The 56,420-nt window shown below is 58.1% G+C and carries 60 protein-coding genes (2 of these 60 cut by a window edge); 34 read left to right on the top strand and 26 right to left on the bottom strand.

Features of this window, described 5'->3' with window-relative positions:
* The 18 genes from C2U68_RS03010 to C2U68_RS02930 form a co-directional block, all read left to right on the top strand.
* Positions 1–749: the end of a phage tail tape measure protein gene (locus C2U68_RS03010; protein WP_140911020.1), read on the top strand. The gene continues 1,213 nt to the left of window position 1, outside the view; 749 of the gene's 1,962 nt are visible here — the last part of the coding sequence; its start codon lies beyond the left edge, outside the window; its stop codon occupies positions 747–749.
* Position 750: 1 nt separating this feature from the next.
* Positions 751–1,929 carry a DNA circularization N-terminal domain-containing protein gene (locus tag C2U68_RS03005; RefSeq protein WP_140911019.1) on the top strand — a complete coding sequence of 393 codons (1,179 nt, stop codon included), beginning with the start codon at positions 751–753 and terminating at the stop codon, positions 1,927–1,929.
* Positions 1,922–2,965: a phage baseplate assembly protein gene (locus C2U68_RS03000; RefSeq protein WP_186289479.1), complete on the top strand. Its 1,044-nt coding sequence runs from the start codon at positions 1,922–1,924 to the stop codon at positions 2,963–2,965. The genes C2U68_RS03005 and C2U68_RS03000 overlap by 8 nt, the downstream gene beginning before the upstream one ends.
* Entirely contained in the window at positions 2,946–3,416 is a 471-nt protein-coding gene (locus C2U68_RS02995) for a phage baseplate assembly protein (protein ID WP_222101857.1), read from the top strand. Before C2U68_RS03000 ends, C2U68_RS02995 begins: the two co-directional genes overlap by 20 nt.
* Positions 3,417–3,812 (top strand): phage GP46 family protein, encoded by a 396-nt coding sequence (locus tag C2U68_RS02990; protein ID WP_140911018.1) that lies wholly within the window; start codon positions 3,417–3,419, stop codon positions 3,810–3,812.
* Positions 3,809–4,708 (top strand): baseplate J/gp47 family protein, encoded by a 900-nt coding sequence (locus tag C2U68_RS02985; protein ID WP_222101856.1) that lies wholly within the window; start codon positions 3,809–3,811, stop codon positions 4,706–4,708. Before C2U68_RS02990 ends, C2U68_RS02985 begins: the two co-directional genes overlap by 4 nt.
* A 24-nt stretch (positions 4,709–4,732) precedes the next feature.
* Entirely contained in the window at positions 4,733–4,855 is a 123-nt protein-coding gene (locus C2U68_RS21505) for a hypothetical protein (RefSeq protein ID WP_260839192.1), read from the top strand.
* The gene (locus C2U68_RS02980) at positions 4,852–5,424 is read left to right on the top strand and encodes a hypothetical protein (protein ID WP_222101855.1); all 573 of its coding nucleotides are present in this window, start codon (positions 4,852–4,854) and stop codon (positions 5,422–5,424) included. The genes C2U68_RS21505 and C2U68_RS02980 overlap by 4 nt, the downstream gene beginning before the upstream one ends.
* Positions 5,411–6,730 carry a hypothetical protein gene (locus C2U68_RS21060; protein WP_186289478.1) on the top strand — a complete coding sequence of 440 codons (1,320 nt, stop codon included), beginning with the start codon at positions 5,411–5,413 and terminating at the stop codon, positions 6,728–6,730. The genes C2U68_RS02980 and C2U68_RS21060 overlap by 14 nt, the downstream gene beginning before the upstream one ends.
* Positions 6,727–7,092: a hypothetical protein gene (locus C2U68_RS02970; RefSeq protein ID WP_140911017.1), complete on the top strand. Its 366-nt coding sequence runs from the start codon at positions 6,727–6,729 to the stop codon at positions 7,090–7,092. Before C2U68_RS21060 ends, C2U68_RS02970 begins: the two co-directional genes overlap by 4 nt.
* A gap of 126 nt (positions 7,093–7,218) precedes the next feature.
* Positions 7,219–7,425 (top strand): Com family DNA-binding transcriptional regulator, encoded by a 207-nt coding sequence (locus tag C2U68_RS21755; protein WP_140911016.1) that lies wholly within the window; start codon positions 7,219–7,221, stop codon positions 7,423–7,425.
* Positions 7,376–8,143: a DNA adenine methylase gene (locus C2U68_RS02960; protein ID WP_140911015.1), complete on the top strand. Its 768-nt coding sequence runs from the start codon at positions 7,376–7,378 to the stop codon at positions 8,141–8,143. The genes C2U68_RS21755 and C2U68_RS02960 overlap by 50 nt, the downstream gene beginning before the upstream one ends.
* 4 nt (positions 8,144–8,147) lie before the next feature.
* Positions 8,148–8,414, top strand: coding sequence for a hypothetical protein (locus C2U68_RS21055; protein ID WP_186289477.1), 267 nt, complete (start codon positions 8,148–8,150; stop codon positions 8,412–8,414).
* Between the two features lie 81 nt (positions 8,415–8,495).
* On the top strand, positions 8,496–10,724 hold the full coding sequence (locus C2U68_RS02950) for a TonB-dependent receptor (RefSeq protein ID WP_140911014.1): 2,229 nt from the start codon (positions 8,496–8,498) through the stop codon (positions 10,722–10,724).
* A gap of 51 nt (positions 10,725–10,775) precedes the next feature.
* Entirely contained in the window at positions 10,776–12,065 is a 1,290-nt protein-coding gene (locus C2U68_RS02945; protein WP_140911013.1) for a PKD domain-containing protein, read from the top strand.
* Positions 12,066–12,091: 26 nt separating this feature from the next.
* Positions 12,092–13,087: a CobW family GTP-binding protein gene (locus C2U68_RS02940; RefSeq protein WP_140911012.1), complete on the top strand. Its 996-nt coding sequence runs from the start codon at positions 12,092–12,094 to the stop codon at positions 13,085–13,087.
* A 188-nt stretch (positions 13,088–13,275) separates the two neighbouring features.
* Positions 13,276–13,830, top strand: a complete 555-nt coding sequence (locus C2U68_RS02935; RefSeq protein ID WP_140911011.1) for a cyclin-dependent kinase inhibitor 3 family protein — start codon at positions 13,276–13,278, stop codon at positions 13,828–13,830.
* Positions 13,831–13,838: 8 nt separating this feature from the next.
* Complete coding sequence (locus C2U68_RS02930; protein ID WP_140911010.1) at positions 13,839–14,534, top strand: hypothetical protein; 696 nt, start codon at positions 13,839–13,841, stop codon at positions 14,532–14,534.
* A 43-nt stretch (positions 14,535–14,577) separates the two neighbouring features.
* Here C2U68_RS02930 and C2U68_RS02925 read toward each other — a convergent pair whose 3' ends face one another.
* The gene (locus C2U68_RS02925) at positions 14,578–14,772 is read right to left on the bottom strand and encodes a hypothetical protein (protein WP_140911009.1); all 195 of its coding nucleotides are present in this window, start codon (positions 14,770–14,772) and stop codon (positions 14,578–14,580) included.
* Between the two features lie 225 nt (positions 14,773–14,997).
* On the opposite strand from C2U68_RS02925, the gene C2U68_RS02920 reads away from it, so the two are divergent.
* Positions 14,998–15,729 carry an HNH endonuclease gene (locus C2U68_RS02920; protein WP_140911008.1) on the top strand — a complete coding sequence of 244 codons (732 nt, stop codon included), beginning with the start codon at positions 14,998–15,000 and terminating at the stop codon, positions 15,727–15,729.
* Positions 15,730–15,809: 80 nt separating this feature from the next.
* A complete protein-coding gene (locus C2U68_RS02915) occupies positions 15,810–16,523 on the top strand; it encodes a hypothetical protein (protein WP_140911007.1) in 714 nt (237 codons plus the stop codon).
* Positions 16,524–17,041: 518 nt separating this feature from the next.
* Here C2U68_RS02915 and C2U68_RS02910 read toward each other — a convergent pair.
* From C2U68_RS02910 to C2U68_RS02895, 4 genes are all read right to left on the bottom strand, one after another.
* Positions 17,042–20,107: a DUF3857 domain-containing protein gene (locus C2U68_RS02910; protein ID WP_140911006.1), complete on the bottom strand. Its 3,066-nt coding sequence runs from the start codon at positions 20,105–20,107 to the stop codon at positions 17,042–17,044.
* A 232-nt stretch (positions 20,108–20,339) separates the two neighbouring features.
* A complete protein-coding gene (gene blaOXA, locus C2U68_RS02905) occupies positions 20,340–21,122 on the bottom strand; it encodes a class D beta-lactamase (RefSeq protein ID WP_409563842.1) in 783 nt (260 codons plus the stop codon).
* A gap of 64 nt (positions 21,123–21,186) precedes the next feature.
* Complete coding sequence (locus C2U68_RS02900) at positions 21,187–21,705, bottom strand: REP-associated tyrosine transposase (RefSeq protein WP_140911004.1); 519 nt, start codon at positions 21,703–21,705, stop codon at positions 21,187–21,189.
* 299 nt (positions 21,706–22,004) lie between these two features.
* The gene (locus tag C2U68_RS02895; RefSeq protein ID WP_140911003.1) at positions 22,005–22,961 is read right to left on the bottom strand and encodes a hypothetical protein; all 957 of its coding nucleotides are present in this window, start codon (positions 22,959–22,961) and stop codon (positions 22,005–22,007) included.
* 202 nt (positions 22,962–23,163) lie between these two features.
* Here C2U68_RS02895 and C2U68_RS02890 point away from each other — a divergent pair, with 202 nt between their 5' ends.
* Positions 23,164–23,832: a Crp/Fnr family transcriptional regulator gene (locus C2U68_RS02890; RefSeq protein ID WP_140911002.1), complete on the top strand. Its 669-nt coding sequence runs from the start codon at positions 23,164–23,166 to the stop codon at positions 23,830–23,832.
* Here the strand turns inward: C2U68_RS02890 and C2U68_RS21050 are convergent.
* Positions 23,829–24,002, bottom strand: a complete 174-nt coding sequence (locus C2U68_RS21050; protein ID WP_186289476.1) for a hypothetical protein — start codon at positions 24,000–24,002, stop codon at positions 23,829–23,831. The two genes, C2U68_RS02890 and C2U68_RS21050, sit on opposite strands and share 4 nt — an antisense overlap.
* A gap of 132 nt (positions 24,003–24,134) precedes the next feature.
* On the opposite strand from C2U68_RS21050, the gene C2U68_RS02885 reads away from it, so the two are divergent.
* Positions 24,135–25,115, top strand: coding sequence for a CobW family GTP-binding protein (locus C2U68_RS02885; RefSeq protein WP_140911001.1), 981 nt, complete (start codon positions 24,135–24,137; stop codon positions 25,113–25,115).
* 122 nt (positions 25,116–25,237) lie between these two features.
* Entirely contained in the window at positions 25,238–25,705 is a 468-nt protein-coding gene (bfr, locus tag C2U68_RS02880; protein ID WP_140911000.1) for a bacterioferritin, read from the top strand.
* Between the two features lie 132 nt (positions 25,706–25,837).
* Here the strand turns inward: bfr and C2U68_RS02875 are convergent, their stop codons facing one another.
* The 3 genes from C2U68_RS02875 to C2U68_RS02865 form a co-directional block, all read right to left on the bottom strand.
* Positions 25,838–28,882 (bottom strand): PAS domain-containing hybrid sensor histidine kinase/response regulator, encoded by a 3,045-nt coding sequence (locus C2U68_RS02875; RefSeq protein WP_140910999.1) that lies wholly within the window; start codon positions 28,880–28,882, stop codon positions 25,838–25,840.
* A 155-nt stretch (positions 28,883–29,037) separates the two neighbouring features.
* Entirely contained in the window at positions 29,038–29,931 is an 894-nt protein-coding gene (locus C2U68_RS02870; protein WP_140910998.1) for a response regulator, read from the bottom strand.
* A 4-nt stretch (positions 29,932–29,935) separates the two neighbouring features.
* Positions 29,936–31,036: an HD-GYP domain-containing protein gene (locus C2U68_RS02865; protein WP_140910997.1), complete on the bottom strand. Its 1,101-nt coding sequence runs from the start codon at positions 31,034–31,036 to the stop codon at positions 29,936–29,938.
* 304 nt (positions 31,037–31,340) lie between these two features.
* On the opposite strand from C2U68_RS02865, the gene tgt reads away from it, so the two are divergent.
* A complete protein-coding gene (gene tgt / locus C2U68_RS02860) occupies positions 31,341–32,459 on the top strand; it encodes a tRNA guanosine(34) transglycosylase Tgt (protein ID WP_140910996.1) in 1,119 nt (372 codons plus the stop codon).
* 9 nt (positions 32,460–32,468) lie between these two features.
* Here the strand turns inward: tgt and lpxB are convergent, their stop codons facing one another.
* From lpxB to C2U68_RS02845, 3 genes are read right to left on the bottom strand one after another with little or no spacing between them, the layout of a single operon-like run.
* Positions 32,469–33,623, bottom strand: coding sequence for a lipid-A-disaccharide synthase (gene lpxB / locus C2U68_RS02855; protein WP_140910995.1), 1,155 nt, complete (start codon positions 33,621–33,623; stop codon positions 32,469–32,471).
* A 56-nt stretch (positions 33,624–33,679) separates the two neighbouring features.
* Positions 33,680–34,777, bottom strand: a complete 1,098-nt coding sequence (locus C2U68_RS02850) for a DegT/DnrJ/EryC1/StrS family aminotransferase (RefSeq protein WP_140910994.1) — start codon at positions 34,775–34,777, stop codon at positions 33,680–33,682.
* Between the two features lie 12 nt (positions 34,778–34,789).
* Positions 34,790–35,728 carry a Gfo/Idh/MocA family protein gene (locus C2U68_RS02845; protein WP_140910993.1) on the bottom strand — a complete coding sequence of 313 codons (939 nt, stop codon included), beginning with the start codon at positions 35,726–35,728 and terminating at the stop codon, positions 34,790–34,792.
* Positions 35,729–35,930: 202 nt separating this feature from the next.
* On the opposite strand from C2U68_RS02845, the gene C2U68_RS02840 reads away from it, so the two are divergent.
* Genes C2U68_RS02840 through C2U68_RS21045 form a run of 4 tightly spaced genes read left to right on the top strand, consistent with a single transcriptional unit; the run spans position 35,931 to position 40,100 of the window.
* Positions 35,931–37,373, top strand: a complete 1,443-nt coding sequence (locus tag C2U68_RS02840; protein WP_140910992.1) for a hypothetical protein — start codon at positions 35,931–35,933, stop codon at positions 37,371–37,373.
* Between the two features lie 2 nt (positions 37,374–37,375).
* Positions 37,376–37,882 carry a cytochrome c3 family protein gene (locus C2U68_RS02835; RefSeq protein ID WP_140910991.1) on the top strand — a complete coding sequence of 169 codons (507 nt, stop codon included), beginning with the start codon at positions 37,376–37,378 and terminating at the stop codon, positions 37,880–37,882.
* Positions 37,883–37,891: 9 nt separating this feature from the next.
* Complete coding sequence (locus tag C2U68_RS02830) at positions 37,892–38,470, top strand: HAMP domain-containing protein (RefSeq protein WP_140910990.1); 579 nt, start codon at positions 37,892–37,894, stop codon at positions 38,468–38,470.
* Positions 38,471–38,483: 13 nt separating this feature from the next.
* Complete coding sequence (locus C2U68_RS21045; protein WP_186289475.1) at positions 38,484–40,100, top strand: methyl-accepting chemotaxis protein; 1,617 nt, start codon at positions 38,484–38,486, stop codon at positions 40,098–40,100.
* A gap of 36 nt (positions 40,101–40,136) precedes the next feature.
* Here the strand turns inward: C2U68_RS21045 and C2U68_RS02820 are convergent, their stop codons facing one another.
* Together C2U68_RS02820 and C2U68_RS02815 are read right to left on the bottom strand one after the other, a co-directional pair.
* The gene (locus C2U68_RS02820; protein ID WP_260839191.1) at positions 40,137–42,404 is read right to left on the bottom strand and encodes a heavy metal translocating P-type ATPase; all 2,268 of its coding nucleotides are present in this window, start codon (positions 42,402–42,404) and stop codon (positions 40,137–40,139) included.
* 46 nt (positions 42,405–42,450) lie between these two features.
* Positions 42,451–42,660, bottom strand: a complete 210-nt coding sequence (locus tag C2U68_RS02815) for a heavy-metal-associated domain-containing protein (protein ID WP_140910989.1) — start codon at positions 42,658–42,660, stop codon at positions 42,451–42,453.
* A gap of 118 nt (positions 42,661–42,778) precedes the next feature.
* Between C2U68_RS02815 and C2U68_RS02810 the strand changes: the two genes are divergently transcribed.
* The 4 genes from C2U68_RS02810 to mutM are packed head-to-tail and all read left to right on the top strand — an operon-like array spanning position 42,779 to position 45,899.
* Positions 42,779–43,984 carry an EAL and HDOD domain-containing protein gene (locus C2U68_RS02810; RefSeq protein ID WP_140910988.1) on the top strand — a complete coding sequence of 402 codons (1,206 nt, stop codon included), beginning with the start codon at positions 42,779–42,781 and terminating at the stop codon, positions 43,982–43,984.
* 27 nt (positions 43,985–44,011) lie between these two features.
* Positions 44,012–44,449 carry a rhodanese-like domain-containing protein gene (locus C2U68_RS02805; protein ID WP_140910987.1) on the top strand — a complete coding sequence of 146 codons (438 nt, stop codon included), beginning with the start codon at positions 44,012–44,014 and terminating at the stop codon, positions 44,447–44,449.
* A 1-nt stretch (position 44,450) separates the two neighbouring features.
* The gene (gene hflD, locus C2U68_RS02800) at positions 44,451–45,074 is read left to right on the top strand and encodes a high frequency lysogenization protein HflD (protein ID WP_140910986.1); all 624 of its coding nucleotides are present in this window, start codon (positions 44,451–44,453) and stop codon (positions 45,072–45,074) included.
* Positions 45,075–45,083: 9 nt separating this feature from the next.
* Positions 45,084–45,899, top strand: a complete 816-nt coding sequence (gene mutM / locus C2U68_RS02795; RefSeq protein ID WP_140910985.1) for a bifunctional DNA-formamidopyrimidine glycosylase/DNA-(apurinic or apyrimidinic site) lyase — start codon at positions 45,084–45,086, stop codon at positions 45,897–45,899.
* 10 nt (positions 45,900–45,909) lie between these two features.
* Here the strand turns inward: mutM and C2U68_RS02790 are convergent, their stop codons facing one another.
* Positions 45,910–47,583: a fused response regulator/phosphatase gene (locus C2U68_RS02790; protein WP_140910984.1), complete on the bottom strand. Its 1,674-nt coding sequence runs from the start codon at positions 47,581–47,583 to the stop codon at positions 45,910–45,912.
* A gap of 122 nt (positions 47,584–47,705) precedes the next feature.
* On the opposite strand from C2U68_RS02790, the gene C2U68_RS02785 reads away from it, so the two are divergent.
* A complete protein-coding gene (locus C2U68_RS02785; RefSeq protein WP_140910983.1) occupies positions 47,706–48,071 on the top strand; it encodes a DUF6164 family protein in 366 nt (121 codons plus the stop codon).
* On the opposite strand, the gene C2U68_RS02780 is transcribed toward C2U68_RS02785, so the two are convergent.
* From C2U68_RS02780 to C2U68_RS02730, 11 genes are all read right to left on the bottom strand, one after another.
* Complete coding sequence (locus tag C2U68_RS02780; RefSeq protein ID WP_140910982.1) at positions 48,068–48,307, bottom strand: TIGR02647 family protein; 240 nt, start codon at positions 48,305–48,307, stop codon at positions 48,068–48,070. The genes C2U68_RS02785 and C2U68_RS02780 overlap by 4 nt on opposite strands.
* Before the next feature lie 25 nt (positions 48,308–48,332).
* Positions 48,333–49,109: a DUF3530 family protein gene (locus C2U68_RS02775; protein ID WP_140910981.1), complete on the bottom strand. Its 777-nt coding sequence runs from the start codon at positions 49,107–49,109 to the stop codon at positions 48,333–48,335.
* A 5-nt stretch (positions 49,110–49,114) separates the two neighbouring features.
* A complete protein-coding gene (locus C2U68_RS02770; protein ID WP_260839190.1) occupies positions 49,115–50,188 on the bottom strand; it encodes an AI-2E family transporter in 1,074 nt (357 codons plus the stop codon).
* Positions 50,189–50,212: 24 nt separating this feature from the next.
* Positions 50,213–50,842, bottom strand: a complete 630-nt coding sequence (locus C2U68_RS02765) for a DedA family protein (protein WP_140910980.1) — start codon at positions 50,840–50,842, stop codon at positions 50,213–50,215.
* 52 nt (positions 50,843–50,894) lie between these two features.
* Entirely contained in the window at positions 50,895–51,221 is a 327-nt protein-coding gene (locus tag C2U68_RS02760; protein ID WP_140910979.1) for a cold shock domain-containing protein, read from the bottom strand.
* A gap of 274 nt (positions 51,222–51,495) precedes the next feature.
* On the bottom strand, positions 51,496–51,858 hold the full coding sequence (locus tag C2U68_RS02755) for a hypothetical protein (protein ID WP_140910978.1): 363 nt from the start codon (positions 51,856–51,858) through the stop codon (positions 51,496–51,498).
* 106 nt (positions 51,859–51,964) lie between these two features.
* Entirely contained in the window at positions 51,965–52,375 is a 411-nt protein-coding gene (locus tag C2U68_RS02750) for a ketosteroid isomerase-related protein (protein WP_140910977.1), read from the bottom strand.
* Positions 52,376–52,437: 62 nt separating this feature from the next.
* Positions 52,438–52,974 (bottom strand): cob(I)yrinic acid a,c-diamide adenosyltransferase, encoded by a 537-nt coding sequence (gene cobO, locus C2U68_RS02745; protein ID WP_140910976.1) that lies wholly within the window; start codon positions 52,972–52,974, stop codon positions 52,438–52,440.
* 103 nt (positions 52,975–53,077) lie between these two features.
* Positions 53,078–53,344: a SemiSWEET transporter gene (locus C2U68_RS02740; protein WP_140910975.1), complete on the bottom strand. Its 267-nt coding sequence runs from the start codon at positions 53,342–53,344 to the stop codon at positions 53,078–53,080.
* The gene (locus tag C2U68_RS02735) at positions 53,344–53,538 is read right to left on the bottom strand and encodes a hypothetical protein (RefSeq protein WP_140910974.1); all 195 of its coding nucleotides are present in this window, start codon (positions 53,536–53,538) and stop codon (positions 53,344–53,346) included. Before C2U68_RS02735 ends, C2U68_RS02740 begins: the two co-directional genes overlap by 1 nt.
* 5 nt (positions 53,539–53,543) lie before the next feature.
* Positions 53,544–55,856 carry a DNA translocase FtsK gene (locus tag C2U68_RS02730; protein ID WP_140910973.1) on the bottom strand — a complete coding sequence of 771 codons (2,313 nt, stop codon included), beginning with the start codon at positions 55,854–55,856 and terminating at the stop codon, positions 53,544–53,546.
* 172 nt (positions 55,857–56,028) lie between these two features.
* On the opposite strand from C2U68_RS02730, the gene trxB reads away from it, so the two are divergent.
* Positions 56,029–56,420, top strand: partial view of a thioredoxin-disulfide reductase gene (trxB, locus tag C2U68_RS02725; protein ID WP_140910972.1) — the beginning only. The gene runs 565 nt beyond the window's last position; 392 of the gene's 957 nt are visible here — the first part of the coding sequence; its start codon is at positions 56,029–56,031; its stop codon lies off the right edge, out of view.

Genomic DNA, 56,420 nt, shown 5'->3' with positions numbered 1-56,420 from the left:
CGGAGCAACAGGCCGCAATCGAGTCGATTTCGCAATTGTCGCAAGGCAATGTCATTGGTCAGTTCTTTCAAGACATGCAAGCGCGCGGTGCGCTGTTCGGTCTGCGTAACAAAGGATTGACCGACCGGGTCGGCGCTTACATCACTCGCAACAATAGCGAGTTCGGCGCCAACGACCTCAACTACCAAACCATGGCCGGCACCGGCGCCGCCGCGATCCGCAACGCCGAACAGGAAGCGGCGATCAAGCAAAAGGAAGCGATGGAGCGCTTGATCCCTACCATCACCCGGGCGGCCGATATCTTTGTCGACCTGTCGCAGAAGTACCCTGATCTGAGCGCGGCAGTGGTCGGCGCCACGCCGCCGATTATTGCATTGGGTACCGCCGCCGGCGTGTCGGCATTGGCGATGGGTGGCGGGGCTGGCGGTAGGTTTTTGAGCATGGCCGGCAAAGGCGTTAGCGCGTTGGCGGTGGCTGGCGCCGGTGCAGCGGGTTATGGCGCAGGCAGTTTGTTTGTTAAGCCGGCTGTAGACAACGTCACCCGGTTTTTGTCCGGCGATAACAACGCCACACTCGGCACCGCGTTATTCGATTATTTCAACAAAGGCCAGCCCAATAAGTCCGAAGTGCATCTGACTGTGGAGTCGACCACACCCGGCTTTATGGTCAAGCAAAAATCCAAATCCGACGGCGTCAGTGTGACGACTCGCGGCAGCACCGGCAACATCTTCAGCGGAGCCCCTGAATAATATGGCCGAGCAATCCTACCTTGACCGCTGGGCGCCGGCGCAATGGCGCGATATCGAGTTTTTGACCGACCGTCATGACGACAAGGGTGGTCGGCGCCTGGTGGTGCATGAATTTCCCGGTGCTGAAGAGCCATTGGTCGAAGATCTGGGCGGCAAGGCCTGGGACTACCAACTGAATGCGTATTTTCTGGGCCAGGATTACGACCTCGAGGTCGATGCGCTGATTGCGGAATTGAACAAGCCGGGCGCGGATTGGCTGGTGCATCCCTGGCTGGGCCGGTTATGGCTGCGGCCTCAAACCTGGTCGCGGCAAGAAAGCAGCGATGCCAACGGTTATTGCACGCTGACCATCGGCTGGGTGCCCGGCGGCGGAGCGCCGCAGGTGCCGCGTCCGGATGCGGCCGATCTGGCCATGGCCTCATTGGCGGAATGGGCCAACAGCGCGGAGGACGATTTCGATTTGTTGGCGATGGGCGAAGACGCCCTGGCCGCGTTCAGTTCCGTCACGCAAGCCGGCATGGAAATGGTGCGCCAGGCGATATCGCTGTCAGCGTTGCCGTTGTCGTTTGCGCAGAAGGTCATGACCGGCGCGCTGGGTTTTCAGCGCGATATCGCCACTCTGGCGGCAGTACCGCGCAGCTATTCCAACGCCCTGCGCGGCCTGTTGGGCGGTATCGGCCTCGGTGCCGACGATGTCGGCCTGGCTCCTGGCAGCCGGGTGCGGTTGGTGTCTCGGTTGGCAGGTGTGGCCGTGGCCAGTGCGTCCCCGACATTCATCACCCCGGCCGGCGTGTCGCTGATCGATACCACCGCGCGAACCAATATCGTTGCGGCTGCCGAGTTGCAAAGCCGGCTACTGTTCGGCGCCGCAATGCAAACGGCGCTGGCCGACTTTACCACCGAGTTTGATCGCGATATGGCGGTGCTGGCGATCGACACGGCCTACGATGCGTTGCTGCCGGCGCTGCCCGATACCTTGTTCCAAGCCGCGGTATCCGCCCGTGCCGCGGTCGTAAAAGCGGTGATGGCACAGGACTTAAAGCCGCAGCAGATCCGCGATATCGTCTCGCCGCTGCCGTCCACGGTGTTGGCGCATCGGATGCAGATCGATGAGGCCGTGTTTTTAGAGCGCAATGCGGTGCGGCATCCGCTGTTCGTCCAGGGCCGGGTGTATGGTTGAGCTGCGGTTTAACGGCCAGCGCTACGCCTACTGGCAAAAGGTGTACATCAAAAGCTCGGTGGACGATTTGGTTGCCGATATGAACTTTGCGGTAACCCGCGACGGCCTGGGCAAACTGTCGGCGCTTGATGAAAACACGGTGGTGCAGGTGTTGATCGACGATCATTTGGTGTCGACGATTCGCCCCGATATCGTCAACGAAACGGTGCGCGCGCAAAGCCACAGTATCGAGATCGACGGCCGGTCGCTGGGCCGCGAGTTTGTCGACTGTAAATATTCGAAAAGCCTGTCCGGATTGAAGCTCGACGAGATTGTAAAGCAGCTTTGCAGCACGTTTAACGTGCCGGTACAGATCGATGCCGAAACCGCCGTGGTCGCCGATTTTGCGATGCAATGCGAAACGCCCGCGAATGCGCTGATCAACGCCGCCCGCGCGGCCAACCTGTTGTTGTATCCCACCCCGGACGGTGGTCTGAAACTGACCAAGCCGACCGCAGCCGCGCCGGTGGCCACGCTGGTCTATGGCGACCATATCGAAAGCTATAGCGTGGTCGACGAATACCGGCTGCGCTACTCCGATTATCTCGTTAAAGGCTACGACTACGCCGCCAATCAGGCCTTGAAAGGTGCGGTAAAGGATGGCGGTCTGACCTATTTCCGGCCGCTGCATATCATGGCCGACAAGCTGGGCAAAAGCCTGGGCGGCTGTGACCGGCGCGCCGAACTGGAACGCAACCGGCGCTTGGCCCGTGCCCATCGCATCGATCTGGACGTGTACGGCTGGACCCACTCCGGCGGAGTATGGGAGATCAATACCCAGGTGCGGGTGGTAATCCCCTATCGCAACATCGATGGCGTGTATTTGATTGGCGACCGGATTTTTACGTTGGACGATCAGGGCGGCAGCATGACGCGATTGACGGTGATGCAGCGCGATGCCTTTATCGGCGAAGACAAGCCTGCCGCTCACAGCAAACGCAGCGCGGCCAAGAAGCCGACCAAACAGCAGACGATTTATGCATCAGATTTGGAATAGATTGCAGCTGTTGTTCTCGCAGGGCGTGGCGACGTTGGTCGGCGCCGATACGGTGCAGGCGCGGGTGCTGGATAACGAGGTACTGGATAACCTGGCGCGGATCGAGCCGTATGGCTTCAGTTATCGGCCAAAGCCGGGCGCGCAGGTCTATCTGGCGTTCCCGGCCGGCGACCGCAGCTATGGCGTGGCGTTGGTGGTGGGCGACAAGCGGTATCAAGTGGAATTACAAGCGGGCGAAGTGGCGCTGCATGACGATATCGGCCACGTCATAAAACTGGGGCGCGATGGAATTTCGATCGATGGCGGCGGCCATGACTTGAACATTGTCAATACACCACGCGTGTTGATTCCGGACGGCGATATCGTCGTCAATGACATTTCGTTTTTAGATCATGCCCACGGCAACGTGCAAAACGGTGGCGGCAATACCAGTCCGCCGGTGGGAGGCTAAATGTTGAAATTGGTCCAAGTCGATAACGGCGTATTCGATCTGCAATTCGACGATCCGGCATTGAACGATGCCGATGCCGCGATTCGCACGGTCGTTTATGCGGCGTTGTTTTCCGATGCCGAAGCCCCGGCGCGGCGCGTGCCGGATCGATACGAGCGCCGCGGCTGGTGGGCCGATCCGGAAGCCGGAAGCGGATTGTGGCATGTGCGCTGGCAAGGGCTAAGCGACGCGGCCCGGCGCGAAGCGCTGTTTATGGTGCGGCAGGCTTTGTTGGACCATGGCGTTTCCGATGTTGTCGTGGTTGAGCAGGCTGTCCCTGGAAATGTTTCCAGCCTCTTTATGCGCATCTCCGGTGCTCATAATGGCCGCAACTTCGATCTGAGCATTGAGCTGTGACCAATTACGTCCGCCCGTCGTATTCCGAATTAAAGGCCCGCATCCAAAACGACCTGGCAGCGCTACCGGCTGTGTTGGCCGGACCGTTGGCGGCCGCCTGGGCGCGAGCCTGCCACGGCGTGCACGGCAATCTGGACTGGATCGATCGCCAATGCTCGCCGCTGACCTGCGAGCTGGAACGGTTGTACGACTGGGCGGCGCTGTACGGCGTCGATCGTTTGGCCGCGACGGCGGCCACCGGTCACGTGCTGGTCACCGGTACCGCCGGCACCGATCTGCTGGCCGACACCCTGCTGCGCGGCCAAAACGGCCTTGATTACAAGGTGCTGGCTGCCGTGGAATTGGGCGCCGGCGCCACGCCAGTGGCGGTGCGCTGCCAGACAGCCGGTTCCGCCGGCAATTTGATTGCCGGCCAGAGTTTGACGCTGGTCGATCCGGTACCCGGCATCGCCGGTTCATTGACGGTCGACAGTAACGGGCTGACCGGCGGCGCAGCAGAAGAAACGCTCGAAGATTGGCGGATAAGGGTTGCCGATGAATGGCAGGTGATGGTTATTCGGGGCGGCCGCTCCGGCAAGGCGGCGGATTATCGGTTTTGGGCTAAAACCGCGCATCCCTCCGTAACCGGCGCGTTGGTGCAGCCCCATGCGTTGGGTATCGGTACGGTCATCGTCCGCCCCATTTGTAACGGGCTGCTAGACCGGTTGCCCACCCCGGCGGTGTTGGATGCGGTAGCGGCTTATCTGGCCGATATCGCCCCGGCGACCGCCGATTGGCGGGAGGCCTCTCCGATCGTCAAGCGCGTGTCAGTGACGATCGATCTTTTGCCTGGTTACGACAGCCAGGCCAATCGCGATGCGATTGTCGCGGCGCTGCAAGGTCTGGTGTTGTCCTAGTCGTCCGAAACGGCATTGTTGGCCATGGCGGAAATAGACGCGGCGATTGCCTCCGTGACCCAGCAATATACCCGTTTGGCGCCGCTGGCCGATTTGCACGTCGCTGCCGGCGAATTGTTCGTATTGAATCCGGTGACCTGGGCATGATGCAAATTCGTCCGCATACCGCCGATGACTATGCGACCGCCATCCAATCGTTGCTGCCGCCAGGTGCGGCTTGGCGATGGCCGGCTAACGGTGTCGGCCATGCGATGTTGTTGGGGACTGGCCAGGAGCTGGCCCGCGTCGAAGCCGAAACCCAAAAGGTGTTGGATCGCGCGGTAGAGATTCATCGGCCGCGGGCTGCCAATTGGCATATCAGTACGTACCGGGCGGTAGCAAACAATGCCGTGGCCGACGTCGTAGAGACTATTCCGCGCAAACCGATTCGGGTTGGCAGTCGGGTGGGCGAGCGGTTGTGGCGGGCAGATGCGGTGTTTCCGGTGCCATTGGTGCGGGTCGACCATCTATTTGGTCCTCTCCGCGTCGGCAGCCGCGTCGGCGATAGGGTGTGGGGTACGCGATCGAGGTATGTGCTGCGGGTGCGGTATTACCGATCCGTTGTTAACCCAAAAGTATTGTGGCGGGCGCTGAACGAGTTCAAGCAATCCCACGTTTTTCTCTGGTTCGAAGACATTACCGGCATCGGTGGTGAGGTGAGTTATGCACAAGATTGACGGCGCCGGCAATATCGACGGCATGTTCGTTTGGGAGGATGCTGATCTGAACCGGCCGCCGACCGAATTGACGGCTGAATGGCTCAATACAATACAGCAGGAACTGGTCAACGTGATTTTGTGGGCCGAGATGGACTTAAACAAGTCGGATAACTCGCAATTGCTGCAAGCGATGCAAGCCAAGTTTGCATCTATCGATCCGGGTGGCGATTACGCAGCCAAGGCCGCCGTGCAAGCCGACGATTATAAGATCGCGGACGCCACCGGGACTGCTAATGCAATCGTGGGTGCGTTTTTTCCGGCGATCACGTCGCTGGCCTCGGCTCATGGCACGTCCTTATTTGTGAGGGCCTCGGCAGCGAATACGATCGCGGCGCCGACCTTTACTCCGAACACTGGCACGGTCGCGGCCAAGGCCATCGTAAAAGGCAACAATCTGCCGTTGGCGCCCGGCGATATCGCCGGCGCCGGATATTGGATGGAATTGCGTTACGACTCGACCTTCGATAAATGGGTGCTAGCCAACCCGGCTCGCGGCTTGTCGAGTGCGTCGGCGGCTGTATCCGGCAGCTCGAAGAATCTGCGTTCATCGGCCACCGGCGCCAGCGTAAACATTTCGATTTCGGCCGATGAGATCGTAGTGAAGAACGCGCTGGGCGAATCAGTGACGCTGGAGAACGTCGCGGTGGTGCTGAATACTGCGTCGGTGGGTGTGAACGGACTGGATAGCGGTATTTTGGCGGCTAACACCTGGTACGACCGCTACATCATTTATGACGGCACGACGCCGGCGGCGCTAATGTGCGTGTCCGGTAATAGTCCGGTGATGCCGGCTGGGTATTCATTTAAAGCGTATGTTGGCGCGTTCCGGACGGACAACACCGGCAATAAATTTCCTGTGGGGTTTACTCAGGCCGGCGGAATGTTTCAGCCTCGGGTATCTGCCGGCGGAAATCTGCCGGCGTTGCCCGTGATGGCAAATGGGGTGGTTGGTTCCGGTATTGCGTCGGCTACACCGACATGGGGAGCTGTAGCCGTCCGAGGAGTTGTAGCCCCCCCCAACGCCACTGCGGTGCATTTTGTCGTTGCCTGTTTCACAAATAGCTCTGGCGCTCAATTCATTGTGGCGCCGAATAACCAATATGGTGGCCTGGGTCTGACGAATAGTCCGGCACCTATCGCTAGTAACGGTTATGGGTTTGCGAATTTTCAAGGTCGCGTGCTGTTGGAGTCGAATAACATTTATTACGTATCCGGCAGCGCATCGTTGACGATGTATTGCTTTGGATGGGAGGAGGCGTTATGAGTTTTGCGGTGCGCGTGGATGGGCTTGGATTTCGCACGGTGGCCGGCGTCGACGAATTGTTGCCGGGTGAGGTGTTTAGCCAAACCCAGCCGCAGTTGATTGGCATGGGCGACGATCTGGCGCAGCGTCGGGCGTTGATGGTGGTCGATGCCTGGCGTATTTTGCGAGCGCTCACCGTGTTGGGGTGGCGTGACGACGTGGAATCGCTCATTGCCGTCAGCAGCCAGGACGTGAAAGATATGTACACTCGGGCGCCTGTTTTTCGGCGATTGTCTCCCTTCGTCGAGTTAGTGGCGTCCGCTATGAATAAAACGGATGCCGACGTAGACGAGTTGTTCGAGCTGGCAGCGACGATCGAGTAAAACCGGTGCGACCTGACGCGATGTTCGAGCATCGTGCCAGGCCACCTTTCGCAGGGATGAGCTGCTTCAGGCCTAGTCACCGTGCCGTGTACACAGCGTGACAAGCCTAGTTGAAAGTGGCTATTTATGGAAATTGTGCGTTGCGGCCATTGCGGCCGAAAATTGGCCGAAGCCGAATTTGTTCGGTTGGCTATTAAGTGTCCCCGTTGCGGGACGTTGAATACCTTGAAGGCCGTCGAGCCTCTTACCCGTGCGCCACGAGCGCCCGACTGCGAGTGTTACGATGGCAAAACCAATTGTCCCGTGGGTGGGCGGCAAACGCCGCCTGGCTAAACATATCCTGCCGTTGTTTCCCGAGCATGGCTGCTACGTCGAGCCGTTCGCTGGGGGCGCAGCTTTGTTCTTTATGAAGCAGCAGGCCGAAACCGAGGTGTTGAACGATATCAACGGCGATTTGGTGAACCTTTACAGGGTCGTCAAACACCATTTGGAGGAGTTTGTACGCCAGTTTAAATGGGCGCTGATCAGCCGGCAGATATACGCTTGGTTGCGCGATACGCCGATCGACACCTTGACCGATATCCAGCGCGCCGCCCGGTTTTACTACCTGCAAAAGCTGGCGTTCGGCGGCAAGGTGTCGGATCAAACTTTTGGCACCGCTACAACAGGTAAGCCGCGGCTGAATTTGCTGCGCATCGAAGAAGAACTGTCGGCGGCGCACTTGCGCCTGTCGCGTGTGTTTATCGAGCACTTGGCATGGGACGAATGCATCAGGCGTTACGATCGACCGCACACGCTGTTCTATCTTGATCCGCCGTATTGGGGAACGGAGGGCTACGGCGTACCGTTTGGGCTAGAGCAATACGATTTGATGGCGGCGTTGGCTGGGTCCATCGAAGGCAGAATGGTGATATCGGTGAACGATATCCCTGAGATGCGCCAGGCGTTTGCCGGTTTGGAAATTGACCAGGTCGACATTAATTACACCGTCGGCGGCGGCGCAAAGCGCAAGGCGGCAAGGGAATTAATTATCCGAAATTGGTCCGATTAATTCGTTGTCCGGTTTTCAAGGCAAATCGGCGTTTATTCCCCGTCCGAAATTCAACGCCGCTTTGTCCGGAATTCAAACGCGCTTTACTCCGGTCTCAACCGCATCCACACCGTTCCACATCGTATTCAACCGCGGACTGACCCACGACGCCTTCGAACTGGCTGTCGAAGCGGCCAGCGCTGCACCGGTACCTCTGCCCGGCGCGGCTTGGCTGTTCGCTCCGGCAATCGCCGGCCTGTTGGGTTTCGGCCGCCGCAAATCGGCCGCGTGAACCAAGCAAACACGCAGCAGCGTTGTCGGGCTATGCAAGCCCGGCAACGCGTTTGCGACATGGAACAATGCAACATTCTCGATGAAAGCACACGCTTTAGGACTACTATGGCTGGCGGCATCCGCTGCATTGCCGGCCGCGGCAACGGACACGCCGGACCCGGTCTCGGCCCCTGCGGCAGAACCGGAAACGGAATTGGAGGCAGTAGAAGTCACTGCCGACGCCCCCAAACAACGCATCACGCCCAGCTTCAGCTCGATTAAAGGCGACGCGCTCAAATTGCAGCAAGCCGACAATCTGGGCCAAACCCTGCAAAACCAGATGGGCGTGGCCAACGCCTCGTTCGGCCCCGGCGTGGGTCTGCCGGTGATTCGCGGCCTGACCGGTTCCCGGGTCAGAATCATGCAGGACGGCATCGGCAGCCACGACGCCTCGTTTCTCAGCCCCGACCACGCCAGCGCCATCGACCCGCTGTTCGCCGAACAAATCGAGGTCGCGCGCGGCGCCGACACCATCCGCTACGGCGGCAACGCCATCGGCGGCATGGTCAACGTCAAGGACAACCGCATCCCCGAGCGGGTGCCGGAACGCTTGCTGCAAGGCGCGCTGGAACAGCGCTTCGATACCAACGCCGACGGCACCAACGCCGGCTTCAAACTGGATTTGGGCCGGGACCAGCTCGCGTTCAAAATCGGCGGTTTTCACCGCAACCGCAACGACACCGAAATTCCCGGCGAAGCCATCGCTGCCGACGCGGTCCGCGAACAATTCGGCCTGAGCAAGATTCTGAACGCCCGCGGCACCATCCCCAATACCGACAGCGAGAGCGTCGGCGGTTTTCTGGGTGCCTCCTGGCTGGGCGATCACGGCATGGCCGGCATGTCGGTCGGCCACTTCACCAACCGCTACGGCATCCCGAAAGGCAGCCACGGCGTCGACGCAAGCAGCCTGGACGGTCTGGAACTGATCCTGCCGGACATCGACCCGGCCTTGCTGGAGCAGTTCGCCGACATTCTCAGCATGGAAGCCCTGAACCCCGACATTCGGATCGACATGCGCCAGACCCGCTACGACTTCAAAAGCGAATGGTACGCGCCGGTACGCGGCATCGACAAAGCCGCATTCCGCTACGGTCTGGTCGACTACATTCACACCGAATGGGAAGGCCGACTGCCGTTTACCACTTTCAACAATCAGGTCGGCGAGGGCCGCTTCGAGATCGAACACCATTTTCTGGAACCCTGGTCCGGCACCCTGGGCGCCCAATGGCAGGATCGCTATTTTTCGGCGCTGGGCGTAGAAACCTTCGTCCCGCCCACCAACGGAGACACGCTGGGCCTGTTCAGCCTGCAAAAACTGAAATTCGGCCAGTGGCAATTCGAACTGGGTTTGCGTACCGAACGCAGCCGTATCAATCCAACGGCGACGCAACTGGCCTTTCCGGCTCCACCGGGACAAGTGCCGATCTACTCGGCCGTAGCCTTGCCGGACTCGTTGAATTTCCGCGCCGACTCGGTCTCGCTGACCACCAGTTGGCAAGCCACGACAGAAGCCACGCTGAGCCTGTCCTTGAGCCGCTCCAAGCGCTCGCCCGATATCCAGGAATTGCTGGCGCTGGGCCCGCACTTGTCGACCCGCAACTTCGAGATCGGCAATGTGCGTCTCGGCAACGAGACCTCTAATCTGGCCGACCTGGGCCTGGATTGGCATAGCCAAAGGCTGGCGGCAAAATTCAACGCCTACGCCAACTGGACCGAAAATTATATTTACCAGAAGCGCCAGCCCGAGGTTTTTTACAATTACCACGAAGCCCAGTTCTACCCGGCCTGCGTCAACCTGATCGAGTGTCTGCCGGTCTACGCCTACAACCAGCGCGACGCCTTATTCCTGGGGTACGAAGCCGAAGCCCAGACCACCCTGGCCGATACCCGCTTCGGCCAATTGAAGCTGACCCTGTTCTCCGATTTCGTCCGCGGCCGATTTGTCGATGATGACGTGCCGCGCCTGCCGCCACTGCGGCTGGGCGCGGAAATCGGCTTCGGCGACCAGCGCTGGAACGCCGCACTACGTTACACCAGAGGCCAAATGCAAAACCGGCCGGGCAACGACGAGACCGCCACCCCAGGCTACCACTTGCTCAACGCCTCCGCCGATTACCACTGGCGCGGCCTGGAGCCGCTGGATCTGTGGCTGTTCGCCAAAGCCAACAACCTGCTCAACGAAGAAATCCGCAGCTCGGTCTCGTTTTTACGCAACTTCGCGCCGGAGCCGGGCCGCAGCGTGGTGCTCGGCTTCCGCGCCACGTTCTAGCGACAACACCCTTGTTTCAGTCAACCCTACCGCCATCCAGGAGTTAAACCCATGCCAGCTTCGATACAGCGATCATTCTTAACCACCCGCCCATGGCTCCCCGCTCTGCCCTTGCTGCTCGCTTTGTCCGCGCCGGCACAAGCGGTGCATCTGGACGTGGAAATCTGGGGCGACGGCAATGCGATGCAAGCCGGCTTCTGCCGCACGCCGGGCGCGGTCGGCTGCGATCTGGCGCAACTGGTCGCCGGCCTCAACTTGCCGCCGAACACCCTACCGATCGAAGGCGCCACCGGCCAAATGGTGTTTTTGAGCGATTTCCGCGACTTTTCCGGCGGCCCGAACAAAACCCCCAATCCCGGCTTCCAAGCCGTGCAAAACATGTTGAATCCGGCCGAACTGGTGCGCTACCGGGCCATCGGCAAATTGCGCTACTGGAGCACTGCCGCCGGCGCCTGGGCCGACGCGCCCGGCAACGTCCGCATCAAATTGGCCGGCGGTATCGATCCGGCCACGGTAATCACCGATTTCAACCAATGCGGCGGCCAACTGTTCTGTTTCACACCCGGCAGCGGCCAGGAAAGCTTCACCTTCTTTACCGGTAACGGCATCGGCGGCAAAGCCGAAATGATCGTCGACGCCGCCAATAACCAGGGCAGCCTGCACACGCATTTAAACTTCTTTCTGGAAAGCGCGATCGGCGTGGCCGGCGGCCCGGTCGGCGCCTATTTGGTGGAGCTACAAGTCACCTCCAACCAGCGCAGCCAGGCCTCCGAACCGTTTTACGTGCTGTTCAACGCCGGCCTGAGCGCCGCCGACTATTCCGCCGCCCTGCTCGATCTGGTCGACACTCTGCCGCCGCCCCCGCCGCCGCAATTGCTGCCAAAAGCCAATGCCGGCGCCGATCGGGTGATCCGCCTGAACAGCAGCGTCGGCCTGAACGGCAGCGCCAGCAGCGATCCGCAACCCGGCCCGAATCCGCTCAGCTACGCCTGGCAGCAAACTCAAGGCCCGGCGGTGACCCTGGTCGGTGCCGCGACCGCGACGCCGAGCTTCCTGCCGCTTAAAACCGGCAATTACACCTTCAAACTGACGGTAAGCGACGGCGCCAATCCCGGCTATGACGAAGTCACCTTCAGCGTGCCGGCCTTGGGCGACATCGATCTGGACGGCGATATCGACCGGATCGACATCGCGCTGATTCTGGCCGCGGCCAGCAAAGCCCCACAGGCGACCGCCAACGACGTCCGCGACCTGGACGGCAACGGCACCATCAACGTCCAGGATGGCAGGCTGGCCCAAGCCCGCTGCACCCTGCGCCTGTGCTACCCAACCCGCCGTTAACCACGATCCTTGAACGGAGACTATCGATGTCCGCTACAACCAAATTGAACTACCCGGTGCCGGTCACCATCCTCACCGGTTTTCTCGGAGCCGGTAAAACCACGCTGCTGAACCGCATCCTCACTGAACACCACGGTCACCGCATCGCCGTGATCGAAAACGAATTCGGCGAAACCGGCATTGACAACGAACTGCTGGTACAGGCCGATGAACAAGTGGTGGAAATGAATAACGGCTGCATCTGCTGTACGGTACGCGGTGATCTGGTGCGCATCCTCGGCGAATTGTCCGACCGCCGTGAAACCGGCGATATTCACTTCGAGCGGGTCATCATCGAAACCACCGGCCTGGCCGATCCGGCGCCGGTGGCGCAAACTTTCTTCATCGAAGCGGACATCGCCGAAAACTATAAATTGGATGCCATCGTCACCGTGGTCGATGCGGTGCATGCTCATCAACAATTGCAGGAACACCACGAGGCGCAGGAACAAGTCGGCTTTGCCGATCGCATCCTGTTGTCGAAAACCGATTTGCAGGAAGCCGAAGTGGTTGCCGATCTGGAAACCCGCTTGCGGGCGATGAACCCCAGGGCGCCGATCAAGCGCGTACATTTCGGCGCCACCGAGCTGCACGACATCCTCGACATCGACGGCTTCAACCTGGACGACATTTTGAAAATCGAACCGGATTTTCTGGAAGACGTCAGCCACGAACACGAAGACGACATCAGTTCGTTCGTGTTCCGCACCGCGCGCGAACTGGACGCCGCGCGCATCCTGGCCTTTCTGGACATCATGGTGCGCGACTACGGCAACGACCTATTACGCTACAAAGGCATTTTGAACATCGCCGGCTGCGACAAAAAAGTCATCTACCAAGGCGTGCACATGCTGATGACCGAAAGCTTCGGCAACCCTTGGCAGCCCGACGAAAACAAAGAATCGAATCTGGTTTTCATCGGCCGCAATTTGCCGCGGGAAGACATGTTGGCCGCGTTGGAATCTTGCCAAGTACCGGCTTGACGGAACCGCCACCGGGGCGCAGGAAGGTTTAAAGCCAATGCCCTTAGGTTAGTCAGCCCGGCTGGAAAAATACCGCCAAGGATGGCGTATAACAGATTCCACACCCCTGTGAACGGGTGACCGCGAGCGCCGGCCCGGCGCCATGCTAAACTCGCATCCCGAGCGTCGTTAACTCGTCAGGATCGAACATGACCACCGTGCGCACCAGCCATAGCCACCCATTGCAAATCGCCGAAGTCCGGGCCAGCCCGGCCCATGGCCGGATCGGCATTACCTTTTGTCCCGGCAAGCACGACCGTTTCGCCCATACCGGCGCCTGGGAGCGTGACTTGGGCATCGATCTGGACGCCATCGCCGCCTGGGGCGCCAAGCTGGTGCTGACCCTGGTCGAACCGGCGGAACTGGTCGCCCTGAAGGTGCCGCAATTGGGCCACGAAATCAAACGCCGCGGCATCGACTGGCGGCATCTGCCGATCGCCGACTTTTCGGTACCCGGCCCCGATTTCGAGCAGCAATGGGCAAGCCACGGCCGCGACATCCGCGACCTGTTGCGCAGCGGCGGCGACGTGCTGGTGCACTGCAAGGGCGGCCTGGGCCGGGCCGGCATGATCGCCGCCCGCCTGCTGGCGGAACTGGGCATGCCGCCGGACGCTGCCATTCAAACCGTGCGCGGCGCGCGTAAAGGCGCCATCGAAACCCCGGCGCAACTGGCCGTGGTCCGCCGCACCCTGCCCATTCCCTGAGCCGGCCCATGGCGATTAGCAGGGATTTGCCGGCCATCGACACCGCCGCGCTGCAACGGGTGGGCGGACAACTGGGCAGCAACCCGGCCGGCATCTTTGAAGACCCATCCGGCAAGCGCTACTACGTCAAAACTTTGGAATCTCCTGCCCACGCCCGCAACGAATGGCTCGCCGCCCAGCTCTATCAACTGGCTGGCGCACCAACCTTGACTTACGTCGCCACGCGAGCGCCGGAACAGATCGCCACCGAGTGGCTCGCACTCGACAAGACCTGCGTCGCCCATCTCGATGCCGGCGAGCGCCGACAGGCGCAGCGCTGGTTCGGCGTCCACGCCTGGACCGCCAACTGGGACGCCGCCGGATACCACGGCGACAACCAGGGCGTGGCCGCCGGCCGAGTGCTGACGCTGGACCTGGGCGGCGCACTGGCCTTCCGCGCCCAAGGCGACCCGAAAGGCAAAGCCTTCGCCGACCGGGTCGCCGAACTCGATCAATTACGCCAAGACGCCGCCAACCCGCACGCCGTCGCCCTGTTCGGCGGCATGACCCCGGCCGACATCGCCGCCGCGATTCGGGTGGTGATAGGTATTTCAGACGAATCGATACGCCAAACCATCCTCGACCACGGCGGCACGCTCAACCTGGCGGAAAAACTGATCGCCCGCAAAGCGGATATGGCCGGGCGTTTGCCTGACTGGAATTGACGCGGCTAATTAAACGGGTCGTTAGCGAAATTCGGCGGCAACACTACAAGCTCGGATCGCCATCCGTATCGGATTCAGGAGCGTCGTCCCCAACCAACACCGTTCGGCCATCCTGCCAAATCACGGCGTAATGGCCCAAACGCCGCTTGCGTTCCAAGGTCTGCTCGGCGGTTTGGCGGAGGCATTCCAGGATGGCAAAGGCGTCAGGTATTGCGGTTGGCTTGTCGGGTCTGTTCATTGATTAGACTGATTCAAAAAATCGGGTTAGCATCGCCGAAACCGGTTCGCCGGATGAATCTAACCGACAGAGTTTTCAGACCTGCTTAGTTTATTTCAAACCCCGATTTTACCGATGCAAAAACGATATACAGAAAGAACACATGATGTTCATCAATGCGTTGCCTTATCGCCGCGCATATTCCAGAAGATATACCGTTAACTGTCTAATTCCTAGTTGGACGTCATGAACGAAGAGCGCGTAACTTGCATGTTCTGCTCGGCCGAAGATGATCTGCGTTCCACTGCGCATGTAGTCCCAGAATCGCTGGGGGGCAGAAACGCACCCGTTGGTAGGCCGGGAGTTACGTGCAACGCCTGTAATCAATACTTCGGTCAGAAGGTCGAGTCAAAAGCACTTCGAAGCTTTCCATTCATCGGCTTTCGGGTCTTAGCCGGCATCCCCTCAAAGAAGGGGGCATTACCTTACACAGACACCTCAATTGGAGCTGCCCATGCAACAGGAATGCCGGGCATTGTGGAGCTCCAGCCACGAGACAACGAAATTTCTTGTCGAGTATCTGCGGGTGAGGTAAGCGAACTCCGGGTAGTTGCGGAGGTCACAGAGCCATTGGCTGTTTGCCGTATGTTGCTCAAGATTGGGCTAGAGCAATTGGGGAAGCACTTCTACGAAGTGGCAATTTCAGATCGCGTGCTGGCCGCAAGACAATTTGCGCGACGTCCGGGACGCGGAGACCGCTGGTGGTTCATTCTCCAAAGCAAGCCGAATGAGTATGTCTTTGGCTCTGAGGCGCCTCGAGATTTTTCTGTTGAGATAGTCGAGCGGGAGGGTGTTCTTGTCTCCGCCCTGCACATGACCGGCATTTCATCGATGATTCCACTGGAGCCGACGGCCCTGCCGCCCGCTGCGGGTGAACTGCCTGAACCAGAGTTTCGAACGATCTGGGCTGTATGCTGAGCTGCCGCCCAACCCATCATTCCACCGTACCTGCGCAAAAAACCGCGCAAGCCGGTGAATTCAAACGTTAGCTCAACAAAATGAAGCCAAGTACGCTAGGAATAGTAATTCTGATCAGCGCATTCTTGTTTTTTACGTTGATCTACTTTCATGGGCTGAATGCTGCAATTCTTCTTTGTATGCATTGGGCAAAAAACTACCTCGTTTTCTTTGCTTTTGTATTAATCGCTATCCGAACAAAAAATCTGTATCTGTATTCATTCGTTCTAATTGCATTAATTTCGTTCGCTTGGTTTAAATTTTCTGAGTGGAAATATCACCTGAGTGTTGTACCCGATGCCTTGAATGTTTCAACCATTATTTATTCCAATGAAGAATCATGGGGGTTCGGTCCCGGTGGCAACGAAACGGGAATTATCGTATATGAGCTGCCGGACGGCATTGCCAGAGAAATACAAAAAGTTGGCATCGAATATTTTGCGAAGCTTCCCCAGAAAACAGAAAATGGTCGCAACTGGCAGATTTTTTATAGAAAATGGCAAAATACTCCGATGCAATTAGACCTAAATTGGGCTGACTCAGAAATTGATCAAAAAGCCATTTCAACGCCCCCTACGCAAAATATTGAAAACTACCTGAATGTGTATGGTTTCGGTATTCCAATAGACTCTTCTATCAAAGATGAAATTAATAAGGCAATTTCAGAGCCAGGAAGTTATTTTGCTTATGGCCGGATTGGAGTATTAATTGTGGTTCCTAATGCCCGAAGAGTTATCTATGCTTATAACGGTTAACCAGTCAATTACAAGCAGTTACCATTGAAACTTTTGTCATTACAAAAGATTAAGCTAACAAGTTGGTCAAACGGACGCGCCGAGTGTTAGCGATTTTCAAGGATTGCTTTTTAATCAAAACCAGTGGCTTCGCTGACCCGGCGCGCCCCTTACCTTTGCGTTATGTGATCAACTAATGAAGCTCCTAGCAAGCCAACACCCTCGATTCCATCGAGGCTACTAAAAGGCCTGTCCCGGTCGTGTCATCATAACGACGGCGGCTATCCATTCCACTCTGGTCACTAAAGCCGAAGCACGGCGGTCAACTCATCGCCGAACGTGCTCTACCAGCCTGGTAGGCTGGAATAAGCGCCAACGTTTCCGGCAAGGTCTGACGCTAAGCATCGCGCGGTAGCCCCCCACCATAAGTTAGACACCATTCCGGCAGGGATATGGAAAATCTCGCCATCCTTGGCAACTAGCCTCCGGCATTCCCCGCCGGGATGACGTGCGTTTGTTAAATCAACACTACACCCCCATCACCTCACCAAGGTCGCCCGCTGTTCGTCGGTCATCAGGCGGGCGGCTTGTTGGCGGGCTTGGGCGGCGGCTGCGTCGCCCAGGGCTTCCAGGGTTACCGCGTAATTCAGCCACAGGTTGCCGTGGGACGGAAATTTGCGGGTTCCTTGCTCCAGCACGGTTTGCGACTCCAGGTCGCGGCCGAGGCGATGCAGGAAAAAGCCGTAGCTGGACACCGCATCCGGATTATCCGGCGCCAGCTCCACCCATTCTTTAAACGCCGGTTCGGCGCGCAGGTTGTCGTTGGCCATTGCCGCGGCGGTAGCCAAGGCCGCGGCGGCCATCGGCTGTTTCGGAAATTTTTCGTCAACGCCGATCGCGACCGCCAAAGCCTCGTCGTAACGCCGGCTTTCGATCAGCGCCCTGACATGCTTGTAGGCCAAATACGGGTCGCCTGGCTCGCGCTCGGCGGCGCGGCGGGCCGGGTCGATCGCCCGTTCGGGCCGGCCGGTTACCGAGAAATAGCGCGCCAAGGCGCTCTCCAGCGCCGCGCTGGACACGGGTTGCGAGGCGATCACGCCGGTAATCAGGTTATCGGCGCGTTCCCGCTCGCCGGCCAGCCACATCAGCCGCGCCAGACTATACAAAGCCTCGGGCTCCGCCGGATGCCGCGCCAACACCGTTTCCCAGGCAGTCCGCGCGCCGCCGAATTCACCCATCCGCTCCGCGATACGCGCCAAATCGGCGTATACCCGTTCCGGCGCGCCGGCCTGGCTTGCCAACCGTTTCAACAATTCCAGCGCTTGCGGCAATTGGCCGCGCGCCTCGAATAAGGCCGCCTGCAATTGCTCCGGCAGGATGTCGCCGGCCCGCAGGCTGCGCGCTTGTTCCAGCGCCTGCTCCGCTTCGGCGAAATGGCCGGTACGGAGAGCGGCTTCAGTAAACATGATCTGAAAATCGAAATTGTTGCGGTAATTGGACTGAACGGCGGCAGCCAAGGCGTAAGCCTGGGTGAATTCGCTGCGTTTGATATGTTCGAAAGCTTTTGAACCCGCCGCTTCGATACCGCCGGCCTCGCGAACGATACTGTTATTCCCGGCATTGCCGAGCCAGCCGGCCGCCAAGCCGCCGACCACGGCGAGAACCGGAAAAAAGCTCAGCGCGGCAGTCAGCGGTTTGAAAGCCGGGGTATGCACCAAAGCGCCGGCCCGTTCCAGGGCGACGGCGCGTTGCTGGCAATAGCCCGGCCATTGTTCGGCGGCGATTTCGGTAGCAGTGCTTTCCCACAGGTAATCGAAACGGACTTCGCGCCGGCGCGACTGGATATCGACCCGATAACGAAAGCCCGGCCCTTCGTGGCGGAACGCGCCGGCTTTCTGCTTCTTCACCGTTTTACCGCGGACGACGACGCTGTGGCAGACCCTTAGCGGATGGCGCAATTGGAAAGGCTGTGCGCGCTGTTGGTGCGGATCGATGGTTTCCACCGCCAAAAACAGGCCGTGGGCGCCGTAACTGAAAAAGTCGGGCGGTTTGCGTCCGGTCTGGCCCCAGGTCGGCAAGCCGTGGCGGCTGCGTAATGCGATGCGGTTGCCGTCGCTGTCGTCGTCGATCTGCAGGCTGTCCGGATTGGGTTGCAGTGCCGGGAAATTTTGCTGCAAGGCGTCGGCCCGATGTTTGGCAAATTGGCGTTGGCCTTGGTTGAGGATTGCCGCGCGAATGTCGTCGGCCAGCCAGCCGCCGGCTTCCAGCACTTGCTCGACGGCACCGTTAACCCCGCGCCGATCCAGTATGAAGGTTTCGGTCAAGGTCAATTCGGCGAGCGCCGCTGGCGGCAAGTCGAGTAAACCCGCCGTTGCCTGATCGATTTCCAGGCTGGCCGCGAACGGCGGCACGCTCAGGTGTGCCAGATCGCCGCCCTGACCGACCACGGTCGGATCGGCGAAATAACGTTGGCCGTCCAGATCGAACATGACGATAACGTGGTTGAAACAGGCCGTGGACGGCATCAAGCGTTTGATGCCGTCGCGCCAAGTGCTGGCGACCAATACCGGCCGCGCCGCGACACCCAGCTCGCGCAGCAAGGCCACCAACAAGATCGATTTATCTTTGCAGTCGCCGAATCTCCGCCTCAACACCGTGCCGGCGCCGTTCGGCAACATGCCGGCGCCGTGGCCGAAATCGACGCTCAAATAGCGGATCTCGTTTTGGACGAAGCGCAACGCGGCCAGCGCGGCGTCGGCGGCGGTTTTTCCGGCGGCTAATCGCTCGGCTTCCGCAGCGATACTCGCCGAATCCTCGGTTGCAGCGTCGGCCCAAAGTTCGGCGAAAAAGGCCGAGACTTGGCCCCACGTCTGCCAGGCGGTGGCTTCCAATACCGGAAACGGCCAATGCCCACCCGACACGTTACCTTCGGCCTGAAACAGCGGCGGCCGCTCGAATTGCCAGGTGACGCGATCCGCTGCCACCGTCTCGGCCGGCGCCGCAACCGCGTCCGGCACCAGCAGCCGCCAGCGCAGGTCCTGGCCGAAATAGGCCGTCAAGGCCAGATAATAAGTCGCCACCGGCACGCTCCAGGCCAGGAAATGCAGGGCCGTGAAACGCAGGCCCGGCAGCGGTTCGCGCGGCGACAGGGTCCAGGACAAGTCGATCACGTCGCCGATCCGCACGTCTTCCAGCAACGCCACCAGCGAGACATAGCCTTTCAGCATTTGCTGCTCGAATTGTTGCTCGCGCTGTCTGAGCAGAAACGCCTCTTTGGCCACCGGCTCGCGCTTTTGCCAGGCACCGTCGGCGGCCATGCGCCAAATCGCCAGCTCATGCAGTTGCAATCGCTGGGCGGCCGGATCGAACTCGACCACCACCTGGCTTTGGGTCTGCACCGCCGACAGCGAAATCAGCATCTTGACGGTACGCGCATAGAGCGCCTGGCTAGCGACATGGTGTTGCTCGTCGATCAGTAAATAACCGAAGCCATGGCCCTCGCCGGGCCGCCAGGCCCAATCCACGGATCGTTGCTGCACCCAGTCGGCTGGCGGCTGTACCGACCATTCGGCGTGTTCGATCGGCACGTGTTTACGTATCGACATGAAAGTCCTCTTCTCGTTATTTTATCCAATGGGCTGTTTGCTCGGTCCGCCGGGTTGTTCCGAGAACGCCAACCATAACGGCCCAAAGCAGCGGCGCACAGCATGCGGTGAAAGCAGTCTAGTGTCAATCGTCGGTGCAGCCGCTGTTTAGGAACTTCGGCATGCACCGACGGGCTCGTTTTCAGCGGCGAAAGGTTGGATACCCGGCCACGCGTAACCGCTGGGTGGATGGCTAGTCGATGATACCCTTGGCTGCCAAAGCCGCGCGCGCCAGCTTTGGCCGGAGCGCCAAATCGTCCTTGCCGCGCAAATCGATGTTAAGCGCAAACAGCCAGACCTCGCCCCGGCTCTCGACGTAACCGACGTACCATCCGACTTGCGGATCGACGCGCGCCGCCCAGCCGGTTTTGGCCCACAGCGCATAATCCGGAGTTTGCTCGGCCAGCATGATCTCGCGCAAGGTGTCGTAAGCGAATCCATCGAACGGCAGCGAGCGCCGAACCAGTTTGCGCAGAAATTCCACCTGCTCCGCCGCACTGATCCGCAACGAGCCGTCCAGCCAGAACTCGGTCAACCCGAACGACTCGCGCAATTCGCCATATTCGGTTTGCCGCAAATAGCGGCGATAGGCATCGGCACCGACCCGCCGCGCCAAGTCCTGGTAACACCAAACGCAGGACACCTTGAACGCCGAGGCCAAAGTCTGGTCGCGGTTCCAGTCCGGAACATCGCGGATTTGTCCATCCCAATGCAAAGTGTCGTCCTTGCCGGCAATCGCCCGTTCCTGCAGCGCAATCAGCGTGTTCAGGATTTTAAAGGTCGATGCGGCCGGCAAGCGCCGGTTGGCGCGGGCGTCGTTATGAACAAAAGTCCGGCCGGTCCGCACCGAGGAAATCACTACGCATCCCTCCAGGCCTTGCTCGGCAAACAGCTTGGCCAAGGCTTGGTCTTCGGAATGCGCCGGGTCGGCCGCGGAAACGGCGAGCAGCAGAACGGCAAGGCAGGTTTTGAGTATTTGGACTGGCATAATTTCAGTGGGTTTTGGTCGACGGGAATCGCTAGGGCGTGGCGGCAGCCGGTTACTCGCGGTCGAAATCCGCGCTGGCGGGGATACCGCCGTCGCCCCAATTTAGCGGATACCAACCGCGGGCGACGAAATGAAGGAAGGAACTGTGCGGCCAACTCGCCGGCGCATCTGCCAATCCGTGCTTGAGCGGATTGTAGTGAATGTAATCCAGATGGCGGTGAAAATCGGCTTCGTCGCGGATGCAATGTTCGAAAAAACGCGGCTGCCAGACCGTCTTGGTGCCATCGCTTCTGACCGGAGCCGAGAGCTGGCGAGAGAAGGCGGTTTTAACCATTTGCCAGCGTGTCGAATAATCGGCATCGCCGTCCGGTAATTGCCAAATACTGTGTAAGTGGTCCGGCAAGACGACCGCAGCAGTTAACTCGAACGGCCGCTTGGCCTTCACAATTTTAAACGCTTGCCGAAGCCATGCCACATTTCGCTCGTCAGCAAAAATCGGTTGCCGCCGGTAAGTAACCACCGTGAAAAAATAGCAGCCACCGGGTATGTAAACGCGTCGATAATCGCTCATCGGCCTTTCCGAGCTTCCGGAGGGGGTAAATCATTCCAAACATTGTAGGCCGGAATAAGCGAAGCGTTTCCGGCGAAATCCACGAGCACGGCGTTTCTGGCAAATTTAAAAACTTGCCGGAAACGCTGCGCTTATTCCGGCCTACAGAGCTGCATGGATGCAGGAGGTAGAGCAACGCATGGAGCAATTGCCGCGGCCAAGCAAAAGAAAGAAACTCGGCTGTCGGGCCGACACCCGACATTAAAACCAGTCGCGGCAATTCAGCACCATACGTACAATTACGCTACCCCTAATCGTACCTACGCGGGCTGAACCGCTGGCGCGTTCCACCTTAGGGGTTTCAGACCCAACAAGCCCAAGCCAGACAGAAAAAGGAAAATTGAAGCAGGAACCGGCACCGGGGCTGTAAGATCTATGCCGGGCTCAGACTGGATGGTCCATCCGTTTACAACATGACCATTGCTGTCCAATATGTTTGAAATCCCGCCCCAATTAACCGTATGGTGAAAATTTACTTCCGCCAGCGAGCCTACAGTGCTATAGCTTTCCGCGACTGCGGTAGCATCTGCTGAAGCCCATAGTTCCATGCTAAAGTTATTAACATATCCAAATCGAACCGGTATGGATAAGGTGAGCGTCCCTGGTATTGTTGCGTAAGCGGATGATTGCCCACCGTAATTGCTTACTTCGTTACAAGCACCAGCAGCTGACCTACAGTTGTTATCTGCCGCAAGCCCCGTTGCCCATAAAAGTGCATAGGCACGGTTATCAGCTGTACCAAATTGAGAAGCCCCGCCCGTCAGAATATTACCGGACACTAAAAGAGGAACAACCATAGTTCCATATTGACCAGTTAATCCTGGGGCATTTACTTCAAAATACCGAGTAAGACTGGCTTGACTAAATGCAGTACCACCCGTTCCATAGAAACCAGTTACGCCATTTGCAGCTGTCACATGGACATTTGCCGACGCGCCAATCGATAGACGACTAGCAAAAGCAAATGCGTCTGCGGTCAACTTTACTGAATGAATAGTGTCTCCGTACCGATTACGTTCAACAACTTCATCCCCTGCAAAAACACTGTCTGCAATACCCAGACTTCCAGTTCCCGATTGGGAACTGGAGTCACTGTTGTGATAAGCATTAACCCGCATGGATATAGATTGGGAACCTAACGGAATAATTGCCCCGTAGGCAGTCTGCGCAACCATCATTGTCGAACAGATTAATAAAGCTTTGTTGACGCTGTTCATGTTAATTCTCCACTGAGGGGTTGCCCACCTACCTAACTAGTAATCAAAAAGTTCCGTATATCACCCATTCCGAGCTGAAATACAACCCGGCCCATTCTAACAAACATCTCCATCCCCGGTTAAATCTCGCCAAACTACCAAACTCCATCGGCTACCCCAGACACCGTATAATCCCAAAATGCAATAACCACCCGACACCCCCATGCTCAAACACGCCAACGCCTGGAAAGACCAGTTCCCGGAATTCGCCGGTTGCGGGGATGCGGTGGTGGCGCAGTTGATGGCGGCGGCGACGCTGGTGACGGTGCCGGCCGGGCAGCAGGTGTTTTATCCGGGCCAGGCTTGCGACAATTATTTGTTGCTGCTGTCCGGCAGCGTCAAGGCGCAGATTTTGTCGGCCGACGGCCGCGAGGTATTGCTGTACCGGGTGTTACCGGGCGATTCCTGCGTACTGACTACGTCCTGCCTGCTCGGCGACAGTGCCTATCCGGCGGAGGGTTACACCGAAACCGACATCAGCGCGTTCGCGATTCCGGCCCACGTATTCCAGCGTTGTTTGCAGCAATCGGCGTTTTTCCGCGAGTTCGTATTTCGCAATTTTTCGGGGCGGCTGGCCGACGTGATCAAACGCATGGCGGCCTTGAGTTTCGCCAGTATCGACCAGCGGCTGGCGCAAACGCTGTTGGCGGAGAAGACAAATCCGATCCGGAAAACCCACCAGGAACTGGCGCTGGAATTGGGCTCGGTACGCGAAGTGGTGTCCAGGCATTTGAAGCGTTTCGAAAGCCTGGGCTGGCTGAATTTAAGCCGCGGCAGCATCGAAATCGTCGACGCCGCCGCGTTACGCGACATGCTGTCCGCCGGCGATTAGTCGTCGCGCTGTTGGCGCTGCTCGTTACCGACCAACTGGATAAAAATGAAGCCGAGGATAAAGCCCAAGCCCGCCGCCAGCATCAGCGGCAATGCAAACGGGATGTCGTGCGGATCGCGCAGATTCATCTGCAGGATGTTCGAAGCAAAACCGAAAATGAGTTCTTTCATAACCGATACCTACCGTCTTGTTGTTAGAGTTGCCCTATTCGACCGGCTCAGCCGGCCGCAAGGCGGTTACAATGTAGCGCCGGCCGGCCGCTGCCTCAGTGACTAAGTCACCAACCTCGGAACCTAAACGATTTGCTTAAACCTGCAACCAACGCCCCTCTTCCCAAAATCCCGGTCGTGTTGATTACCGGCTTCCTCGGCAGCGGCAAGACGACCTTGCTGAACCGCTTGCTCGCAGACGGTATCAACACCGCGGTGGTGATCAACGAATTCGGCGCCGAGCCGGTCGACCAGGATTTGCTGCAACGCCAGGACACGCCGCTGACCGTGCTGTCCGGCGGCTGTTTGTGCTGCCAGGTAAAAGGCGCGCTGGCACCAACCTTGAAAAACTTGCGGATGGCCTGGGACGCCGCGCCAGACAAACCGTTCGCCCGCGTCGTGATCGAAACCAGCGGCGTCGCCAGCCCGGAGCCGATTCTGGATACCCTGTTGCGCGAGCGCTGGCTGGCCGGCCGCTACCGGCTGCAGGCCGTGCTGACGACGCTGGCGATCCCGTCGGCGATCCACCAAATCGAACGTTTCCCGGAAGCCGTGGCCCAGGTCGCATGGGCGGACCGATTGCTGCTGACGCATGCCGATCTGGCCGCTGCCGGGCAACGAGATGCGTTGGCGCAACGCCTGCACACCTTGGCCCCGGCGACGCCGACTCTGACCTTGCAACCGGGTACGGACCTTCCGGCGGAGATACTCGGCCTGGACACGCCGCAATTGCGGCGTTTACCGGGCACCGCGCCGATTGCGCACGGCTTCAACAGCCTGTCCGTGGTCTTGGCAGCTGCACCGGCCTGGTCAAGGTTGGAATCCATCCTCAGTTCACTGCTCGCCGGCCACCCCGAATTGCTGCGTATCAAAGGCGTGGTTTATCTCGCCGACCGTACGGAGCCGGTTGCGGTGCAGGCAGCCGGGGAGCGCTTGTATCCACCCCAGGTGTTGCCAGCGCGCGATGGCAGCGACCGCTACGGGCGCCTGGTATTCATCGCCGACGGGAATACCGACGCGTTAGCGGAAGATCTGACCAAGGCTTTCGGCACGGAAACCGGCTTGCGGATCTAGCGCTGATCCCGCCCAACCCGGCGCTGCGGGCGGGTTTTACGACGAAAACCGGATACGGAGCTAGGTTATTTGTATTACCATAGCAGGCAGCGTAATTGCAGACATTCAGCGGGAGGCAGACCATGCAAGGCGACAAACAAGTCATTAGCTACTTGAACGAATTACTGGCCGGCGAATTGACGGCCATCGACCAATATTTCATCCATTCGCGGATGTACCAAAACTGGGGACTGGAAAAGCTGTACGATCGCATCAACCACGAAGTCCAGGACGAAACCAACCACGCCGACGCGCTGATCAAGCGGATTCTGTTTCTGGAAGGCACGCCGGATTTATCGAAACGCGAACCGCTGGCGGTGGGCGCCACGGTGCCGGACATGTTGAAAAACGATCTGGCGGTCGAGTTAAAAGTGGTGGCCGATTTACGTAAGGTCATGGCCTATTGCGAAAGCGTCCGCGACTACCAAACCCGGGAAATTTTGAAAGTGATGCTGGACGATACCGAAATCGACCACGCCCACTGGCTGGAAAAACAACTGGGTTTGATCGAAATGGTCGGTTTGGAAAACTATCTGCAATCGCAGATTTAACCGCACTCGCAACGCACTCCGCCGGCTTGCGGTTCGACCAGCCCGCCATCAAGGGCGGTCGACCGTTTCAGCTCCCGACCGACGCGTGTTAAAACACGCGTGATGGCTCACCCGGCCGCCGCATTACCGCAGTTACAGCGGGCCGGATTCCCCGCCCAGGCCGGAATTTCCGGTCGCCTTATTCAGCAATGCCAACGCCGCTACGAAATTGAAGCCGTCGATCTGCCGGCTAAATTCGGCGTAATCCTGCCCCAACACCGCAGCCAAGGTTGCGGCGTACTTTTTGGCCAGACGGCAGGCCAGCGCGTTGTCCTCGCCCAGCAGATTCTGCAATTCGGCAATCGCGGCGTCGGCGCGAACGTCGGTAGCCGCATCTGCGTCGGCAATCGTCTCGGCTTCGCCCATGGCCTCGATTCCCGCCAACAACGGATTCAGTTCCTCTTCGCATAGTCGCACCAAATCCAGGCAGCCGGCCAGCTCGGTTTCCTCATGCAAGGCCTGATCCAGCCTGGCGGCCGCGGCGGCTACGCCAAAGGCCCCCAGTGTAGCGGCGACGCCTTTCAAAGCATGGGCCAAGGCCCGGGCTTCGGCGCGGCGTTGCTCCAACAGCGCATCGACTATCCGTTTCGTATCGTCGCGATGAGCGTCTCGGAACATCCGCAACAGCCGCCGGTATTTTGCCCCGTCTCCTCTGACGACGGCCAGACCTTGCAGACTGTTCAAACCGGCAATCGCAATCGGCGCTTCCGATCGCTTGGCGTCCGCCGAGCATCCGGCAGACGGCAGCTCGGCGGCCGGCGCCGGGGTAACGCTTCGCCCGAGCCAGTCCAACAACGCCCGATACAAATCGTCGGGAACCACCGGCTTGACCACGAATCCGTTCATACCCGCGGCCAGACATTCTTGCCGGTCTTCATCGAACACGTTTGCCGTCATCGCCAAGATCGGCAACTTGGCAAATTCCGCCCGCTCCCGGATCAGTCGGGTCGCTTCCAAGCCGTCCATTGTCGGCATTTGCACGTCCATCAACACCAAATCGAACCGGTCGGCAAAGACTTTATCGACCGCAACCCGGCCGTTCTCGGCCGTAGTCACGGCCAGGCCCATCCCGTTCAGCAATTCCAGTGCGACTTCGCGATTGATAGGATTGTCTTCCACCAACAGAATACGGGCCCCCGGATGCTGGAGCTTCAAGGCGTCTTCCGCGCCACTGGGTTTGGCGACGCTACATTCGCCCTCCCCGTGTCCGCGCTGCAAGCGAGCCGTAAACCAAAACCGGCTGCCCTGTCCGGCGCAGCTGTCGGCACCCGCCTCTCCTCCCATCATCCACGCCAGACGCCGGGTAATGGCCAGCCCGAGGCCGGTACCGCCGAATTTGCGGGTGGTCGTGACGTCGGCCTGGGCAAAGGTTTCGAACAACATCGGCATTTTGTCCGCCGCGATCCCGATGCCGGAATCCTCGACCGCGAAACGCAAAGTCAAACCGTCCGCGTCTTCCGCCAACAACTCGGCCAGCAGCCGGATCTCGCCGCGCTCGGTAAATTTCACGGCATTACTGGCGTAATTCAACATGGCCTGCCGCAACCGGGTCGGATCGCCGCGCAACCACTGCGGCACGCCATCCTGATCGATCACAAGCTTCACACCTTTGAGCCGGGCCTGATCGGCGATGAGCGAGCGAACATGGTCCAGCAGCGCCGGCAGCGAAAAATCGGTGTGTTCCAATTCCAAGCGGCCGGCTTCGATTTTGGACAAATCCAGGATGTCGTTGATTACCGCTAACAGATGCTGGGCCGCATTATCGATTTTATCCAAACGGTCGATCTGCTCGGCGTCGACGCGGCTTTGCCGCAATAGGTAAGTCAGACCGATGATCGCATTCATCGGCGTGCGGATCTCGTGACTCATGTTGGCCAAAAATGCCGTCTTGGCCTGGTTGGCCGCGTCCGCCTGCGCTCTGGCCGCCGCCAACTCGGCAGTGCGGCTGGCCACCAATTCTTCCAGGTGATGGCGATGCCGGTCCAATTCCGCGCCGATCCGTTTTTTTTCGGTGATGTCTTCCTGCACCGAGACAAAATGGCTGACGCGGCCGTCGGGTTGGCGGATCGGTATCACGCTGACAAACTCGGTGTATTCCCGGCCGCGTCTGTCGCGGTTGATGAATTCGCCTTTCCAAACCCGGCCTTCTTGCAGCGTTCGCCACATTTCCCGAAATACCGCCCGCGGGGTTTTCCCGGATTGTAAAAATCGGGGGTTGGCGCCCAAGACGTCTTCGCGCTTGTAGCCGGTTTGAGCCAGAAAAGCTTGATTGACGTATTCGATTTTGCCGTCGGCGTTGGTGACGATGATGCCGGACGGATTCTGTTCGACGACCTGAGCCAGTTTCATCAGGTCTTGCTCCGCCGTTTTACGTTCGGTAATGTCAAGATTGACGCCGAACAAGCGGATCGGCTTGCCGTCCGCGTCGTACTGAGCCTGGCCGCGGCTGACCATCCAGCGGATTTCGCCGGAACGGTGCAAAAACCGGAACTCAATGTCGATCGGCAGATGTTGCATCACCCGCTCCCGCCATTGCGCCTCGATCAACGGCTGATCCTCCGGATGCACCCGCAACAGCCAATCGGCATTGCTGCGTAAGTCGCCCGGTTCCAGCCCGTAAAGCCGGGTGCATTCCGGCGACCAATGGCAAACGTCGTTAACAATATCCCAATCCCAGATACCGACGTGCGCCCCCTCTTGCGCCATCCGCAGCCGTTGCTCGCTCTCGCGCAGAGCAGTGCTGGCCAGCTCCGCCCGCTGCTGTGCCATCACGGCTTCGTCCACCAAATTGGCCGCCTCGGCTCTGGCTTTTTGCAGCTCCCGGTTGCGGCGCCGTTGCAGCAGCAAGCCTGCCCAGCAAACCAACACCGCATTCGCCAGAAAAAGCCAGAAGGAAAGGCCGGCTTCGCCCGCCGCCGCCCCCGTTACCATAACGGCTGCGGCCGCCAGTGTTGCAGCCACACCCGGCCCCGGCCCGCAAAACAGCGCGCAGGAAATGATCGGCAACATCAGCCACAGCAAACTGGCTGGCGTCTGCCCGGCGGCGGGTAAACCCTGGCTCACTGCAAACACCGCCGCAACTGCAGCCACGGCAAAGAGATAAGGGATGATCGTCCGGCTACGTTTGAGGCTGGACATGGGAATTCGCGCGGTAACCGAAGGGAAGAGAGCAGCGGACCGGCCCGAAAAATTGCGCGGTGCCGGCCGCCTCCGCGCGCGAAGCAAACCGTACAACAAGGCAACGGGAACGGGGCAGCATTGGTTTTAACCGGTCGAAACGTACCGATGCATCCTCATAACTTGAAACGGGCGATGGCGGTATTGCCGTTTCCGACATATTCCAGACTGTCGAAACTCAAATGCCGCGCCATCGCGATGCCGCGGCCGTGGATATCGAAAGCCCGTTCCGGAGAAAAGTCCAGGTATCCCGAGCAATCGAAGCCGCTGCCTTGATCGGTGATGGTGAAGCGCAATTCGTCGTCGCCGCGCAGGAAGCAGACCTCGGCGAAAAGTTGCCGATACTCGGGCAATTGCAGCCTGCGGTCGATTTCTTCGGTCCAGGTTCCCGCCAATACGAAACGGCCTTTTTCGGCGTAGGAAATTCCGAGGTTGCCGTGTTCGACGGCATTGATCAGCAGCTCTTGCAAGCCCTGCACCGCCCGCTCCGGCTCCGGGCAGATTCTGGCCAGATGAGTCGCCAACACCCGGGCGTCTTCCAAGGTCTGGAAGCTGAACCGGCCTTCGCGCATCAATACCAACGGCCGTTCCGCGCTGCGCAGGTTTTCCACCATTTCGCGCAACTCGCTACGCTGCTCCAACGCGGCATCGACAACGGCCAGCAACACCTCGGGCTGAAAGGGCTTGGTCAGATAGTAATAAGCGCCCTGGCTCAAGCCCTGCTGAATACTGTTTTTATCGCTACGGGCGGTTTCGATGATCACCGGGATGTCAGCCAACACCCGGTCGCTTTTAATCAAGTTCAACAACTCGATGCCGTTCAGGCTAGGCAAGCCCCAATCCAGCAATACCAGATCGTAGGCAGCCGGATCGGCTTGCAACTTTTCCCAGGCGTGCATGCCGTTACTGCAAAGGTCTATCCGATAACCTCGGGTCTGCAATATGCTTTCGATCACTATGGATATGATCTCTTCGTCTTCGACCAGCAATACGCTCGGTGCCGTGTTCATACCGCTACCTCTCCGGACCGTCAGGGTTGCGGCGGGCGATTTCGCAATAGAAATCGAAATCCGCCAGGAATACCTCGGCCATGTCCGGGTCGAAATGGCGGCCACTGCCTTCGGCAATGATGATTTTGGCATCCGCCGGCGGCAACGGCGGCTTGTAGACTCGGCGGGAGATCAGGGAATCGAATACGTCGGCGATCGCCATGATGCGGGCCGAAACCGGAATATCGTCCCCCGCCAGACCGTCGGGATAACCGCTGCCGTCCCATTGTTCATGGTGCCAGTGGGCGATTTCCTTGGCCAGCACCAGGAATTCCACATTGGGGGTGGCGTCGCGTTCCGCCATTTCGATCGCATCGCTGCCTAATTTGGCGTGAGTTTTCATGATTTTCCACTCGTCGACTGTCAAAGGCCCCGGTTTATGTAGGATCACGTCCGGAATGCCGACTTTGCCGATGTCGTGTAGCGGGGCCGACCGGGCCAGCAAATCGACGTAGTGGTCGCTCAGGATTCCGGCAAAGCGCGGGTGGCTTTGCAAGGATTCGGCCAGATGCTGGACATAGGCCTGGGTACGGAGGATGTGGTTTCCGGTTTCCGGATCGCGGATTTCCGCCAAATGGGCCAACGCCCGGATGGCGGTCTTTTGTATCAATTCGTTTTCCCGCATCCGTCTGGTCACCTCGGCTTCCAGATAGACGTTCTGATCGCTCAGCCAGTCGCGGGCCTGTTTCAATTCCAACTGGGTACGCACCCGCGCCAACACGATCTGCGGCAATATTGGCTTGGTGATGTAATCCACCGCGCCGGCATCCAAGCCGCGCAGTTCCGATTCCATACTGTCCATCGCCGTGACGAAAATCACCGGGATCTGACTCGTCGCCGGCTCGGCGCGCAGGTTCTCGAACACTTGGTAGCCGTCCATCTCCGGCATCATCACGTCCAATAGGATCAGATCCGGATGCGGTGTGGTAGCGACCACTTGCAACGCGCGCAGCCCCGAAGTCGCCACTCTGACCCGGTATTGCGGCTGCAACAATTCGCTAAGCACGATGACGTTTTCCGGGGAATCGTCGACGACTAATATGGTCTGTATTTTTTTATTATGCATAGAGCGCTCTTCACGAAGTAACGGATCGGCAACGCTGCCGAAAATCAAACCTGTTACAAGACAATACTCGGGAAGACTGTCGAAATTTCTCTCTGATTCGAAGATGTACATTCCCGGAGTCGGCGCGGCGAAAAACGCGAACCCTTCGCAAACTTTACCGCCTCCATCCAGGGCGGCTTTGTCAGCAGTGAACGCCACCTAATTACTTTAGCTTATTTTCCGCAAGCCGTTAGACAGTTTCGTCTGGCCTGACAACGGAAAAGGCCGGATAATTGCCGGCTTTTTGCGGATACGCGATTACGACATGCAATTTACCTTGAAATCCGCCGACGGTTTTGCCCGTCGCGGCCAATTGGCGTTTGCCAGAGGCGTGGTGGAAACGCCGATTTTTATGCCGGTAGGCACTTACGGCGCGGTCAAGTCGCTGACGCCGGAAGATCTCGAGACTCTGGGGGCACAAATCATTCTGGGCAATACCTTTCATTTGCTGCTGCGTCCGGGCATGGACGTGATGAAAGCCCACGGCGATCTGCACGATTTCATGCGCTGGCAAAAACCGATTCTGACCGATTCCGGCGGTTTTCAGGTGTTCAGCCTGGGCGCGTTGCGCAAGATCAGCGAGCAAGGCGTGACCTTCAAATCGCCGGTCAACGGCAGCAAGATTTTCATGGGGCCGGAAGAGTCGATGCAGGTGCAGCGCGATCTGGGTTCGGACATCGTCATGATTTTCGACGAGTGCACGCCCTACCCGGCCACGTTTCAGGAAGCGGCCGACTCGATGCGGCTGTCGCTGCGTTGGGCCGAACGCAGCAAACGCGCCCACGAGGGCAACGATTCGGCCCTGTTCGGCATCGTCCAGGGCGGCATGTATCCGCAATTGCGGGAAGAGTCGATCGCCGGACTGACCGGCATCGGTTTCGACGGCTACGCGATCGGCGGCTTGTCGGTCGGCGAACCCAAACACGAAATGCTGGCGACGCTGGATGCGATTCATCAGAAAATGCCGGCCGACAAACCGCGCTACCTGATGGGCGTCGGCACGCCGGAGGATTTGGTCGAGTCGGTGCGGCGCGGCATCGACATGTTCGATTGCGTAATGCCGACCCGCAACGCCCGCAACGGCCATCTGTTCACCCGCCACGGCGTAATCAAAATCCGCAACCAGCAGTACCAGTTCGACACCCGGCCGCTGGACGAAAACTGCAGCTGCTACACCTGCCGCAATTACTCGCGCTCGTATTTGAAGCATTTGGACAAATGCAAGGAAATGCTCGGTTCGCGGCTGAATACGATCCACAACCTGCATTATTACCTGGAGTTGATGGCCGGTATCCGCGCCGCAATCGAAGCCGGCCGCTTCGCTGAATTCGCCGACGAGTTTTATGCGTTGCGCGGCATGCGGCCGCCGGCTGCTGCCGAATAGAACGCCGAACTAACGGCCGCGCAGCATTTCCAAGGCCAGCTCGGCCATGTTGCGCGAACCGCCGCCGCGGCCGAGTTGGCGTTTGACCTCGCCCAATTCGGCAATGCAGCCCTCGCGGTAAGCGGTATCGTCCAATAGCCGCCCAATTTCTGCAGCCAGGTTGTCGGCGGTCAATTGTTCCTGAATCAATTCGCGGACAATACCCTTGCCGGCGATGATGTTGGGCAGGCCGATGAATGGGATTTTCACCAGCCGTTTGCCCAGCCAATAGCTAAACGCCGCCAGCCGGTAGACGATTACCATCGGTACTTGCAGCAATGCGATTTCCAGCGAGGCGGTGCCGGAGGTGGTCATTACCGCGTCGCAGCATTGAATGGCGTCGTAAGGCTGGCTCTTGACGACGTGCACCGACAAGGTGGTCCGCTGCAAATGCTCGGCCAGCACGCTATCTTCGATCGAATCCGCCTGCGGCAAAATAAATTGCAGCTGCGGCCGAACTGCAGCCAGTTTTTCGGCGGCTTCAAGCATCACCGGCAACATGCGTTTGATCTCGTTGCCTCGGCTGCCTGGCAAGATGCCGACCACCGGCCGGGCCGGATCCAGGCCGAACAGCTCGAAGTCCTCGGCTTTACTGCGTTGCGGATGCACTTTATCGACGGAAGGATGGCCGACGTAGCGGACCGGCACGTTTTCCGCTTCGTAATATCGAGTTTCGAACGGGAAAATTACCGCCATCATATCGATGGCCTTACCGTAGGTTTTGACCCGCCCCTGCCGCCAGGCCCAGACCTGCGGACTGACGTAAAACAGGACTTTGATGCCCTGCCGCTTGGCGAACCGCGCCAATTTCAGATTGAATTCCTTGTAATCGACGCAAACCAGCAAATCCGGTTTTTCCCGGGCCACGATCTGTTGCATCAGCCGCAAGGCACGCCGTATTTCGCCGTAGTGTTTCAAAACCTCGACCAAGCCGATCACGCCGATACCGGCCGAATCGTAGCGCACATCGATCCCGGCCTCGCGCATTTTGGTGCCACCCATGCCGATGCCGACGAGCGCCGGGTAACGTTGTTTCATTTCCAAAAACATATTGGCGGCGTGGCGGTCGCCGGACGCTTCGCCGGCGCTGAACAACAGCGTATAGGGTGGCTGCGGACTATTCATCGAACGGATAGGACAGCAGGCCCGTTTGAAACCAAGCCTGCCTGGATAAGATTGATTTAGGCGGAGAGTACGCCGCGGATGACACCGGCGATTTTATGCACGTTGTCGTCGCTCAGGTTGGCGCAGATCGGCAACGACATGCAGCGCGCCGCGACCGATTCGGTCACCGGCAACGACACGCCGGCGCATTCGGCCTTGAACACGTTTTGTTGATGCAGCGGCACCGGATAGTAAATCGCGCTGGCAATCTGTTGCTCCTGCAAGGCTTTCATGACTTCGTCGCGGCGATCGCACAGCAAAGTGTATTGATGGTAAACGTGCACGCCGATACCGTCCTCATAAGGGGGGGTCAGCGGCAAACCGGCCAGCAGTTCGGAGTACAAATGCGCGGCGTGGCGGCGGGCGGCGTTGTATTGGTCGATGCGCTTCAATTTGGCGCGCAACACCACGGCCTGCAACTCGTCCAGCCGGCTGTTGTAGCCGATCACATCATGGTAATAACGCACTTCCGAGCCGTGGTTGCGGTATTGTTTGACCTTGGCCGCGGTCGCGTCGGAATCGGTGGTGACCAGGCCGCCGTCGCCGAAGCAGCCCAGATTCTTGCTCGGAAAAAAGCTGAAACCGGCAGCATTGCCGAAACTGCCGGTCTGCTTGTTGTAAACCGTGGCACCGAAAGACTGGGCGCAGTCTTCGATCAATTTCAAACCATGCTTGTCGCAAATGGCTTTGATCGCCGGCAAGTCGGCCGGCTGGCCGAACAGGTGTACCGGCATAACCGCCCTGGTTTTGGCGGTGATGGCTTTTTCGATGTTTTCCGGTGTGATGTTGAAGCTGCCCGGATCGATATCGACGAACACCGGCGTCGCGCCGACATATTTGATCGCTTCGGCCGTGGCGATGAAGGTAAAGGCGCTGGTGATGACTTCGTCGCCGGCGCCGATGCCTTCCGCCAACAAGGCCAGATGCAAGGCGTCGGTGCCGGAGGCGCAACCGATGGCGTGTTTGACGCCCAAATACTCGGCCGCTTCTTTCTCGAACGCCTGTACGTTCGGCCCCAGAATGAATGCGCAATTGTTCAGGGTTTCGCTGAAACCGCCGACGATTTCATCTTGAATTTCCGCGTACTGCGCTTGCAAATTGACCATCGGGATCATAGTGGCCGCCCTTTAGCGATGGGTTAAAAACTTGGTGATTTCAATCGCGGTCGCCAGCGCCTTGCGGCCGGCTTCGCCGGGAACCAGCGGATTCTCGCCGGTTTGGATGCAATTGACAAAATGTTTGATTTCTTCCAGAAGCGCGTCGCCGCTCTCGAAAGTCAGTTCCTCGGTAACGATTTCCGGAATGCCCGGAAACATCTCCTTGTCGCCGGTTTTATGCTTGACCAGCACCCTATTCTGAAAATCGACCGAGACGTAGGAACTGGGGCGGAACATGCGCATCTTGCGTTCCATTTTCATGCTGATCCGGCTGGCGGTAACGTTGGCGACGCAGCCGTTTTTAAAGGTGATGCGGGCGTTGGCGATGTCGGTACCCTGGGTCAATACCGCGGTGCCGCTGGCGTCGATTTTTTCGATCTCGGAATTGACCAGGGCCAGGATGATGTCGATATCGTGAATCATCAGGTCAAGCACCACGCTGACGTCGTTGGCGCGCGGGTTGAACGGCGACAAACGGTGCGATTCGATGAACAGCGGTTTTTCGTCCAAGGTCTCCAATCCCCGCACCGCCGGGTTGAAGCGCTCCAGATGGCCGACCTGCAAAATGACGTTTTTTTCCTGGGCGATGGCGATCAATTCGTCAGCTTCTTCAACGGTCACCGTTATCGGCTTTTCCACCAGCACGTGAGTACCGGCGAGCAGAAAATCCTTGGAGACGCTGTGGTGGTAACTGGTGGGAACCACGATGCTGACGGCATCGATCTGGCCGAGCAGGGATTGGTAATCGGTCAAGGCCTGGGTGCCGTGTTTTTCGGCGACCTGCCGCGCAGCGTCTTCGTTGATGTCGACCACCGCCACCAGTTCGCAATTTTTTAACGACGCATATTTTTCCGCATGAAACTTCCCCAAATATCCGGCGCCGATCACGGCACATTTCAATTTACTCATAGACGACCTAAGCACGATTCGCGGTTTCCCGGCCAATTACCACACTCCGCCGGGCATAAAAAGCCGGCCATTGTATCACCAGAATTGGGCGCGAATAAGCCGCTTGCCAAACTGCGCCCGCTTACTTGTATTCCCAACAAATAAGTCTAACTTTGGCCTTAGCAATTGCAGAAGTAGTCTTTATCTTACATTTCGAAAACCGATGCCCCCAAGACGATATCTATATATATTGACCGCACTGGCTTTGGGAGCACAACCCGATTGCCATGCCGCAACGGCAGACGATGAGCATATTCGCAAAATCGTCCAAACCATGTTGCAGGACAAGGACCGGAAGATCGAACAACTCGAAGCTCGCATCCGGCAACTGGAGCAAGAACGCCCGCCTACCGTTGCCGCTTTGCAGCCAGCCGCGCCGGCCGCGGTTCCGGAAAAAGCCGCAGCCAATGCCAAGCCGGAGCCGACGGTAGACAGCAAACTGAAAGCGCTGGACAAAAAGGTGGCCGAGCTGAAAGAAGCCGCCGAAGCCAACGGTCTGGTCATGAGCGGCTTCTTCGACATCAACGCCAAAACCGGCAACTCCACCGACCAGACTTTCAGCGTCGGCTCGGTGGAGCTGGATCTGGACTACGTCCACGACGACCATTTCGGTGCCAGCTCGGCCTTGGTACTGTGCGGCAACTCGTCCAATGCCGACTACGGCGCACCGGGAGCGGTGTTTTGCGGCAACAGCGGTCCAGGTGCGCTGAGCGGCGGCAGTACCACGGCCGGCATTGCCGTCGCCTTGGTCGACTACCATCTGTTCAACGACCGCATTCCGCCCCGCGGCCGGATTTTCAACAACAAAGGCTTGCATATCCAGGCCGGCCGTTTCGACTTGCCGTTCGGCAGCGATTACCAATACTTCGCCAACAAGGACCGGGTCACGGTCACGGCGCCGTTGACCACTTCCCGCATGCAACTGGGCGGGTACAACGCCGACGGCTTGCGTTCCTACGGCAATTTCGACTGGTTCAATTACTCGGTATTTTGGACCGATGCCTTGTACGCCAACGATGGCCATACCATCGGCGGCCGTCTCGGCTTGAGCCTGGGGCAAAACGCCTACAAAATCCATAGCAGCAATCCGGAAGGTATCGAATTCGGCATCTCGCATTTGAGCGAACTGGACGGCGAAAACCGGATCCGCAATACCGTGTACGGCGCCGATTTAGCCATCGGCTACGGCGTCTGGCGCTTGCAGAACGAGTTCATGCTGTTGAATGCGCACCAACAAGTGTTTCTGGACCAGGACGGTGACGGCAATCCGATTATCGTCGTCGGGCCGAATAATAGTCCGTTCGGCAAGGGCCACCAGTTGGGTTACCACTCCACCTTCACCGTGGATTTGGCAAGTCTGGCTAAGATGCCGATCATTGCCTTCGCCCGCTACAGCCGTTGGCAGCCTTCGCAGAATCTGGGCCTGGACTTCGACGGCAGTACCGTCGCCATCAACGATATTTCGATGCTCAGCCTGGGCTTCAATTACAAATTCAGCGACCACTTGCAGGTCAAGTTCGAATACGACGATTCGCTTGGCACCGAAACGGCGGAACGCTACTTCGACCGGAAACTCGGTATTGCTCAAATCGTGATGTCGTTCTAGCTATGAAAAAACGAATAACTTCACTGCTATTGGCACTGGCCAGTTGCTCCGGCTTGCTGTTTTATACTCACGCCGCACACACGGCTGGCGAAAATCCTCATGTCATCGCCAAACAAAACATGCAATCCGATTGCAGCAGCTGTCACTTGTCGGTTCCGGAGCTGAAAGACGACAACATATTGCACAGCAAAAACATCACTATCGATCAAAGCGCCTTCAAACTCGACGGCGTGGCGATGTGCGCGTCCTGCCATAACCCCAACCAGGGCCACAAAGTGGGTCTGAACATCGATTTTCCGGTGCCGGCGGATTTGCCGTTAAACGAGGAAAACGACATCACCTGCCTGACCTGCCACTACACCCACGGCAAATTGGACAGCGACCGGCCCCAGGCCAGCCACAGTTTCATGGACAAATTGATGAATTCCGAGCGCTTGCGCAAAAGTTTCTTACTGCGCCGTAACAACAGCGACGGCGAGCTCTGTTTAACCTGTCACAACGTCAACTAAGGCTCAACCATGAACAACACCGTACCCCGTCGGCAAATTTTCATTAAAAAAGAGTTCCAGGGCCGCTTCATTCTCGGCGCCTTCGCCCTGATTCTTTTGTCCGGCCTGTGCTCGGCGCTGCTGATTTACTGGATGACCGGCGGCGATCTGCAAGCCCAGGCACAGTCCGCTCACGCCAATATCGTCAATGCGACGGAGCGTTTGGGAATCTCGATCATGATCGGCAATGTCGTCTCCATCCTCACGGCCGGCGCAATTGCCGTAGCCGGCGTGCTTTACGGCTCGCATAAGATCGCCGGTCCGTTGTACCGCTTCGAAACCCTATGCCGGGAGGTGGGCGAAGGAAACCTGGATACCGTCACCCATCTGCGCGAACACGACCAGCTGCAGGAACTGGCCGCGTCGTTTGCGGCTATGGTGGGCAAATTGCGCGACCGCCGCGACCAGCGCCAGCGTCTGATCGCCGAACTGAACCGGCAGATCGGCTTGTGCGCGTTGAACAACGGCAACGACTTGTCCACGACCCAACACGAAACGATCGCCGCGCTGGCCAATCTGGCGGCGGCATTGGAAAAACTCGATAAATAACCCACCCAACTTTATGAGCAAAGACCTGACAATCAAAAGCGCGCTGATTTATATCGCATCCTCCTTATTTGCAGCCAACCTGTTGTTCGCAGCATCGCTCTGGCACGCCTTCTCCAGCATCGACGCCAGCCTCGCCGACGCCACCCAAAAACAAGACACCTCCGATGCGCTGGCCCATGTCCGTTTTCACGTGGTACAGATCCAACAATTTTTGACCGACGTCGGCGCCACGCATACCGAAGACGGTTTCGCCGAAGCCGAACAGAATCTGGCCGATGCGCTCAAAAATCTGGATGCCGCGGCCAAACTGCAACCGAACCTGCAATCGAAACTGGACGAACTGAAAACCAAAATCCGGACCATGCACGCCGCCGGCGTAAAAATGGGTTGGGACTACATCAAACTCGGTAACGAAGCCGGCACGGTGACCATGAAAGCGCCCGGCACCGGCCTGGACGATACGGCGGCCAGCCTGACGTCGGAGCTCTCGATCTTGACCGAGCAACTGGACCGCGAATTGGCTCAGGCCAAACAAGTATTGAGTTCGTCGTTGCATGACTACAGCGTTTCGCGCATCGCCTTTTCGATCGCGCTGTTATTGTTCGTGGTCATCTGTTTGGCGCTGCTGTATTTCAAAATCGAACCGCCGCTGAATGCGCTGCAAAAATCCCTGCGGGACATGAAACAAGGCGGCGGCGACTTGACCCGGCGGATTCCGCACGAGGGCGGCGACGAAATCGGTAGTATCGTCAGACTGTTCAACGAATTTCTCAGCATGCTGCAAGGCTTGATGCAGCAAGTAGCGACGGAATCAGAGCAGTTGACCGTCTCGTCGAGCCGGCTCAGCCAAATGTCGGAACGAGTACAACAAGATATTTTTAAATCGCAAATGGGAGCCAACCAAGTCGCGACCACAGTGACCGAATTGTCTGCGACAGTCACCGGCGTTTCGAACAATACGGCTGATGCGGCCCAAACCGCACGCCAAAGCAGTCAGGCCGCCAACGACGGTAAAGCAGTCGTAACCAGTACCGTACGCTCGATTCACGAACTTTCGCAAAACATCGATCGCGCCAGCCAGGTGATCGGTAGCGTCGAAAACGATTGCGTCAACGTCAGCTCGGTCCTGGACGTGATTCAAAGCATTGCCGACCAGACCAATCTACTCGCCCTGAACGCCGCCATCGAAGCGGCGCGCGCCGGCGAGCAAGGTCGCGGCTTTGCCGTGGTGGCTGACGAAGTCCGCACGCTGGCCAGCCGCACCCAGGAGTCGACCCACGAAATCCAGGCCATGATCGAGAAGCTGCAACAAGGCTCGCGGCAAGCCGTCAAAGCCATGACGGAAAGCCAAACCCAAACCAAGGAAACCGTGGCGGTGATCGAAAGCACAGGGGCAGTGTTGGACGAAATCTCGGCGATGGTAGAACGCATCTCGGAAATGAACACGCATATTTCCGATGCGGTAAAGGAACAAAAAATTGTGGTCGAGCACATCAACCAGAATGTGGTCGCTATCAACGAAGCCACCGTCAACAATGCGGCAGACGCCGAGCAAACCGCCCGCGAAGCTCATCATTTGCAGGCTATCGCCGGTAGCCTGCAAAAAACCATTTCCCAATTCAGATTGTAAGAGCCCCCGCGGCCGCAACGCCGCGGGAACAAGGTTTTATCGGCGCTTAGCGGCGCTATCCAACTTGATCCAGCGCAACCGGTTGGCGTTGCTGACCACGGTTACTGACGACATCGCCATCGCCGCGCCGGCGATCATCGGATTCAGCAAAATGCCGAACAGCGGATACAACAAGCCGGCCGCGACCGGGATGCCGATAGTGTTGTAGATGAAGGCGCCGAACAGGTTCTGCTGGATATTGGCGACCGTCAATTGCGACAGCTCGATCGCCTCCGGAATTTTTAGCAAGGAACCTTGCAACAAGACGATGTCGGCGCTCTCGATCGCCACATCGGTACCGGCGCCCATCGCAAAGCCGACATTAGCCTGGGCCAGGGCCGGCGCATCGTTGATACCGTCGCCGACCATGCCGACCAACTCGCCCTGCTGCTGCAGTGCTTTGACCGTTGCGGCTTTGTCGGTCGGCAACACCTGGGCGCGGAATTCGGTAATACCGGCCTGGGCGGCGATGGCCTTGGCCGTGATTTCGTTGTCGCCGGTCACCATCAACACCCGGACGCCGCGGCCTTGCAATTCCCGCACGGCTTCAGCCGAGTCGGGCTTGATCGGGTCGGCTACCGAAACCACGCCGACTATGGCCTGTTCGACCGCCAACATCATCGGCGTCTGGCCTTTTCCGGCCAATTCCGCCAGCTTATCCCGACACACACCGGTATCGATCCCATGTTCGGCCATTAATGCGGCGTTGCCGAACAGGCATTGCCGATCGCCGATCCGGCCGATGACGCCGTGGCCGGCCACCGCCTGAAAGCGTCTGACTTTGTCCAAAGCCAGCGAACGCTGTTCGGCAGCAGCCAAAATCGCCGCCGCCAGCGGGTGCTCGGAACCGGATTCCAGACTGGCCGCCAATTGCAAAACCTGAGTTTCGCCGTAATCGCCGAATCCCAACACTTCGGCCAAGGCCGGCTTGCCGGCGGTTACCGTCCCGGTTTTGTCCAGTATCAGGCAAGTCAGTTTGCCGGCCGTCTGTAGCGCCTCACCCTTACGGATTAAAATCCCGGTTTGCGCCGCCCGACCGACCGCGACCATGACCGAGATCGGCGTTGCCAAACCCAAAGCGCAAGGGCAGGCGATTACCAAAACCGTCATGGAAGTAACAAAGGCATAACCGAAGGCAGGATCGGGGCCGATCGCCAGCCAGATAAGAAAGGTCAGAACAGAAATTGCAACCACTGTCGGCACGAACACGGCCGAAATTCTGTCGGCCAGTTTGGCGATGGCGGGCTTGCTGTTTTGCGCCTGGCGCACGCTTTGAATGATATGCGCCAGCGCTGTGTCGCGGCCGATATGGGTGGCCGTGAACAAAAAACTGCCCTGGCCGTTGATCGACCCGGCGGCGACGCTGTCGCCGACATTTTTCTCGACCGGCATCGATTCGCCGGTGAGCATGGATTCGTCGACGCTGGAATGGCCTTCCGCCACCGTGCCGTCGACCGCGATCTTTTCCCCCGGCCGCACCCGCAAGGTCTCGCCAAGACCGACTTCCTCAATCGGTACGTCGAGCTCGCGACCGTCGCGCACGACTCTGGCGGTGCGCGGCTGCAGGCCGATCAAGGCTCTGATCGCCGCCGAAGTCTTGCCGCGGGCCCGGGTTTCCAGGGCGCTGCCGAGATTGATGAAGGCCAGAATCACTGCCGAGGCTTCGAAATAAGCGTGCGCCGACAGCGACGGCAATTGCGCGGAATAGTCGATGACGATGCAGGAATAAAACCAGGCGGAGCCGGTACCCAATGCAATCAAGGTATCCATGTTGGCCTGCTTCACAGCCAGCAATTTGAGCGCACTGTGAAAAAAATGGCCGCCGGAGTAATACAACACCGCCAAGGTCAATAGCGCAACTTCGGACCAGAACAGCGTGCCGGAAGGCGTGCCCATCGCCGGGAACAGATCGATATGGGCGCCCAACATCAACGGCAACCCCAACGCGCCGGCGACAGCCGCCTTGCGCATCAAATCGCGGTAACGCAGCTCTTCCTGGGCTTCCTCTTCCGCCGGATCTTCCAGACCTTCCATCACCGCGGCGGCGTAACCGGCGTCCTTCAAAGCCTGTTTCATGATCTGCCGGTCGGGATCGCCAAGCACGGTTGCCGAATGGTCGGCGAAGTTAACTGCGACCGATGCGACTCCGGGCACCGACTGCAAAGCGGTTTCGACCGCACTGACGCAACCGGCGCAACGCATGCCGAGAATCGACAGCCTAATCTCTTGGACGTCGCCGCTTTCTACCTGTTGGGCATCTGTCATCCTGCCTCCTCGAATGTCGGCAGCACCGCCGGCTGCCGGCGAAAAATTATTCTACTTTGAAGCCGGCGTCGACGATGGTGTCTTCGATCTCGTCGAGACTGATCTGAGCCGGGTCGAATTCGACGCCGACCTGCTTATCCAAGTGCGATGCCTTGACCGATTTGACTCCGGCCAGCGCCGACACTTTGCTGACGATACTATTTTCGCAACCGCCGCATTTCATGCCGGTAACCGTTAGCGTTGCTGATTCGGACATTGTTCCTCCTAGGGTTGTTAGAGATGCGCCGCGCCTGAACTCGACTAAATCTCGGCTTACATGTTATAAGGCGGGGCGTAGCAGCATCATAGTGCAATGATCGGGAGCCCGTAAATAAATGACAGATTTTCTAATTGGCCGGCAGCAGATACTGGACCGGCAATTGAATACCTTCGCTTACGAAATTCTGTTCCGCGGCACCGATTTCGACCTTAACCTGAAAGATGGGGCCGCCAACGCCACCAAACAAGTCATCAGCGATACTTTGCTGGAGATCGGCCTGAACCAACTGGTCGGGCCGCATAAAGCCTTCATCAACTTCACGACCCAAAACATTCTGGATAAAGTGCCGCTGCATCTGCCGAAAGACCGCATCGTGGTCGAGGTACTAGAAAGCGTGACCGTCGACGCCGAAATCGTCGCGAATTTAAAGGAACTGTCCCAACTCGGTTACACGCTGGCGCTGGACGATTTCGTACTGGCGCCGGAGTGGTTGCCGCTGCTGGAATTCGCCGACATCGTCAAGATCGACGTCATGGCAGACACGCTGGACGCCACGCGCAAACTGATAGACCAACTCGCCCCGTATAAATTAAAACTCCTGGCAGAAAAGGTCGAAACCCATCAGCAGTTCGAAACCCTGCGCGATTGGGGCTGCGAGTTATTTCAGGGTTTTTTCTTCAGCAAGCCCAACATCGTTGAAGGCAAACGCATCGGCGCCAGCCAGACCACGGCACTGCAGTTACTAGCCACGGTCAACAAACCCGAGGCCAGTTTTGTCGAGATCAGCGGTATCGTCTCGCAAGACGTCAGCATGAGCTTCAAGCTACTGCACTACCTGAATTCAGCGTTTTTTGCGTTGCCGTACAAAATAGAATCGATACAACATGCGGTAGTCTGTTTGGGCTTGGTCGAAATCAAGCGTTGGCTCAATATCCTGACCCTATCTGCCCTGTCGGACAAACCTTCCTCGGTACTGCAAAACGTACTGATCCGGGCCAAAATGTGCGAACTGCTCGCGCGGGAAGTTAAGGATGACGGCGAGCATTACTTCCTGATCGGCATGCTGTCGGGCCTGGACAGCCTGATGGATTCGCCCTTGCCGAAATTGCTGGAACACTTGCCGCTGGCGCAGGACATAAACAACGCCGTACTCCACCATCGCGGCCCTGCCGGCGAAACCTTAAAATTCTGTATCGCCTACGAGCGCTGGGAAACCGGGCTAAATAACTACCGCAACATCGCGCCGGAGCGCATCGCCAACATCTATTTGGAAAGCATCGACTGGTGGGCGACCCACATCTCGCCGTTACTGGCCGCATAACACTTAATTGACTGGTATGGATAGACTATGAAACGAAAATTACCCTTTTTCTTGCTGGCCGGATTATTGTCCGCCAGCTTGCAAGCCGCAGAACTCGGCGAACTCGACACCGAACAACTCGGTACGATGCAACAAAACCAAAACGCGCTGGTGGTGGATATCCGCACGCCGCAGGAATGGCAGGCTACCGGCCTGATTCCGGGCAGCCACAAGCTGCAATCGTTCGATGCCGACGGCAAATTCGACCAGCAAAAATGGCTGGCCGATCTGGAGAAATTGAAAACCTCGCCCGACCAACCGGTGATTCTGGTGTGCCGTTCCGGCAACCGTAGCGCCAAAGTCGGCAAAATGCTCAGCGAACAGCCCGGCATGCCCAAGGTTTATCATTTGAATAACGGCATCCAGTCCTGGATCCGCTCCGGCCGGCCGGTTGCGCCGGATTGTCTGGCCAGCGCCTGCAATTGATATGTCGCTGTCCACGATCACCAACCAGACCATCGCGCTGGCCGGCATCGCCCAAGCCTGTTCGCTGGTACAGCAACTGGCGACGGCCGGTGCCTGCCAAAGCGGGGCCTTGGAAGCCAGCATCGGCAGTCTTTTGAAAATCGACTCGGATAGCGTCGCCGACGTCTACGGCGGCCTGGCCGGCATCCGCCACGGCCTGGAGCAATTGCAGACCCAGTTGGGTAGCCGGGCTTCAGCCAATCCGGAACAAGCCCGGTACGCCGCGCAACTGGTCTACCTGCAAAAGCGGCTGGCCGGCAAGCCGGACATGTTGGACAGCATCCGGACCGGCATCGGTCGGGCTCAGGCCCAGGCCGAACATTTCGGCGTATTGCATGAAAACGTACTGGCGAATCTGGCCGACGTCTACCACAGCACCATCAGCACGCTGCAACCGCGGATCATGGTCCAGGGCGATCCGCAGCATCTGGGCAACCAAGGCACGGTCAATAAAATTCGCGCGGTACTGCTGTCCGGTATCCGCTCTGCCCACCTGTGGCGCCAATGCGGCGGTAGCCGCTGGAAGCTGCTATTGGCGCGGCAGAAAATTCGCCACGAAGCCGAGTTCCTGTTAACGCAAATCTAACGCAGCACCATGCCGGAATTACCCGAGGTCGAAACCAGCCGGCGCGGTATCGCACCGCACATTCTGGGCAAAACGTTTAAAACGGTAGAGGTACGAGAATCGCGCTTGCGCTGGCCGGTTCCTGTCGACCTGCCGGCGGTTCTGGCCGGCCAGCGCCTGAATGCGGTCGAGCGCCGCGGCAAATACTTGCTACTGGGCGCCGAGACCGGAACGCTGATTCTGCATTTGGGCATGTCCGGCAATTTGCGAATCACCAATCCACAACAAATTCCGGGCAAACATGACCATCTCGATTTCGTGTTTGCCGACGATACCGTGCTACGCTTCAACGACCAGCGCAAATTCGGCGCGGCACTGTGGACTTCCGCCGATCCGCTGCAGCATCCGCTGCTGGCAAAGCTCGGGCCGGAGCCATTGTCGGCCGACTTCGATGCGGAATACCTGCAACGCCGCGCCGGCCAACGGACGGCGTGCATCAAAAGCCTAATCATGGACAGCCATATCGTGGTCGGAGTCGGCAATATCTACGCCAGCGAGTCGTTGTTTCTGGCCGGCGTGTTGCCCACCCGCGCCGCCGGAAGTTTGCAACGGGCCGAATTCGAACGTCTGGCCGCGGCGATCAAGACCGTGCTGGGCCAGGCCATCGAACAGGGCGGCACCACCTTGCGCGACTTTACCAATGCCGAGGGCAAGCCCGGCTACTTCAAACAGGCATTGGCCGTCTACGACCGCGACGGCGCACCTTGCCGGACCTGCGCCGAACCGATACAGCATTCGAAAATCAGCCAGCGCGCCAGCTACTACTGTAGCCGCTGCCAAAGCTGACAGGCCTTAGTCAGGCCTGCCAATCGAACGCAACTGTGACCCGGTTGCCGCGTCCGTGGTAGGTCACGCTGCTACAAAGTTTTTCCAGAAGTGCAATACCGCGTCCGCTATAGCCGGCATTGTGTTGTAAATCGGTGCGGTGGCGGCGCCAGTCGAATCCGCTGCCGCTGTCGGCGACCTTGACGATCAGCCGCCCGCCGGTCTCGGTGGGACGATGGGAGAAAAACAAACGGATTTTGCCGTCGCTCAGCGTTTGTAGGCGCTGTTGTTTCAATTCGTAAAACCGCAGGAAGCCTTCCGGGGTAGTTTTCTCGGCGGAATCCAACTTCAGCACGCCATGATCCAGGGCATTGGCGAACAATTCGGTCACGATCAGAAATATCGCTTGCCGATGGCGCTGCAGGCCTTGCAATTCAGTCAAGGTGTTTACGATCACCGGCACCGGGTTGGTACAACGCAGGCTGTCGATGTCGAATTCCATCATCTGTTTCCAGGTCATCGCCGCTAATTTATGCCCGGCGGCCTGGACCTGACTGCCGGCCCACGGCACGCTATCGACCGCGCAACGCAACACCACCATCGTGTTGTCGTCTTTGCGCTCGGCTCCGCCGGTATGTTCCGCCAGCCGGCGTTGTAATATGTCGAAGTCGCTGTCCCGGCTTTCCAGAATCGCCTGCAACACACGCTCGGCGCCGAACAACTCGTTGCTTGCATTCTCCGCCTCGAACACACCGTCGGTCAGCAAATACAAACTTTCATGCTCGCCGACGCGATGCAGTTGGACATCGGGCTCGATAACGGCCTGAATCCCCAGCGGAATATTGGAGGAGCGGATGGCCCGATAGCTTTTATCGACTCGATGGACCAGGTAGTGGTCCGGCAAACCGCAAGTAATGGTTTTTAACATCGAATCTTCGGGGTATAACGCCACCAGAGTCGCCGCCAAGAACCGGTTAGCCGGCAGCATCCGGTGAAGCTTGGTGTTGACCTCCACCACGATCTCGCTGATGTCGAAGCCTTTGCGGGTCATCCCGTAAAAGATGTCCGCCAGCGGCGTCGCCGCTATCGACGCCGCCAAGCCGTGGCCGGTAAAATCGCCCAGCAACAGGTGCAAATGGTTTTCCGGCGTTTTCGCCACCAATACCAAATCGCCGTTGAACAAGGCCATCGGCGACATCGACACACTAACCGCGTCGGTTTCCAGAAAATCGGCTTTCAGTACGCTGTTGAACAATTTGGCTGCAACCTCTTGCTCGAGATCGGACATCTGCCAATAGTCCAATAACCGGTTTTTCTGCTCCCGTTCGCGCCGGTACAATTCGCTCAAACGTAACGATGACCGAATCTTGAACAATAACAAACCGAAGTTTACCGGCCGACACAATACCGTATCGATATCAACCGTGGCGCAACGCTCCAACAAGTTATCGCTAATCGACTCGCTGATTAACACGATAGGCAAATAGTTGTCTGCAGCCTCGCGCACCTCCGCCAATGCCTGCCAATGCCAGTGGCGGCAAGCCACGATCACCAAATCGATCGGCTGCGATTCGACCAAGGCCAACACTTCCGCATCGCTGGTAGCCGGCTGACAAATGTAGCCTTGGCCGATGATCTGGCGCTCCAAGTGATCGACTTCGGCGTCGGGGCCGGCATCCCTGAAAAAGACAATTACTGTTTGCATGATTAGTGGCTATCGAACGGATGATTTGCGCTTACGCCAAGTGGCCGCGGCTATTGAGCGGCCGAGCGGCTAACGTGGGCTGCTGGCTTATAATAGTCCCTCCCAACTTAAACTCTGCGGTTATGGCGATATTATTTTTTTCGTTACGCGGCGTCCCGGCCGATGAAATCGAGGACGTCCGACAATTGCTGATCGATAACGACATCGACTTTTACGAGACCTCGGCCGGCACCTGGGGCACCTCGTTGCCGGCGATCTGGCTATACCGCGACCAGGATCGGCAACTCGCTGACGACTTGTTCGAACACTACCAAACCCAACGTGCGCTGACCCAACGTGCGCATTACCAGGCCCTGAAAAACAGCGGCGAAGCCGCCGGGTTCTGGCGCCACAATTTGGCCCGCCCGCTACGTTTCATCGCCTTGAGCGTTTTGGTAGCGCTGGTCGGCTTCATCTCGCTGATATGGCTGTTCGAATTGGGCCTTTAAGGCGCTGTTGCCAATACGGCCAAGGCCCGCTGGACATGTTCCGCAGCTTCTATGCCCAAATCGGTCAAATAGCCGCCGTCGGCCTGCGAAATCAACCCTTTGTCGAATAAGCGCCGGGCCGCTTCGATCAATGCCGGATCGGCATTGCCGTGCACCTTGACGCCTTCTTGTGCGCTGGCCAAATTGAACAGCGATAGAAACCGGATTTCCGCAACCAGTTCATCGTTAAATAGCATCGGCTTTCCCCTGTGGTGGTTATGATTATTTTTCGTTGGCCGTCAGTGTCAGCCAAGCGTAAACCCGCTTTATCAGCAGATTGTCGTCGTGTTGGTATGCGTGCCCTTCGCCTTCCATCCGGATTTGCCGGTACACCGGATTATCCTTTGCGGCCATGCGCCGTTGCCAGGCGCTATCGACCACCGCCGCGACGTCGAATTCGGCATAGACATCCAGAAACGGCAGGCCAATGTTTTTGATTTGCTCCAGGCTTTGCGCCTGCGGTAAACGATTATCGCCGAACGGCAGACTAATAGCCGCGAACGCCATGATACCGTCCGGTTTGGTGCTGAGCCGATAAAGCGCCATTGCCGCACCGACGCCGTAACCGACGACGGCGATGCGTTTGGCACCGCCTTGCTGCAAATAGGCCACCGCGGCATCGATGCGTGCCGCCGCGTCGTCGAACAGCACAATGTAATCGTCGAAACTCGCGCCGATTTCCTGCACCGGCATTTGTAATGAGAAGGTTGCCCAGCCGTGTTTCGGCAAGGCGGCGCGCAATCCGCGAATCACCGGACTTTGGTCCGGATGGCCGCCCATGTCGTGCAATACGATTACCGCGTTACGGTTGTCGGATTTTTCGGCATCGGTATAGAGCCCAAGAAAAGGCTGGCGCGGGCTCTGCAGCCAAACCACGCGTCCCGCGGCCAATTGCCGTTGAATTTGTTCGGCGTAATCCTGCTCGCGGCGCAGGTCGCCGGCAGCGGCCGGCAACGCCGCCGCCAAGCAGAATATCGCGAACGCCGGCCGGAAGCGCAAAGCGGCTAACCGTTGCTGTAGAAACCGCTAAAGGTATAGCGCTCGTGGATGTGGCGCAGCAACACCATCACCACCGATGCCACCGGCAAAGCCAGCAACACCCCCAAAAACCCGAACAAACGGCCGCCGGCCATCACCGCAAACATCACCGCGACCGGGTGCAGGCCGATCTTGTTACCGACCAGCCAAGGCGTCAGCAGCATGCCTTCGATGCTTTGGCCGACGGCGAACACGATCAGGACCGGAAGCAAATGCATTGCGTCCTGAAATTGCAGCAAAGCCGAAATGCAGGCAAACACGATGCCGGTAATCGCTCCCATATAGGGTACGAAACTGACCAACCCGGCCATCATGCCGATGACCAGGGCTAATTCCAAATCGACCAACCACAACCCAAAGCTATAGATGCCGCCCAAAGCCAGCATCACGTAAAACTGGCCGCGCATGAACGCTCCCAACACGTCGTCGGCTTCCGCGGCCAGTTTAGCCACGGTGCCGGCCGCGCGGCGCGGGAACAGGTCATGAATCCTTTTAACCAGTTCGTCCCAGTCGCGCAGCAAATAAAAGGTGATGACCGGAATCAAGACCAAGTTCATGACCCAACCGATCAGCACCGCGCCGGAATGCGACACCGATTCGAGCAGGTTTTCGCCGACGCCGCCATTTTGCCAGTGATTCCGGATCATATTCAGCAGTTGCTCTTCGCGCAGCGGGCGGATGCTGCGGCCGAAGTACTTCTGCAGATCGGGAATTACGGCTTTGTTGATCCAATTCAAATAGGACGGCAGTTTATCGATGAACTCGCCGATCTGGTATTCGAGCGCCGGAATAATCACGACCAGCAAGGCGGCGATGGTAAAAATGATGCCGGAAAACACCACGATCACCGCCAGGGTGCGATTGAGGCGCCAGCCGCGCAATTCCAGGGTTTCCAAACGATCGACCAAAGGATCGCCCAGATAAGCCAGAATCGCGGCGACCGCAAACGGCATCAATACCGGAGCCAGCAAATAGAGCAACCCGCCGAATCCAGCGACAAAGGCCAATAACAACCACTTCTGCGAATCGCTCATCTCCATACCGTTTCTCCGCTGAATTCAGTTTTAGGGCTGCTTACGCGCTTTCAAAAGTTCGACGGCGATAGGCGTGATCGACAACAGCACGATAGCCAGGATTGCCAGTTCGAAATTTTGTTTGATGAGCGGAATGTTGCCGAAAAAATAGCCGGCAAACACGCAAATCAAGACCCAGGCCAAGCCACCCACGACGTTGTAAAGGAAGAAATAACCGTACGGCATGCGGCCGATTCCGGCGACGAACGGGGCAAAGGTGCGGACGATCGGCACGAAACGCGCCAACACAATCGTCTTCGCGCCGTAAGTTTCGTAAAAGGTCTGCGCCCGCTCCAGATGTTGCCGATTGACCCAGCTCAACGAGTAAGCGCGTTTACCGACGCTACGCCCGATCCAATAATTCACCGTGTCACCCAGGACCGCGGCAACGCTCATGATGCCGAGCAGCATCGGCAGATTCAGCGCATCGACCGCGACAAAGGCTCCGGCGGCAAACAGCAGCGAATCGCCCGGCAGAAACGGCATCACCACGAAACCGGTTTCGACAAAGATCACAGCAAACAAGATCGCGTAGGTGACTGCACCGTATTCGCCGATCAATTCGGCCAGATGTTTATCAATGTGTAACAAAACGTCGAGCAGATAATGTAGCCAATCCATCTGTAATCCCTGGAATCCAGTAAATAGTGCGGTAATGCGCCGGCAGGCCGGGTTACCGGTAGAAATAGGCGGCGGCCGCGGCGCTGATCAACCCCAGCAACAACGCAACCAGCCAACGCCAGAATTTAACGGGCTTGGAAGGTGCGGCCTGATAGGCAACGCCTTCGATGCTGGCGTCAACCGCCTTCAATTTACCGTCGGCTTCGCGGGCCACGCGGTAAACGATCACATCGCCGCGTTGCGGCCGCCGCGCCATGCCTTTCAGCGAAGAAATATGAATAAAAATATCCTTATCGCCGCCATCCGGCTGAATAAAGCCAAAACCTCTATCGTCTTTCCAGGTTTTTAAAATACCTTTGTGGACGGTGTTATCCGCCATATCGATTCACCTCTTAAATTACGAACGGGACTACGTAAGAACTCGGCTGCAGCAGCAAGGATCAGGCTAACGTCGCCCGTATTTTGGACGAAATGCGCGACAATTCGGTTAATCCGGATCGCTCCGGCCGAATCCGCGGTACTGGAAAAAGGGCGAAAGGCTAGCAAATTAGCAGCTTGCAAGTTGTAAGACGGCCCCGCTTCGGCAAAAACCACGCGGAACCGGCCGATACGGAAACGGCGTTTACGCAAAAACGCATAAACGCCGTCCGCACTTAAATTTTCTTGTCGATCAGAACTTTATCGTCGATGATCAACTTCGATACGCCGCCCAGCGACAAATGCAGCGTGCAGGATGCGGTTTTAAAGTTGGAGCCCGGCTCGCCGACCCATTCCATCGTCACGTAAGTTGCTTTATCCGTGTCGGTTTTGGACGGGAAATACACCTGGGTGCCGGTTTTGTTTTGAATCAATTTCGGGCATTTTTGGTTGGCCATTTCCTGCATGGCCACCAAGGATCGGATCTGCGACGCGGCTTCCTTCTCTTCGTTGCTTTGCTCCTTGCTGGCGCCCACCAGAATGAAACCGACCACGAACACACCCACTACAGCGATCATCGCTTTTTGTATTTCGCCCATTGTTGCTCTCCTCTGTTTCTAGTTATTTTCAAAGCAAATCCGAAACCTTAAGTTCCGGATTCTAAGCTAAATGGCCGGTAGCGGCAATGCGCCGGTTACAGGGCGTTTAGGCCTGCGGATCGACTTGAGCAATCCAGTCGCCCAGATTGTAGTAATTGGTGATGCGGGCGACTTTACCGTCACGGATTTCGAAGAAGGCGCCGGCCGGCAGGCGGTAAGTCTGACCGTTGGCTTCCGGCAGACCTTCGTCGGTATTCAGATACTCACCCAAAACGACGAACTCGGCCGCGCCGCGGCTGCCGTCTGCGTTGGCCATCACCACCATGTCCACCAATTGCTCTTTGTAGTGGTGGTTCATTTTTTTCATGAATTCGCCGAACGCGGCCTTACCTTGTTCACGGCCGCCTTGATTGATATCGTGCACCACATCGTCGGTCAACAAGCTGAGGAAGGTCTCCATGTCGCCGTCGTTGAATGCTTGATAATACTTTTTGATCAATTCGATTGCTTGTTGCATAGTGGTCATAGCCTGGATTAAAAAAGGCGGCAATTTTGCCAGAAGCCCGGTTTTTTTTCAGCTTAAAATTCAACGCCCTGCTCGGCTTTGATTCCAGCCTGGAAAGCGTGTTTGACGCGGGTCATTTCGGTGACGGTGTCGGCGACTTCGATCACTTCCGGCGCCGCATTGCGCCCGGTCAGCACCAGATGCAGCCAACCGGGTTTATGCTGGCGGATGAAATCGGCGATTTCCTGGCCGCTGATCCAGCCGTAGCCGCAGCAGTAGTTGATTTCGTCCAACACGACCAGATCGAATTGTTCCGACTGGATCTTTTGTTTGGCAAACTCCCAAATCTCGCGGCTGGTCTTGATATCCTGCTCCGGATTTTTGGTATCCCAGGTAAAACCGTCGCCCAGGGCATGCCACTCGATCTCCTCGAAGCGGGTCGCCGCCTTCTGTTCGCCGGTTTGCCACTGGCCCTTGATGAACTGAATTACGCAGACCTTCATGCCCCAACCTGCGGCACGAAACACCATGCCGAACGCGCTGGAGGATTTGCCCTTGCCTTCGCCGGTATGTACCAATACCAGACCGTGTCGTTTTTCTCTTACTTTCATTGGCTGCAGCCTTTACCATCCGGACCGTTAAAAGGCCCGCATTGTAGCAAGTTATTGGCATAGCCACTGCTTTAAGCCGACTGCGGAGCGGCAAAACCCGGAGCTATTTACGCCACGAATTATGCAGCTTAACCGCCAGAATCGCCGCAGCCAGTAAAAAGGTTACGGCGTTGGCGACGATAATCGCCCAGTTCGCCAGAAACACGCCGTAAATCAGCCACAACAGTACGCCCAAGGTAAACAGGCTGTACATCCCCAAAGACAGCGACGAGGTATCGCGGGTTTTGACGGTCATCACCGCCTGCGGCAAAAACGAGGCGGTGGTCAAGGCCGCGGCAAGATAGCCTATCCAATCGGAATTCATAGTCATTAGATTGCGAAACGCTGCCAGCCCAGGTAGGCCAACACCGCTAATATCAATAAAGAAAAAGCCAAGCCCCAAAAATAACCGACGAACAGCATGGCTTTAACCGGCTTTTCAACCGGTTTGTTACGGCACAGCAGCCATCCGCCCAAGGCCGATACGGCAAGGATGGTCAGCAATGCGCCGATGGCGGGATTCATCGGCTTCAGCGTGGCGGCGGCGCCAGCACTTCGCGGGAGCCGTTAGTTTCCGGCGGACTGACCACGCCGGCGTTTTCCATGTCTTCGATAATCCGCGCCGCGCGGTTGTAACCGATTTTAAAGCGGCGCTGCACGCTGGAAATGGAAGCCTTGCGCGACTCGGTGACGAAGGCCACCGCTTCGTCGTACAACGGATCGGACTCGCTGTCTTCCCCGTCCAAGCCCGCCACTTCGCCGCTGTCGGTGCGCTCCTGGGTAATTTCGTCCAGGTAGTCGGTCGGTCCGGTTTTTTTCATGAACTCGACCACCCGATGCACTTCGTGATCGTCGACGAAGGCGCCGTGCGCCCGCAATGGAATGCTGGTACCGGACGGCAGGAACAACATGTCGCCGTTGCCCAAGAGAGCTTCGGCACCACCCTGGTCGATAATGGTCCGCGAGTCGATGCGCGAAGAAACCTGAAACGAAATCCGGGTCGGCACGTTAGCCTTGATCAAACCGGTCAAGACGTCCACCGACGGCCGCTGCGTCGCCAACACCAAATGGATGCCGGCGGCGCGGGCTTTTTGCGCCAAGCGCGCGATCAGCTCCTCCACCTTCTTGCCCACCACCATCATCATGTCGGCCAACTCGTCGATGACGATGACGATGCTGGGCAACGTGGTCAGATAGGGATAATCATCCAATGGAATCGGGGTTTGCGGATTGAACAACGGATCTCGGATCGGTTGGCCGGCGGCTTCGGCTTCCTTGATGGCATGGTTGTAACCCGCCAGATTGCGTACGCCGACTTTCGACATCAATTTGTAGCGCCGCTCCATTTCCGCCACCGCCCAACGCAAGGCGTTCTGGGCGTCCTTCATGTCGGTGACCACCGGCGTCAACAAATGCGGAATACCTTCGTACACCGACAACTCCAACATTTTTGGGTCGATCATGATCATCCGTACGTCTTCCGGCTTGGCTTTGTAAAGCAAGCTCAGAATCATGGTGTTGATCGCGACCGACTTACCGGAGCCGGTGGTACCGGCCACCAACGCATGCGGCATTTTCGCCAGATCGGCCACCACCGGGGTACCGGCGATGTCCTTGCCCATCGCGATGCTGAGTTTGGATTTGGCCCGCTCGAATTCGTCCGATACCAGCAGATCGCGCAACGAGACCATTTCCCGCTCCTGGTTCGGAATTTCCAAACCAATGACGGATTTGCCTTCGATGATTTCGACGATGCGCACGCTGGTCACCGACAAGCCGCGCGCCAAGTCCTTGGCCAGACTACTGATCCGGCTGACCTTGACACCGGCCGCCAGCCGCAATTCGAAACGGGTGATGACCGGACCCGGCAACACCGCTTCCACTTCGGCGGCAATACCGTAATCTTGCAACACGTCTTCAACCTGGCGCGAAATTTCTTCCAGCTCGGTTTTGGAATAGCGTTTGACCTTGATATCGCGTTTGTCCAGCAAGGACAACGGCGGCAAGGCGTTCAGGAACGCACTGTCGTCCATATTTTCCAAGACCTTGCTGTCTTTGCGCCGTAACGGTCTGACGGTTTCGGCTGGCTTGGCGGACACGGCTTCCACAACTTGAATTTGCGGCTTGGCGCGCGGCGCTTCGTCGGATCTGGATTCGGCTTTGGTTTCCGGTTTGCTCCGCACTTTTTTGGCTTCGGCCCGCACCGGCTTCTCGCTGCTGCGATAACGTTCGGCGCCGGTCACGGCCTGGCGACCGACCACGGAACACGCGCTCATCGCACACTTGCCGATCAAACTCATCACCATCAGCCAGGACAAGCCGGTGAACATGGTTACGCCGGTCATGAATATCGCCAGCAACAGCAAGGTCGAGCCGGAATTGCCCAACAGATGCACCAGCGCGTCGCCGATTTCCCGGCCCAAAATGCCGCCCGGACTCTCCGGCAGATCGACTTTGGTGCGCAGAAAATGCAGATGTAGGAACAAGATCGCCGAACCGGACACCACGGTCGCCAAAAAGCCGACCGAGCGCGCCGCGACCAGCCATTGGCTGGCCTGTTGTTGGTTCGGCCCCTGATAGACCATGTAACCGTACCAGAACAGCATGACCGGGATCAGGTAGGCCATCAAACCGAGAAAGCTCAACACGAAATCGGCCAGCCAGGCGCCGAACACGCCGCAGGCGTTGCTGATCGATTGGTAGGACGTGCTGTGGCTCCAACCCGGATCGTTGGAGTTAAAGGTCAATAAGGCAATCAAAAAGAACAGTGCAAAACAGGAACAGCCCAGCAATGCGATTTCGCGATATCCTCGCGTGTCTCTCTCTTCCACAACAGCAACCATGGGTGACGGCTCACGTTAAAAGCTTAACTAAAACCTGATTATAGATGATAAAAATCGATTTCACATTAGCTTGGCCGGCGCAGCCCGCAAAATCCCGGCATTCTGCCGGTTTAAACCGCGGGGGATTGCCCATATAATCGTTTCATACTAACCCCGCATGGAGATCGAGAAAATGGCTGCAGCCAAGCATTGCAAACTTTTAATCCTAGGTTCCGGCCCGGCCGGCTACACCGCAGCCGTTTACGCCGCGCGCGCCAACCTGAATCCGGTCATGATCACCGGCATGCAACAAGGCGGACAATTGACCACCACCACCGAAGTCGACAACTGGCCCGGCGACGTCGACGGCGTGCAAGGCCCGGAATTGATGGACCGGATGCTGCGCCATGCCGAGCGCTTCAACACCGAAGTGATCTTCGACCACATCCACACCACCGATTTGTCGCAAAAGCCGTTTACGCTGATCGGTGACGCCGGCGTTTACACCTGCGATGCGTTAATTATCGCCACCGGCGCCTCGGCCAAGTATTTGGGCCTGGAATCCGAAGAAGCCTTCAAAGGCAG

The organism is Methylomonas koyamae, from assembly GCF_006483455.1.
In the GTDB taxonomy this organism is placed as follows: domain Bacteria; phylum Pseudomonadota; class Gammaproteobacteria; order Methylococcales; family Methylomonadaceae; genus Methylomonas; species Methylomonas koyamae_B.
Note: the sequence above shows the minus strand (reverse complement) of the source record. Positions and strands in the feature narration are given on the sequence as shown.

Bases quoted from the DNA above. Each gene is read 5' to 3' on its own strand.
- C2U68_RS03005 (WP_140911019.1), top strand. From the start codon at position 751: ATGGCCGAGCAATCCTACCTTGACCGCTGGGCGCCGGCGCAATGGCGC.
- C2U68_RS03000 (WP_186289479.1), top strand. From the start codon at position 1,922: ATGGTTGAGCTGCGGTTTAACGGCCAGCGCTACGCCTACTGGCAAAAG.
- C2U68_RS02995 (WP_222101857.1), top strand. From the start codon at position 2,946: ATGCATCAGATTTGGAATAGATTGCAGCTGTTGTTCTCGCAGGGCGTG.
- C2U68_RS02990 (WP_140911018.1), top strand. From the start codon at position 3,417: ATGTTGAAATTGGTCCAAGTCGATAACGGCGTATTCGATCTGCAATTC.
- C2U68_RS21505 (WP_260839192.1), top strand. From the start codon at position 4,733: ATGGCGGAAATAGACGCGGCGATTGCCTCCGTGACCCAGCAATATACC.
- C2U68_RS02980 (WP_222101855.1), top strand. From the start codon at position 4,852: ATGATGCAAATTCGTCCGCATACCGCCGATGACTATGCGACCGCCATC.
- C2U68_RS21060 (WP_186289478.1), top strand. From the start codon at position 5,411: ATGCACAAGATTGACGGCGCCGGCAATATCGACGGCATGTTCGTTTGG.
- C2U68_RS02970 (WP_140911017.1), top strand. From the start codon at position 6,727: ATGAGTTTTGCGGTGCGCGTGGATGGGCTTGGATTTCGCACGGTGGCC.
- C2U68_RS21755 (WP_140911016.1), top strand. From the start codon at position 7,219: ATGGAAATTGTGCGTTGCGGCCATTGCGGCCGAAAATTGGCCGAAGCC.
- C2U68_RS02960 (WP_140911015.1), top strand. From the start codon at position 7,376: ATGGCAAAACCAATTGTCCCGTGGGTGGGCGGCAAACGCCGCCTGGCT.
- C2U68_RS02950 (WP_140911014.1), top strand. From the start codon at position 8,496: ATGAAAGCACACGCTTTAGGACTACTATGGCTGGCGGCATCCGCTGCA.
- C2U68_RS02945 (WP_140911013.1), top strand. From the start codon at position 10,776: ATGCCAGCTTCGATACAGCGATCATTCTTAACCACCCGCCCATGGCTC.
- C2U68_RS02940 (WP_140911012.1), top strand. From the start codon at position 12,092: ATGTCCGCTACAACCAAATTGAACTACCCGGTGCCGGTCACCATCCTC.
- C2U68_RS02935 (WP_140911011.1), top strand. From the start codon at position 13,276: ATGACCACCGTGCGCACCAGCCATAGCCACCCATTGCAAATCGCCGAA.
- C2U68_RS02930 (WP_140911010.1), top strand. From the start codon at position 13,839: ATGGCGATTAGCAGGGATTTGCCGGCCATCGACACCGCCGCGCTGCAA.
- C2U68_RS02925 (WP_140911009.1), bottom strand. From the start codon at position 14,772: ATGAACAGACCCGACAAGCCAACCGCAATACCTGACGCCTTTGCCATC.
- C2U68_RS02920 (WP_140911008.1), top strand. From the start codon at position 14,998: ATGAACGAAGAGCGCGTAACTTGCATGTTCTGCTCGGCCGAAGATGAT.
- C2U68_RS02915 (WP_140911007.1), top strand. From the start codon at position 15,810: ATGAAGCCAAGTACGCTAGGAATAGTAATTCTGATCAGCGCATTCTTG.
- C2U68_RS02910 (WP_140911006.1), bottom strand. From the start codon at position 20,107: ATGTCGATACGTAAACACGTGCCGATCGAACACGCCGAATGGTCGGTA.
- C2U68_RS02900 (WP_140911004.1), bottom strand. From the start codon at position 21,705: ATGAGCGATTATCGACGCGTTTACATACCCGGTGGCTGCTATTTTTTC.
- C2U68_RS02895 (WP_140911003.1), bottom strand. From the start codon at position 22,961: ATGAACAGCGTCAACAAAGCTTTATTAATCTGTTCGACAATGATGGTT.
- C2U68_RS02890 (WP_140911002.1), top strand. From the start codon at position 23,164: ATGCTCAAACACGCCAACGCCTGGAAAGACCAGTTCCCGGAATTCGCC.
- C2U68_RS21050 (WP_186289476.1), bottom strand. From the start codon at position 24,002: ATGAAAGAACTCATTTTCGGTTTTGCTTCGAACATCCTGCAGATGAAT.
- bfr (WP_140911000.1), top strand. From the start codon at position 25,238: ATGCAAGGCGACAAACAAGTCATTAGCTACTTGAACGAATTACTGGCC.
- C2U68_RS02875 (WP_140910999.1), bottom strand. From the start codon at position 28,882: ATGTCCAGCCTCAAACGTAGCCGGACGATCATCCCTTATCTCTTTGCC.
- C2U68_RS02870 (WP_140910998.1), bottom strand. From the start codon at position 29,931: ATGAACACGGCACCGAGCGTATTGCTGGTCGAAGACGAAGAGATCATA.
- C2U68_RS02865 (WP_140910997.1), bottom strand. From the start codon at position 31,036: ATGCATAATAAAAAAATACAGACCATATTAGTCGTCGACGATTCCCCG.
- tgt (WP_140910996.1), top strand. From the start codon at position 31,341: ATGCAATTTACCTTGAAATCCGCCGACGGTTTTGCCCGTCGCGGCCAA.
- lpxB (WP_140910995.1), bottom strand. From the start codon at position 33,623: ATGAATAGTCCGCAGCCACCCTATACGCTGTTGTTCAGCGCCGGCGAA.
- C2U68_RS02850 (WP_140910994.1), bottom strand. From the start codon at position 34,777: ATGATCCCGATGGTCAATTTGCAAGCGCAGTACGCGGAAATTCAAGAT.
- C2U68_RS02845 (WP_140910993.1), bottom strand. From the start codon at position 35,728: ATGAGTAAATTGAAATGTGCCGTGATCGGCGCCGGATATTTGGGGAAG.
- C2U68_RS02840 (WP_140910992.1), top strand. From the start codon at position 35,931: ATGCCCCCAAGACGATATCTATATATATTGACCGCACTGGCTTTGGGA.
- C2U68_RS02835 (WP_140910991.1), top strand. From the start codon at position 37,376: ATGAAAAAACGAATAACTTCACTGCTATTGGCACTGGCCAGTTGCTCC.
- C2U68_RS02830 (WP_140910990.1), top strand. From the start codon at position 37,892: ATGAACAACACCGTACCCCGTCGGCAAATTTTCATTAAAAAAGAGTTC.
- C2U68_RS21045 (WP_186289475.1), top strand. From the start codon at position 38,484: ATGAGCAAAGACCTGACAATCAAAAGCGCGCTGATTTATATCGCATCC.
- C2U68_RS02820 (WP_260839191.1), bottom strand. From the start codon at position 42,404: ATGACAGATGCCCAACAGGTAGAAAGCGGCGACGTCCAAGAGATTAGG.
- C2U68_RS02815 (WP_140910989.1), bottom strand. From the start codon at position 42,660: ATGTCCGAATCAGCAACGCTAACGGTTACCGGCATGAAATGCGGCGGT.
- C2U68_RS02810 (WP_140910988.1), top strand. From the start codon at position 42,779: ATGACAGATTTTCTAATTGGCCGGCAGCAGATACTGGACCGGCAATTG.
- C2U68_RS02805 (WP_140910987.1), top strand. From the start codon at position 44,012: ATGAAACGAAAATTACCCTTTTTCTTGCTGGCCGGATTATTGTCCGCC.
- hflD (WP_140910986.1), top strand. From the start codon at position 44,451: ATGTCGCTGTCCACGATCACCAACCAGACCATCGCGCTGGCCGGCATC.
- mutM (WP_140910985.1), top strand. From the start codon at position 45,084: ATGCCGGAATTACCCGAGGTCGAAACCAGCCGGCGCGGTATCGCACCG.
- C2U68_RS02790 (WP_140910984.1), bottom strand. From the start codon at position 47,583: ATGCAAACAGTAATTGTCTTTTTCAGGGATGCCGGCCCCGACGCCGAA.
- C2U68_RS02785 (WP_140910983.1), top strand. From the start codon at position 47,706: ATGGCGATATTATTTTTTTCGTTACGCGGCGTCCCGGCCGATGAAATC.
- C2U68_RS02780 (WP_140910982.1), bottom strand. From the start codon at position 48,307: ATGCTATTTAACGATGAACTGGTTGCGGAAATCCGGTTTCTATCGCTG.
- C2U68_RS02770 (WP_260839190.1), bottom strand. From the start codon at position 50,188: ATGGAGATGAGCGATTCGCAGAAGTGGTTGTTATTGGCCTTTGTCGCT.
- C2U68_RS02765 (WP_140910980.1), bottom strand. From the start codon at position 50,842: ATGGATTGGCTACATTATCTGCTCGACGTTTTGTTACACATTGATAAA.
- C2U68_RS02760 (WP_140910979.1), bottom strand. From the start codon at position 51,221: ATGGCGGATAACACCGTCCACAAAGGTATTTTAAAAACCTGGAAAGAC.
- C2U68_RS02755 (WP_140910978.1), bottom strand. From the start codon at position 51,858: ATGGGCGAAATACAAAAAGCGATGATCGCTGTAGTGGGTGTGTTCGTG.
- C2U68_RS02750 (WP_140910977.1), bottom strand. From the start codon at position 52,375: ATGCAACAAGCAATCGAATTGATCAAAAAGTATTATCAAGCATTCAAC.
- cobO (WP_140910976.1), bottom strand. From the start codon at position 52,974: ATGAAAGTAAGAGAAAAACGACACGGTCTGGTATTGGTACATACCGGC.
- C2U68_RS02740 (WP_140910975.1), bottom strand. From the start codon at position 53,344: ATGACTATGAATTCCGATTGGATAGGCTATCTTGCCGCGGCCTTGACC.
- C2U68_RS02735 (WP_140910974.1), bottom strand. From the start codon at position 53,538: ATGAATCCCGCCATCGGCGCATTGCTGACCATCCTTGCCGTATCGGCC.
- C2U68_RS02730 (WP_140910973.1), bottom strand. From the start codon at position 55,856: ATGGTTGCTGTTGTGGAAGAGAGAGACACGCGAGGATATCGCGAAATC.